Below are 56582 nucleotides of genomic sequence, written 5' to 3'. Positions count from 1 at the left end.
CTTGTGGAGGTTCATGTTCTTGGCGCATTCGGACACGTCGAAGCACGCGTCGAAGTAGGCCCGGAGGGTTCCTGCGAGTTCGGCGTCCTCCTGGAGCAGCGCGGCCAGGCTGCGGTGCCGGAAAGACGAGCCGTGGAAGTTCCGGGCTGCCTCGCGGTAGAGGATTTCCGCCTCGAAATCGTCCACACCGGCCACCGTGCCCGGCGTGGCGTCCCGCACGCACGCCAGCAGGGCCTCGGTGATGCCGGTGACCCTGTGGAGGGACAGCAGGTCCTGCGCCAGCGGACCGACGGCGGCGAAGGGAGTGATGCCGAGGTGTTTCCGGGCATCCTTGACCACCGCTTCCGCGAGGGACCTCAGCCCCGCCTCCGCCGTGCCGGATTGGAGGTCCGGCATGATGATGGCCGTGTCACCGTTGAACTGGCCCACGACGGCGGACGCTTTGTACGCGGCGGCGTGGATGGATGCCAGGTTGGCCAGTTCGCCGTGCTTGAGCGCCGCGTCGTCAGCCCGGGAGTCGGCGTCGGACATGCCAATCAGCAGCAGTGCCGCGGGACGCTCCGAGGGGATCTTGCCGCTGTGGGCACTGGCGGCGGCCTCGGCGGGACCCGACAGGATCCGTGCAACCCGGTCCTCCCGCATGTGGACGGACTGCTGGTTGCGGTAGCGGATCAGTTCGGCGGAAACCCTCGCCGCGGACCCTGTGAGGACGTATTCAACGTCGGGGCCGAAGCCGTCTCCGGTCTCCTGCAGCCAGATGTAGCCCATGATCCGTTCTCCGGCGAAGAGTGCGATGGCCACCCGTTCACGGAGCCCGTCCTGGGGCCGGGCAGGCACGCGGACGGGCTGCCGGGTGCGGTGCAGCTCGCGGTAGGCGCCCAGATCCTTGAGCAGCAGCTCGTACTTCCGCGGGCCGCGGCGGGACAGGATGGACGCCTTGCGGAGTTCGTCAATGTCGTTGGTGACGGTGGAGTACGCCAGGACCTTATTGGCGGCGTCCTCGATGAGCACGTGGCTGGAGGTGAGCCTGGCCGTGGTCTGGGCGATGGCGAACAGGTCTTCCTCAAGCAGGGTGAGGACTTCGCTCTGGTAGCTCCGGGGCTGGATCCTGTCCTGGGCGATGGACAGCAGGCGGTCCCAGTCGGCGGCCGGGTCCACCAGCAGGAGGCCCGAGCCGGCGGCCCGCAGGAGCTCTTCCGCCTCGGCCAGGTCTTCGCGGTTGCCCTTGAGCGCCACCACCGGGGGCGGGTCTTTCAGGAGCCGCCGGAGGGCGGGGAGGGCGGAGCGGCCGCGGACGCCGATGAGCAGGACAAAGGCTCCTGCGGCTGCGGGCGCTTCGTCGTCGGCATCGACAATCAGGAACCGTTCAATAGCCGCCGCCGAAGGGGCGGGCCGGAGGATGAGGCTGGCGAAGCCGAGGGGGAGATCCGAGAGGATGTCATCCACCGTAACGGCGGCCATGGGTTGTCCTTTTGCGTCGATCCCGCCGGACGGCTCTGTCCGGTCCCCTCATGCTATCGAGCCCAGGGCGGCCAAAATATGGATACTCTTCCAAGCGCGGGGGGTAATTTTTGGTCCGCAGTCTGAGGTGCGCCGACAGGCGGGGACACGGTACGTGGATGCCCTTAACACCAAAGGCGGGCCAGCGCATGCTGGCCCGCCTTTGGCCCGGCGTGGTGCCGGTGTGCCGGCGCATGTGGGGTAGAGCTAGATCCAGGCAGGGGCCGCGGGGGCGGGGGTGGTGGATCCGCCGTCGTGGGTTGCCGTAGTGCCGTCCGTGCCGCGGCCGGTGGCCCATTGGGCGATGGCGGCGAGTGAGCCGGACACCACGGTGGGAGACGCAGCCGCGCTGTCACCGAACGACAGGCCGGTGCCGTCCACCTTGATGAGGAGCCCGTTGTCCGTACCTCGGGCGTGCCAGGCGCCGGTGATGTCCGTGAGGAGCCGGGCCAGGACGGGTTCGGGGATGTCCCTGAACGTGGCCCCGTTGCCCAGGTCCACGGCGTGCACCCACACCTCCCGGGTCCGCATCCACACCGTTTCCTCGGCCGGAACCACGCGGCCCTGGACGGTCTTGACCTTGTGGTGCCAGGAGTCGGCGGGAAGGTCGCGCCATTCCACGTTGAGGTGCACTGCCGAGTGGTCGAACAGGTTCCGCAGCGCGATGGGGGAGAGGGTGGCGCCGAAGTCGATCTCGTGGTTGCGGACCTCCACGGAGGGGTACATGGGCGTCTCCACCCCGGTGGCTGCCCACTCCACCAGGCGGGCCACCGCCCGCGCGTTGTAGCCCACGTGGGCTACAACGTGCCGGCGCGACCAGCCCGGCAGCAGCGAGTCCCCGTCCAGGTCAGCGTCGGAGAGCTCGTTGAGCTTGCGGGCGAAGAACGCGGTGCCGCGCCTGGCCTGCAGGAGCCCGTCGAGCAGGACGGGATCGGTGGTCTGGTCGTGCCGGGCGCCCATCAGGCTTCCTTGACCACGCGGTTGGTCAGCTGGCCCAGGCCCTCGATGGTGGTGACCAGGACCTGGCCCTCCTGCAGGTAGCGCTTGGGGTCCTGGGCGTGGCCCACTCCGCCGGGGGTGCCGGTGGCGATCACGTCGCCCGGGTTCAGCGTGATGATCGTGGAGATGTAGGAGACCAGGTATTCCGGGGTGAACACCAGGTCCGAGGTGGGGGTGGACTGCTGGACGTCGCCGTCCACTGCCGAGGTCATCAGCGGGCCGGGGGTGAATTCGTCCTGGGTGACCAGGGCCGGGCCGAACGGGGTGGACTTTTCCCAGGTCTTGCCCTGCAGCCACTGGATGGTGCGGAACTGGTAGTCGCGCATGCTGATGTCGTTCAGGACGGCGTATCCGGCGATGTGCTCCGCCGCTTCGGACTCGGGGATGCGGCGGCCGGTTTTGCCGATGACGACGGCGAGTTCGGCTTCCCAGTCGACGGTGTCCGATTCCTGCGGCAGGGCCAGGTCGTCGTTGGGGCCGATCAGGGATTCGGCGTACTTGGCGAACAGGGTGGGGTGGGCGGGGACTTCGCGCCCCATTTCCTTGATGTGGTTGCGGTAGTTGTGGCCCACGCAGATGATCTTGCCGGGGGAGGGCACGACGGCGGCAAGGTCGGCGCCGTCCACAGGGTGCGTTGCGCCGTTGGCCGCCTTTGCCGTGGCTTCCCAGTTGGGGTCCTTCAGCAGGGCCCCGACGTCGGAGAAGCCCGGAATCTCGGTAAGGGTGTCGCCGTCCTGGCGGACCGCCGTCGTGCTCTTGCCGTTGCCGGTGCCGGCGGGGAGGCGGAGGGTGAGGAGTTTCATTACTTGGTGCGTCCTTCGATGTAGGTGCGGTTGAAGTTCAGGCGCTCAAAGATGGGGGCGTCGCTGAACCGGAACAGGTCAAACTCAGTCTCGGCCTGGACGGACCAGGCGGCCCAGGACGGGACCACGAACAGGTCGCCCTTGGCCAGGACCCTGGTTTCGCCGTTGAGGGTCACGGTGCCGGTGCCTTCGAAGACCTGCCAGACGCTGGAGCCCACCTCGCGGATAGTCTCGGTCCGGGCGCCGGCGCGCAGGCGGTGGAACTCGGCGCGGATGGTGGGCATGACATCCCCGCCGGTGGTGGGGTTGGTGTAGCGGATGGCGGCGTGGCCCTGGGAGACGGTGGCCGGGTGGCCCTCGTCCTCCAGGAGCAGCTGCTCGCACAGGGCAGCGTCGGTGTACTTCCACCGGTAGGCGGCGATGGGGGAGTTGGTGGTGTTCTCCAGGCCGGAGAGCGGACGCAGGCCGGGGTGGGCCCACAGCCGTTCGGAACGGGAGATATCAGGGGTGGCCTCGTCCGTGACGCGTTCGGTGCCGAACTCGAAGAACCCGGCGTCGGCGTAGTGCACGAAGGGGATGTCCAGGCCGTCGATCCAGGCCATCGGTTCATCGGTGTCGTTGTGGTGGCCGTGGAAGTTCCAGCCCGGGGTGAGCAGGAAGTCGCCGCGGGACATCCGGACCGGATCGCCGTTCACCACGGTCCACACGCCCTCGCCTTCGACGACGAAGCGGAAGGCGTTCTGGGAGTGGCGGTGTTCCGGGGCGGTTTCGCGCCCGCCCAGGTACTGGATGGCAGCCCAGAGCGTGGGGGTGGCGTACGGGGTGCCGCCCAGGCCCGGGTTGGCCAGGGCGATGGCGCGCCGTTCACCGCCGCGGCCCACCGGCACCAGGTTCCCGGCGCGGGCAGCCAGCGGGTACAGGTCGTTCCACCGCCACACGTGCGGCACCGCCTTGGGCGACGGGACCATGGGCATCAGGTCCGCGATCTCCGTCCACAGCGGAATCAGGTTCTCATGGTCGAAATCCCGGTACAGCTGCTCCAGCTGGGCAGCCTCCTCCGGGGTGGGCTCGGGAACATGCTGTTCCTGCGCCACGGACTGGTGTGTTTGGTTTTCAGCGCTGATCGACACTGGCCATCTCCTTGCTGCGGACTGATTGCGACGTGGATTCGACCCTAAGGAAACAGCGCTGTGATCCCCAGCATATTCTGTAGAGCAGAAAGAGCTGAGGACTTGGTTCAGCCGGTTGCGCCGCCGTCCGCCGGATTGGCTGCGATGTCCAGCTCCAGCTGGCGCCGGGTTTCCAGCATGACGCCCACCAGCCCGGCATCGAACAGCGGCCGGAACCTGGCAACGGGGGTGGCCACGCTCAGGGCGCCAACCACCATTCCCTTGCCGTTGTGCAGCGCCATCCCGAAGGCGCTGATGCCTTCCTCGGTGCCCTCGAAGTTGGCGGCAAAGCCGTTGGCCCGTACGGACTCAAGCTCGCGCAGGAAAGCCGGGTACTCGGCGTCGGAAATGTAATCACCGGCGAGCTCCGCGTTGGGGGTGCGGAACAGTTGTTCCAGCATGGCCGGATCCAGTTCGGCCAGGATGGCCTTCCCGCCCGATGCCCTGTGCGCCGGCAGCAGGGTGCCCTGGCGGTCGCCGACGCGCAGGATGTTGGTGCTTTCCACCGTGTCCAGGAAGCGGACTTTGGTGCCCACCCGGATCATAAGGTTGACGGTCTCGTTGGTGCGCGCACACAGGAGCTCCATGTGCGGCCGTGCGATGTCCCGCAGCTGCCGCGTCCAGCTGAAGCCGGCCGGCCCCGCTCCCATGGCCGGCCCGGGAACATACCGCCGGGTTTCATCCTGGACCGCGAAACCCCGGTACACCAGCATGGCCAGGAGCCGGTGGGCGGTGGATGGGGCCACCCCCAGTTCCGCCGCGGCATCCTTGAGCCGCAGGCTGCCCACGTCCCGCAGGAGCTGGAGGAGCTGCAGGGCGTTGTCCACCGCTTCGATGGAGTAAGTAGGTTTCCGCCGGGCCGGAAGATTCTGCATAACAGAATATTATGGGCGGGCCGCCCGGGCTGCCAGCACAGTGGTGGGATGAATCACACAACTTCCGCTGCAGCGCCGCAGCGCACGGCCGCCCCCGCTCCGGGCGCAGGCCGTTCCGGGTTTCCCCGGCGTTCCGTGCTCGCCGTACTGGTGTGCTGGCTGCTGGTCGTTTTCGACGGGTATGACCTGATCGTTTACGGCACCGTCCAGGGCTCACTCATCAGTGACACCGGCTGGGGCCTGACCAAGGCCACGGCCGGAACCATCGGCTCGATGGCTTTCGTCGGCATGATGATCGGCGCGGTCTTCGCCGGCCGCATGTCCGATACCTGGGGCCGGCGCCGCACCATTATCGGCTGCGCCGTGGTGTTCTCCGTCTTCACCATCCTTTGCGCCTTCGCTCCCAGTGCACCCGTGTTCGGCGGCCTTCGCCTGCTGGCAGGCATTGGCCTGGGCGGCCTGGTGCCGTCGGCGAATGCCCTTGTGGCTGAACTGGTTCCGGAAAAGTGGCGGTCCACCATCGCCACCCTGATGATGTCCGGCGTGCCCATCGGCGGCTCCATCGCCGCCCTTGTGGGCATCCCGCTGATTCCTGTCTTTGGCTGGCCCGTGATGTTCCTGGTGGCCATCGTGGCCCTGGCGGTGGTGATCCCGCTGGGTCTTCGCTACCTGCCGGAGACCCTTGCTCCCGCACGCAGTGGCGGAGCCGGGGACGGCGCCAAGGAATCCCCGGGCTTCGGCTCCCTGCTCCGGGCCCCTTACCTGGGAATCAGCCTGCTGTTTGCCATCGGCACCCTGGTGACCCTCTTCGCCTGGTACGGGCTGGGGACCTGGCTGCCCAACCTCATGCAAATGGCCGGCTACAACCTCGGTTCCGCGCTGACATTCGCGCTGGCGCTCAACCTGGGCGCAGTGGCGGGCTCGGTCCTCACCGCATGGGCCGGCACCAGGTTCGGCCCCATCCCCACGGCCATCGCGGCAGCTGCCGTGGCCGCCGTCGGACTGCTGGTCCTGGTGACCGGGCCGCCCGTCGCCGTCGTCTACCTCATGCTGGTGCTCGCCGGTGTGGGAACGCACGGGACGCAGTGCCTGATCATCGCGGCAGTGGCCAGCCACTACCCGGCACACCTTCGCGGCACCGCCCTGGGCTGGGCGCTGGGCGTGGGCAGGATCGGCGCCGTCGCCGCTCCGCAGGCCGGCGGGCTTCTTCTCGCCGCGGGCCTGGGCGTCAATTCCAACTTCCTGGCCTTCGCGGCAGCAGCAGCCGCAGCGGCGGTTCTGATCGCCGCCGTCGGCGCCAAAATCAAGAAATCAACAGCAGTAGGAGTTTCCAATGTCTAACGTCAAAGAGTCCACCGATGTCCTCGTGGTGGGCGGTGGGATGGCCGGGCTGGCCGGGGCGCTGGCCCTGCGCGAAAACGGCGCCGACGTCACCCTCGTGGAAGTTGCACCGGCCTTCGGCGAAGTGGGGGCGGGCCTGCAGATGGCACCCAACGCTTCCCGCGTCCTCAAGCGCTGGGGCCTGCTGGAAAAGGCCCTGGAAATCGGCGTCCAGCCCAAGCACCTGGTGTTCCGCGACGCGGTCACGGGGGAGGAACTGACCCGCCAGACCTTGGGCGGCGAGTTCGAGGAGCGCTACGGCGCCCCCTACGTGGTGATCCACCGCAGCGACCTGCACCGGATCCTGCTGGAGGCCTGCCAGGCGGCCGGCGTCACCCTGGTGAACGACGTCCTGGTGCAGAAGGTGGAAACCGGCGGTGACCGCGCCCGCGCCTACAGCGCCAAGGGCGAGGTCTTCGAAGCTGACGCCATCCTGGCCGCGGACGGTCTGAAGTCCACCCTCCGCGGGACCGTCGCCAATGACGGTCCCGTGAACTCCGCCTACGTGGCCTACCGCGGCACCGTTCCCATCACGGAGGAGACCCCCGCTACGGACCTGGAGGACGTCATCGTCTACCTCGGCCCGAACTGCCACCTGGTCCAGTACCCGCTCCGGAAGGGCCAGCTGCTCAACACCGTGGCAGTGTTCAAGTCCCCCTCTTTCGAACGCGGCGAAGAGCAGTACGGCGGCGTGGATGAACTCCAGGCCGCGTACAAGGACTGTGTGCCCGCCGTGCAGGAAGCCCTGAAGAACCTGGCCACGGGCATCCGCTGGCCCATGTACGACCGCGATCCCATCGAGAACTGGGTTGCGGGCCGGATGGCACTCATTGGCGATGCCGCCCACCCCATGCTGCAGTACCTGGCGCAGGGTGCCTGCCAGGCGCTGGAGGACGCGGCCGTGCTGCAGGATGCCGCCCGCAACCGGGTCTTCACGCCGGAAGGCATCGACGCCGGCGCCTGGGAAGCCGCCTTCCGCGACTTCAACGAGGAGCGCGCCGCCCGCACGGCACGCGTCCAGCGCACCGCCCGGATCTGGGGCGAGTCCTGGCACGTGGACGGCGTGGCACGCGTCCTGCGGAACATGCTGTTCAAGAGCCGCGGCGACAACAACTTCCAGTACAACGACTGGCTGTACGGCCGTAACGAGCCCGGCGCTCCCGCCGAGGTTCCGGCCGGCGCGGTACTGGCCGGGGCCTAAGCACCGCAAGGCAAGGCGGGCGTACGACGGCGGGTGGGTCCCGCCGTCGTACGCCCGCCTTTATTGGGGAATAACGCGCGAAAGTTGAAGGTTCAATAAAGCATGGACTTCGGAATCTTTACCTTCGGCGAGCTGTCACGCAACGCAGCGGGCCACGCACTTTCGCCCCGGCAGCGGCTGGCCGACATCATCGAACTGGCCAGGCTGGCCGACCAGGCGGGAATGAGATTCCTGGGCCTCGGGGAGCACCACCGCCGCGACTTTGCCCTCTCCGCCCCGGAGATCGTACTGGCCGCGGTTGCCCGGGAGACCACCCATCTCCGCTTGAGTACTGCCGTCACGGTGCTCTCCACCCATGACCCGGTTCGGCTTTTCGAGCAGTTCGCCACCCTGGACCTCGTCTCCGGCGGCCGCGCCGAGATCATCGCGGGCCGGGGCGCCTTCATCGAGTCCTACCCGCTCTTCGGCTATGACACCGCGGACTACGACGCCCTCTTCGACGAAAAGCTGCGGATGCTGCTGGAGCTGCGGGACAACGCCAGCCTGGACTGGCAGGGGACATTGACCCAGACCATCGCCGGCATGGACATTGCGCCGCGGCCGCTGCAGGAGAAGCTGCCCATCTGGGTGGGTGTGGGCGGCACGCCGGCCAGCTTTGCCCGTGCCGGACGGCTTGGCCTGCCCCTGTTCGTTGCCTTGCTGTCCGGGCCCGAGAGGTTCCGCCGCCTGGTGGAGCTGTACCGGCACACCGCTGCCGAGGCCGGCCACGACGCCGCGGCACTGCCCGTGGGTGCCGGGGGCCACTTTTACGTGGCGCCTACGTCCCAGCAGGCCCGCGATACGTTCTACCCCTACTACCGGGCATACTTCGAGCAAAACATGCCCCGGCCCGTGGACCATTTTCCGCGTTCCACCTTTGATGACTGGTCCGAGCCAGGCGGCGGCCTCCTGGTGGGAAGCCCGCAGCAGGTGGTGGACAAACTGCTGAACATCCAGGAGGCGTTGGGCACCAGCAGGTACATGGCCCAGATCGGGCTGGGCGGCCTGCCCTTCGCCGAGACGGCCCGGTCCATTGAACTCCTCGCCACCGAAATCATCCCTGCGGTCAACCGCGAAATCCAGGCCCCCGCGCCTGCCTGACGCAACACGCCACACTCCATTTCCACCCCGTCAATTGAGGACAACCCATGGACGCTCCGTTTGCTGAACCCACCGTCGCCTGGCAAGGCGCCGACGACCCCGCCCAGCCACTCATCGTGCTGCTGCACGGGCGCGGATCGGATGAATCGGGAATCATCGGGCTGGCCAGCCACCTTCCCGCAGGCCCCTCCTACGCTGCTGTCCGGGCGCCGATCCCGGCAGGGGGCGGGTTCGCCTGGTTCGCGAACCGTGGGATCGGGCGGCCCGTCGCCGGGTCCTTGGAACAAACCATGGCATGGTTCCGGGGCTGGCTTGATCCGCTGGCTCCGGCAGGGCGCCCGGTGATTCTGGTTGGCTTCAGTGGCGGTGCAGCGTTCGCTGGAGGTTTGCTGCTGGCTGATCCTGCACGTTTTGCCGGCACGGCCATTCTGTACGGGACCCTGCCGTTCGACGCCGGTGTTCCGACAACCCCCGGCCGCCTTGACGGCGCTCCGGTGTTCCTGGCCCACGGCGACGCCGACACAGTCATCCCGGCTGATCTGCTGGGCCGGACCTGGGACTACATCCTGGGTACCTCCGGGGCTGACGCCCATGCCCGCAAGGACCCCGGCGGCCATGCACTCACCACAGAAACTGTCGCCGAGCTTGGAACCTGGATCACCGACCGGGCCCAGGTCCCCTCAGTCCTCGTCGCAGAGCAAGCCGGTACGGAGTAGCCCGGCTCCTCACGATCCCCTGACGAGCGCCTGGCGGCGGCCCGCCCTCATGAACTGGTTCTGATTGGACTACTGTGGCGCCGGCCCAGTTGACTCCCGGACGGTCAGGTGCGTGGGCATCACGGCCAGCTGCCGGCTGGCACTTCCGGAAAGGGGATTGAGCTGGGCCAGCAGCATGGATACGGCCACCCTGCCTGCCTGCTCGATGGGGCTGGAGATGGTGGTCAGGGGTGGGTTGCAGAAGTCCGCGCCGAAGATGTCGTCCGAGCCAATGATGCTCATGTCCGCGGGCACGCGGATGCCCCGCGCCTGGAGCCGCTGGAGCATGCCAATGGCCAGCAGGTCATTGAAGACGATGCAGGCCGTTGCCCCCGTCCTGACGGCTGCGTCCGCCGCGGCCGCGCCCGACGTCGTCTTGGGGGTGTAGGGGCCAATGCGGTGGACCTCCATGCCGCGTTTGGTCGCGTCCTCCTCGAACACTTTCCACCGCATCTGGTTGGACCAGGAGGTGGGCGGCCCTGCGACGTAGCAGACCTTGTGGTGGCCCAGCGAGGCCAGGTGCTCCAGGGCCTGGATGATGGCGGACGGCGTATCGATCATGACCGTCGGGGCGCTGGTGGAAGCGCGGTTGAACGTGACCAGGGGCTGTGACTGCGAAACTTCGGCAAGCTGCGCGTCCGTCAGGCGGGACGCCGCGAGGATGAAGCCGTCGGCGGATTTACGCATTTTATGCAGCGCGTCCAGTTCCATCTCGCTGGACTCCTCGGTGTCCACCAGGAGCTGGGTCACGCCCGCTGCCTTGAGTTGGTGCTGCGTGCCCCGGATGATGTCGAAGTAAAACGGGTTGGTGATGTCCGGCACCAGGACAGCCACCGCATTGGTCCGGCCCGAGCTGAGGCCGCGGGCCTGTGAGCTGGGCACGTAGTTGAGTTCGGCTGCCGCTTCTTCGATCCGCAGGCGGGTGCGGGGATTCACCCTGTCCGGCCGTGCCAGGGCGCGCGAAACAGTAGAGGTGGCTACCCCTGCCAGCTCGGCAACGTCGCGGATGGTGGGCGGGCGGTCCCGCTGAAGGCCGGTACCAAGGCCGGTCGGGGCTGACGCCTCAGTTGCTGGGTCTGCCATCGCTGGGCCTTCCTCGCGGACCGGGATGAACCGGCCAAATGGGGTTTCCAAGGCTACCTGTTTGCGGAGCCCGGTGAACTCAATCTGAGCACTTTTGGCAATTTTTGGCAACCGCTTGCCATTCTCGTTGCCATCTTCCTAGACTGACTTTCGAGTCGCCTGCAGTGATTTCCGCCACAGGACGGATGTGGCCATGTGGGTGTCCTAGAGGAGAAAAACAATGAGGTTTAAATCGACTACTGGGCTCGCGGCAGTTGTCACGGCTGCAGCGCTCGCCCTGACCGGTTGTGGATCCGGAGGCTCCGGCAGCAGCGGAGGCTCAACCAATGCGAATGGGAAAGTTGACGGTACGGGCAAGACCCTCAACGTCCTGGTCGGCGTGCAGACCCAGTACCCCGAGCAGCAGAAGCAGTGGCAGAGTGATATCGCCGCCAAGTTCAAGGCCCAGACCGGGGCCGACGTGAAATTCGAAACCTTCGCCTCGGCCAATGACGAGCTCACCCGGATCCAGACCTCGGTGGTATCAGGCCAGGGCCCCGACATCTACGGACTCGGCACCACCTTCACCCCCACGGCCTACGCCACCAAAGCATTCGTCACCCTGTCGGATGACGACTGGAAGGCAGTAGGCGGCAAGGACCGCTTCAACCAGGCCGCCTTGGGAATTTCCGGGCCGGACAAGGACCACATGGCCGGCATCCCCTTCGTCAGCCGTCCGTTCGTGATGGCCTATAACAAGGACCTGCTGGCCGCAGCCGGCATCGACAAGCCCGCCACCAGCTGGGACGAACTGGCAGCCCAGGCCAAGAAGATGACCAAGGGGGACACCTACGGCATCGCCACCGGCTACAAGGACAACTACGACCCCTGGAAGTTCATCTGGGCCATGTCCGTCCAGGCCGGAAACCCCCTGGTCGATGGCAACAAGCTGAAGATGGACGATCCCACCGTCAAGAAGGCCTACGAAACCTACTTCGGCTGGCTGACCAACGACAAGGTTGTTGACCCTGCTTCCGTCGGCTGGAGCAACAGCAACGCCGTGGCAGCCTTTGCCAGCGGCAAGGCGGGTTACCTGATGATGACCACCTCCAGCTCCATCCCCACCCTGGACAAGTCGGCAGTTGCCGGAAAGTACCAATACACCGTGATGCCCACCATCGCACCGGGTGAAACGCAGTCCAAGTCCGACGCGCCCGCCGCCAGCATCCTTTCGGGCGACAACCTGGTGGTGGCTGACTACTCGAAGCAGAAGGACCTGGCCTTCGCCTACATCAATCTCATCACCTCCAAGGACGAGCAGCTGAACTACCAGAAGATCTTCGGCGACCTGCCTGCCAACGCTGAGGCCCTCGCCAGCCTGACCGATCCCAAGCTCAAGCCGGTTGCAGACGCCGCTGCCAAGTCCAAGGCAACGCCGTTCACCGGAGCCTGGGGCGACATCCAGCTGGGCCTGCTCAACGTCACGGTGCAGTCCATTCCGGACCTGGCCGCCGGCAAGGTGGACGAGTCCGCCCTCGACCAAAGGATCAAGGACGCCCAGAACAAGGGCCAGGCTTCCCTGGACCGGGCCTCCAAAGGATAGGTTCTGATGTCAACCGACGCCTCCCATGAAGTCCGGCTTGCGGCGGATACCGCCGCAAGCCGGGCGCCCCGGAATACCGACGACGCCGGGCAGCAGCCCGGGCACAAGGGCGGTCCGCGCCGCAAGGGCCTGAGCGAACGCAACCGCCCGCTCTGGATGTTGATCCCGGGCGGAGCCCTGATGATCATCATCATCGTGGTCCCGCTGCTGCTGGGCATCTACATGTCCGTCCTCAACCTGGACCAGTACACCCTGCGGAAATGGATCAGCGCACCGCTCATCGGCGCTGAGAACTTCGTGGAAGCAGTCACGGACTCGCCCCTGCTCCACGCCGTCTGGCTCAGCGTCAGCTACTCGCTGCTGGCCATGGTGGTGACGCTGCCCCTGGGCGTCGCCGCCGCGGTGGCCACGCAGAACGCGTTCAAGGGCAGGGCAGTAATACGCTCCATCTTCCTTATCCCCTATGTGCTTCCGTCCTTTGTGGTGGCAACGGTCTGGCGGACCATGCTCCAGCCCGGCGGAATCGTGGACGAGGCTCTGGCAACGGTCGGCATCCACGTAGGCCTGTGGCTCAATGGGCCGCAGACCTTCTGGACGCTGGTCCTGGTCCAGATCTGGGCCTCCTGGCCGTTCATTTACCTGCTGGCGCTGTCCGGCCTGCAGTCCGTGGACCACGAGGTGCACGAGGCCTCCGCCCTGGACGGGGCGCTGTGGTGGAACAAGTTGCGGTACGTGGTCTTCCCTTACCTGAAGGGCCCGCTGTCGCTGGCCTTCCTGATCGGGATGCTGCACCACATCAACAACTTCACCCTCCCATTCGTGCTGTTCGGCGTCCCGGCCCCGTCCGACGTCGAAGTCCTTCCCATCCTGACCTACGTCACGAGCTTCCAGAGCTTCCGGTTTGGCCTGAGCGCCGCCATGGCCTTCATCTCCCTGGTGCTCATCGCCATCCCGCTGTTCGTCTACCTGCGTGCCGTCAAGCTTGACGACGCCGATACACCAGGAGGCAAGAAATGAGCACCACCACAGCCACACGGCAGGGTCCGGCCACCGTCCAGGTGGACCGTCCGGGTTCGCACCGCCAGCACGAGGTGCTGCGGCTCCTCCCGGGACCCCTGTTGGTTATCGTCCTGGTATTCCTGGGCGCACTTGTCCTGGTTCCGGTGCTGTACATCTTCCTGGCCTCGGTGAACTCGGACATCGGGGTGGCAAACGGCGAGTTCTGGCCGTCCACGGTCACGTTCGAGAACTACTCGAAGATCTGGACCAGCGTCGGCCTTGCCACCGGCCTGACCAACAGTGTCCTGGTGGCCGGCGCGACCGCAGTGGTCTCCGCTGCACTGTCCGTCTCCACCGCGTTCGTCCTGGTCCGCTACACCTTCCGCGGGCGGCTGAGCATCCTGCGGGGCCTCCTGGCGCTGCAGTCCGTGCCGGGAACCCTGATGGTGCTGCCGGTCTTCGTCCTGTTTTCCTCGGCGGCGACCTACCTGGGAATCCAGGTGATCGGCACCCAGTGGGGGCTGTTCGTCACCTACCTGACGTTCGCCATGCCGTTCTCCACCTGGGTGATGGTCACCTACCTCCGCGGGCTTCCCAAGGAACTGGAAGAGGCGGCAAGGATCGACGGCGCGTCCAACCTGGGAGTGCTTTTCCGGATCATCCTCCCGCTGAGCTGGCCCGGCATTGTCGTCTCCGGCATCTTCGCGTTCCTGCTCGGCTGGAATGACGTGCTCTTTGCCTCGGTGATGACACGCCCCGAAAGCCAGACCGCCGCCGTCGCACTCCAGATCTTTGGCGCCTCCCAGGAAGGCGGCGCTATTCCCTACTACGGCCAGATGATGGCGGCGGCGCTGGTATGTGCCGCACCAGTGGTCATTCTTTACCTGATTTTCCAGCGTTACCTAGTAGGCGGGCTGACCGCCGGAGGAGTTAAATAACCATGGTTTCGACCACCCAGGTCACGTGGCAGCTGTCAGGATTCGGCGACGAGATCGACGACGACCCCGCAGTCCAGATCGCGGTGCTGCAGGCGCTCGGCGCCAACCACATCGAGGTCCGCAGCGCGTGGGGCACCAACATCGTGGACCTCAACGACGACCAGCTCCAGGCCCTGGCCACCCTGCTGAACGAAAAGGGCATGCAGGTCTCGGCCATCGCATCCCCCATCGGGAAGGTGGACGTCAGCCTCCCCGTGGAACACGAAGTGGAGCGGCTGCGCCGGGCGGTCAACGCCGCCAAGGTCCTGGGCGCGAAGTACATCCGCATCTTCTCCTTCTACTACGGGGAGTCCGTGCCGGTGGAGAGCATCCGCGACGCCGTCATGGAGCGAATGCGGGCGCTCGCCGATGTCGCTGAGGAAGCCGGCGTAATCCTCCTGCATGAAAACGAAAAGGACATCTTCGGGGACGTCCCGGACCGGGTCCTGGACATCATCGAGACCGTCAACTCTCCCGCCCTGAAGGTGGCCTGGGACGCCGCCAACTTCGTCCAGGTGGGGGTCAAACCCTTCGATGAGGGCTACGCGAAACTCCGCCCGCACCTGGAGTACCTGCAGGTCAAGGACGCCCTCTTCGCCAACGCCCACGTTGTTCCGGCCGGTGAGGGGGACGGGGACGTGCTCCGCACCGTCGAGGCGCTGAAGGCCGATGGCTACCAGGGCTTCGCCTCCCTGGAACCGCACCTGGCCGGTGCCCATGGCCTGGGCGGGTTCTCCGGCCCCACCGCCTTCGGCATTGCAGCACGAGCCTTCGCAAAAGTCACCGCAGAAGCAGGAGTCCAGACCGCATGAGCACCCTGAACGTAGCCATCACCGGGTGCGGCGTCATTGGCCGCACCCACGCCGTAGCCCTCCAGTCATTCCCGGAGGTGCGCATTGTCGCCCTCGTCGACGCCATCCCGGCGGCGGCCGAAGCACTCGCCGACTTCATTGAGCAGCAGGGCAACCAGCGGCCGCCGCAGTTCACCACGCTGGCGGACGCCTTCGCAGCGGAGGACATCGACCTCGTGGCGCTGGCAACTCCCAGCGGCCTCCACATCCAGCAGGGCCTGGAAGTCCTGGCCGCGGGCAAGCACGTAGTGATCGAAAAGCCCCTCGATGTGGACCTGACACGGGCCCAGGAAATTGAAGCCGCGGCCAAGGAAGCGGCAGGCAAGGGAATCGTGGCCTCGGTCATCAGCCAGCACCGGTTCGACCAGTCCAGCGTGGCTGTCGCGGACGCCGTCGCCAAGGGCCGCTTCGGCCGGCTGACGTCGGCCATCGCGTCCGTGGCCTGGTGGCGCAGCCGGGGCTATTACGACTCCGGCGACTGGCGCGGCACCTGGGCCATGGACGGCGGCGGCGCCCTCATGAACCAGGGCGTCCACACGGTGGACCTGCTGCTCTGGTTCATGGGACGCCCAGTGGAAATCCACGCGCACACCGCCCGGCTGGCGCACGACCGCATCGAAGTGGAAGACACCGCCGTTGCCACCGTCACCTTCGAAAACGGCGGACTGGCAGTCCTGCACGCCACCACCGCCGCCTACCCCGGGCTGACCGTCCGCGTCCAGCTCATGGGATCCGAAGGATCGGCCGTCGTGGACAACGACCGGCTGCAGTACTTCCACAGCAGGGACGCCGGGGGCGAGTCCGCGGACATGGGCCTCCAGGGCGGGGGCAACCAGGCGGATGAGGAACTCGCCAAGTACCCGGAGGAGGACTACAAGGCCGCGGACCCCACCACGTACCCTGCCGGGCACGTCCGGCAGTACCGGGACATCCTGGCCGCCATCGCAGCGGGGCGGCAGCCCGGTGTCACGGTCAGTGACGCGGTCAACGCGCTCGCCGCCGTGCGTTCCGTCTACGTCTCCGCCACCCTCGGCCAGCCCGTCCTTTTCGACGATGTCCTGGCGGGCAAGTACAACGACCTCGAAGTCCGCACCGGCACCGCGGCAGAAAGCGCCTGAGGCCATGAAGTTTTCAGTATTCACTGCATCAACCCCCGAGTGGACACCCGAAGAGGCGGTCCAGCACCTCGCAGAGCAGGGCTGGGACGGCGTCGAATGGCGCATCACCGACCAGGCCGACGCCGCCGAACCGGGCTTCTGGGCCGGCAACAGGGCCACTGTCCCGCTGGCCGGAATGGAAGACCACCTGGACCGCATCGCTGCAATCACCGGCGGCGCCGGACTGCAGTTCTCCGGCATCGGAGGGTACGCACGGTGCGACAACCACGCGGACGTGGACCGCATGCTCGCCGCCACTGCCCGGCTGGGCGCGGAAAAGGTCCGGGTGACCACCCTTCCACTGGGCACCGCGGCGTGGGGCAACGAGCCGGCCAGCGGCACGCCCTACCCGGAGCTCTTTGCCGCAGCCCGCCGCGATTTCGAGTGGATCGCCGAGCGGGCTGCGCACCACGGTGTGAAGGCCCTGGTGGAGCTGCACCACCGGACCATCACCGCTTCCGCGTCCTCAGCGCTCCGGCTGCTCCAAGGGCTGGACCCGCAGCACGTTGGAGTCATCCACGACCTGGGCAATCTCCTCATTGAAGGACAGGAGGACTACCTTCCCGCCTTCGAACTCCTCGGCGACTACCTGGCCCACGTGCACGTCAAGAACGCGGTCTGGGTCAACAGCGGGGACACCGATGAGTCCGGCGCCGCCGTCTACCGCAACGAGTGGGCTCCGCTCCGTTCGGGCCAGGGCAGCGTGCTTCAGTACTTCAAGGCGCTCGCAGCCTTCGGGTATGACGGGTGGGTCACCGTGGAGGACTTCTCCACCGAACTCCCGTTAGCCGAACGTACTGCGGACAACCTTGACTACCTCCGCTCCGCGGCCGCCCTGGCAGGGCTCTCCGTCGCGGCAGGGAGGCGTTGAGCAATGAGCCAGCCAATAGCGGACCATCCGGACCGGCTGCTGCCGGCTGATCCCGGTGTCCGGGAGATTGCACGGTCCCTCTTCAAGAAGGTGGAGGGGCTGCCGATTATCTCCCCGCACGGCCACGTGGATGCGGCAGTCATCGAACAGAACACACCGTTCCCAGACCCGGCCGCCCTCCTGGTCACCCCGGACCACTACGTCACCCGGCTGATCCACGCCGGCGGTGTGCCCATGGACCAGTTGGGGCTGGGAACCCAGCCCGCGGATTCGCGGCAGGTGTGGCGCCGTTTCTGCGAGGCCTGGCCCAACTTTGAGGGAACAGCCTCGGGCTATTGGATCCGGCAGGAGTTCGCCCATGTCTTCGGGATCGGTGATGAACCGTCCGCGGACAACGCCGACCGGCTCTACGACGCACTGCAGGCCAAACTTTCGGAGCCGGGGTTCCGGCCGCGCGAGCTGTTCAAGGAATTCAACATCGAGGTGCTCGCCACCACCGACGACCCCCTGGACTCGCTGGACAGCCACGCCGCCCTGCACGCAGACCCCTCGTTTGCAGCCAGAGTGCTTCCCACCTTCCGGCCGGACCAGTACCTGAACATGGCGCACCCGGCGTGGCAGGACAACGTGGAACGCCTGATCGGCTCTGCGGGGGAGGGCGCCAGCGGCTATGCGGGCTACATCAGGGCGCTGGAGGCGCGGCGCCGCCACTTCGTGGAGCGCGGCGCGGTGTCCGCGGACCACGGAGTCTTCACGCCCGCCACCCTGAAGCTGGACGACGGCGAGGCGGAGCGGCTTTTCGAGCGGGGCCGGTCCGGACAGGCGACTGCTGCTGACAGGGACGCCTTTGAAGCCCACATGATCTACCAGATGGCCCGGATGTCCGTGGAGGACGGCCTGGTCATGACCATCCATCCCGGCTCGTTCCGCAACCACCACGCGCCCACGTTCGAGGCCTTCGGCGCCGACACCGGCCATGACATTCCGGTGGCGGTCAATTACACGGAGGCGGTGCGGCCGCTCCTGCAGGACTTCGGGACGGCCAAGGACTTCCACCTGGTCCTGTTCACCCTTGACGAGACCGTGTTCTCGCGTGAATTGGCACCGCTGGCCGGGTTCTACCCCTCGGTGTACCTCGGCGCCCCGTGGTGGTTCCTCGATGCGCCGGATGCCATGCTGCGTTTCCGGTCCGCGGTCACGGAGACGGCAGGGTTCTCGCGGTCCTCGGGCTTCATTGACGACACCCGGGCATTCTGCTCCATCCCGGCCCGCCACGACACCGCCCGGCGGATCGAGGCGTCCTTCCTGGCCCGGCTGGTCGCCGAGCACCGGATCAGCGAGGAACGGGCGCACGACCTGATCGTGGACATCATCGACGCCGCACCACGGCGGGTGTTCAAGCTATGAATGGCGCGCCGCCTGTACTCAACCGCAACCTCAAACCGCTGCCCAAGGCTCCGGTGCGGATCGTGCACCTCGGGCTGGGGGCGTTCCACCGCTCCCACCAGGCCTGGTACACCCAGCATGCGGGGGACGCGGCTGAGTGGGGGATCGCCGCGTTCACGGGGCGGCGCCCCGATGCCGCTGAAGCGCTCTCTGCCCAGGACTGCCTCTACACCCTGGTGGAGCGGTCGGCCGGCGGCGACAGCTTCGAAGTCATCGGCAGCATCGTGGAGGCGGCGGACGGGGCCGATGTGGGCCGCCTGTGTGAGCTGCTGGCCGCAAAGGAAACGGCGATCGTCACGCTGACGATCACCGAGGCAGCCTATGGGCTGGCTGCGGACGGAACGTTCGACGCCGGGGCGCCGGGTGTGGCGGACGACCTCCGTGCGCTGTCGGCGGCGGCGTCCGGGGAAACAGGGGCGGCGGCAGCAGCGCCCGGTACACCGCTGGGCCGCCTGGTGCTGGCCCTCGCCAGGCGCCGCGACAGCGGCGCCGGCCCACTCGCCGTCGTCAGCTGTGACAACCTTTCCGCCAACGGGGACGTTGCGCGGCGGGCAATCCTGGGCCTGGCGTCCGCGTGGGGAACAGGGCTGGCGGAGTGGATCGAGGCGAATGCCAGCTTTGTCAGCACCTCTGTGGACCGGATTACGCCGCGGACCACCGACGCCGACATCGCCGAGGTAGCGGAGCAGTGCGGTTACCGTGACAGCTCACCGGTGGTGGCAGAACCGTTCCGGAACTGGGTGCTCAGCGGGGACTTTCCTGCCGGTCGGCCGCGGTGGGAGGACGCCGGCGCGGTGGTGGTGGATGACATCGAACCGTACGAGAACCGGAAGCTGTGGCTGTTGAACGGTTCGCATTCGATCCTGGCGTATGCCGGGCAGTTGCGCGGGCACGGCACCGTCGCCGAGGCGCTCGGTGATTCCGTGTGCCGGAAGGCTGTGGAGGATTTCTGGGACGAAGCCGCGCACCACCTGCATGCGGAAGGCCTGGACATTCCTGCGTACCGGCAGGCGCTGCTGGAGCGCTTTGGCAACGCCCGGATCGCCCACCGGTTGGCGCAGATCGCGGCCGACGGGACCACCAAACTACGCATGCGCGCCGTCCCCGTCCTGGCGGCGGAACGGGCAAGCGGCCGGAACGGCGCCGGCAGTGCCCTGATGCTTGCCGCCTGGATTGACTACGCGGGTGCCACCCGGGAGTTCCAGGATCCGCTGGCTTCGGAGATCCGCGCGGCCAATGAACTCGAGGGCATTGAACGGGTCCAGGCCCTGCTCCGCCTGGTCAGCGCAGACATAGCTGATGACCCCGGCATTGTGGACATGGTCTCCGGCCTGTGCGGCACCTTCACAGCCAAAACCGCCGCTTCCACCCCTCTTTAGACCCTGCTTTTTACTTCCGGAAGGAACAGTTGAACCCCATGAAGATCATTGCCGCCGATGTGTTTGTGACCAGTCCGTCCCGGAACTTTGTGACGCTCCGGATTACTACCGAGGATGGGGCGACGGGTATTGGTGATGCGACGCTGAATGGTCGTGAGTTGGCTGTTGCGGCGTATTTGCGGGAGCATGTGGCGCAGTTGCTGATCGGGAAGGATCCGCACCGGATTGAGGATACGTGGCAGTTCCTGTACCGGAGTGCGTATTGGCGGCGGGGTCCGGTGACGATGGCGGCGATCGCTGCGGTGGATATGGCGTTGTGGGATATCAAGGGCAAGCTGGCGGGAATGCCGGTGTATCAGTTGCTCGGTGGTGCGTCGCGGAACGGGTTGCGGGCGTATGGGCACGCGTCGGGGTCCGATATTGAGTCGTTGTTTGATTCGGTGCGCGAGCATTTGGAGTTGGGCTATAAGTCGATCCGGATCCAGACGGCGGTGCCCGGGATCAAGGCTGTCTACGGTGTGGCGGCGCAGGCGCAGGCGTCGGGGGAGCGGTATGACTACGAGCCGGCGGGGCGGGGTGCGTTCCCGCAGGAAGAGGACTGGGACACCCGCGCGTACCTGCGGCACCTGCCTGGTGTGTTTGAGGCGGTCCGGAATGAGTTTGGTCCGGAGATCCCGTTGCTGCATGACGGGCATCACCGGATGACGCCGATCCAGGCCGCGAAGCTGGGCAAGGCGTTGGAGCCGTATGACTTGTTCTGGTTGGAGGACTGCACCCCGGCGGAGAACCAGGAGGGTTTGCGGCTGGTGCGGCAGCACACCACCACGCCGTTGGCGATCGGGGAGATCTTCAATACCGTGTGGGATTACCAGACGCTGATCAAGGAACAGCTGATCGACTATGTCCGGGCCGCGTCGACGCATTTTGGCGGGATTTCGCCGTTGAAGAAGGTGATGGATTTCGCTGCGCAGTACCAGATCAAGTCCGGGTTCCATGGGCCGACGGATATTTCGCCGGTGGGGTTCGCGGCGCAGCTGCATGTGGGGTTGGCGATCCATAATTACGGGATCCAGGAGTACATGCAGCATTCGGCCCGGACGAACGAGGTCTTTGAGCAGTCCATGACGTTCGTGGACGGGTATCTGCACCCGGGCGACAACCCCGGGATCGGGGTTGAGTTCAACGAGGAAGCCGCCAAGGCTTACCCCTATCAGCAGGCCTACCTGCCCTACAACCGCCTCGTCGACGGCACCGTCCACGACTGGTAACACCCGCCACGACAGGCAAGAAGGACAACTTCGGTGAGCATCAATAATCCCGCCCCCGCCAGACCCCGTGTGGTGGTCATGGGCGTCTCGGGCTGCGGCAAGACCACAGTGGGCGGCCTCGTAGCCCGGGAACTGGGCGTCCCGTTCCTTGACGGCGACTCCCTCCACCCCGTAGCCAACGTGGCCAAGATGGCAGCCGGCACACCTTTGACGGACGAGGACCGCTGGCCCTGGCTGGCGATCGTGGGCCGCGAACTGGCCGCCGCCGGTGACGGCGGACTGGTCCTGGCGTGCTCCGCCCTCAAGCGAAGCTACCGCGACGCCATCCGGGAACACGCGCCGGACACCATCTTCCTGCACCTCAACGGCAGCAGGGAGGTCCTGTCCCAGCGGATCGCCGGCAGGTCGGGCCACTTCATGCCCCCTGCCCTGCTCGACTCCCAACTCGCCACGCTGCAGCCCCTGCAGGAGGACGAACGCGGAGTGGTGGTGGACATCGCCGCGCCCGTTCCCGAGGTGGTGGCTGAGGCACTCAAGGGAATTGGCGCCGTCGTACCTTTCCTCAACAAAGGTCACCACACCCGGACACGGCAGTTCGACGTCGACCTTGCCGCATCACCGTTCAATCTCGACGCCGACGCCATCGCCTGGGTGGAGGGAACCCTTGGTGCCATGACGCTCGAGGAGAAAATCGGGCAGCTGTTCATCAACCACAACAACGACTACTCCCCGGAGTACCTCGACGGCGTGCTGGAGAACTTCCATGTGGGCGGCATGCGGTACCGCCCGGGGCCGTCGGCTGCTGTGCAGGACCACATCCGGTATGCGCAGTCCAAGTCCCGTGTCCCCTTGCTGGTTGCCTCCAACCCGGAGATGGGCGGGGCGGGCAGCTGCGACGACGGCACGTTCGTGTGCACGCACCTGCAGGCAGGTTCCCACCCGGACAAGAACATTGCCCGGCAGATGGGCAGGGTTGCGGGAGTGGAGACGGCGGCACTGGGCTGCAACTGGGCGTTCGCACCGATCGTGGACATCCACTACAACTGGCGGAACACGGTCATTTCCACCCGGTCCTTCGGCAACACACCGGAGATCGTGGTGGAACGGGCCAAGGAGTACTTCGACGGGATCAGCGAATCACCCACGGCATGTGCCATCAAACATTTCCCCGGTGACGGCGTGGACGAACGGGACCAGCACGTGGTGACGTCCTACAACACCCTCACTTACGAGGAGTGGGACCGGACGTACGGGCACGTGTACCGGGAAATGATTGCGCACGGCGTGCAGTCCATCATGGTGGGCCACATCGGGGCACCGGCGGTTTCCCGGCATTTCCGGCCACGCATGTCCGACGCCGAGATCCTGCCTGCCACGCTTTCCCCGGAACTGCTGCAGGACCTGCTGCGCGGGGAACTGGGGTTCAACGGGCTGGTGCTCACCGACGCTTCGCTCATGGTTGGCCTGACCCAGGCGAAGAAACGCAGGGACCTGGTACCGGCCACGATCGCAGCCGGCTGCGACATGTTCCTGTTCTTCCGGAACCCGGCCGAGGACTTCCAGTACATGCTGGACGGGTACAAGTCCGGGATCATCACCGAGCAGCGGCTCCACGACGCGCTGCGGCGGATCCTCGGGCTGAAGGCGTCGCTGGGCCTGCACTTGAAGGCTGCAGACCAACTGGTGCCGCCCGCCGAAGCGCTTGACGTCATTGGATCTGCTGCGCACCGTGCGGTGGCTGCAGAGATCGCGGAAAAGACCGTGACGCTGGTCAAGGACACGGCCGGCAACCTGCCCATCACTCCGGCGACGCACCCCCGGATCCGGCTGTACGGGATCTCGGGCGGCGCCGACTTCACCCGGGCGGACCCGCTGGCGTACCTGGAGGTGGTGAAGGAGGAACTGGAAGCCGCAGGCTTCCAGGTGCACCTGTTCCGCACCGCTGAGCAGCGCGAGGCGTCGGGGGAGGCCGGGATGAACTTCATGCGGGTCCTGGCGGAGGAAGCCACCGGCGAATACGCCGAGAAGTACGATGCCGCGTTTGTCTTTGCCAACGTGAAGGGTTTCGCCCAGGAGGCGGCCATCCGGATCAAGTGGTCTTCGCCCATGGCGGCCGAGATCCCGTGGTACGTGACGGAGGTGCCCACGGTGTTCGTCTCCCTGAACCAGCCGAACCACCTGATCGACGTGCCGATGGTCAAAACGGCGATCCACGCGCACGCGGGGACGCGCGAGGCCATCCGGGCGGCGGTGGAGAAGATCCAGGGAAAATCCGGGTTCCACGGAACATTCAACGACAACGTGTTTTGCGGGTCGTTCGATACCCGTCTGTAACTGAAGGAGGCGCCCCCGCAACAGCGGGGCGCCTCCTTCATGCAGGTTAAGTCAGGGCCGGTGCGTTAGGCGCGGCCCTTTACGCATCTTCACGGTCCGGGTTCTCCAGCCGGAAAAAGTTGGACTGGGATCCGTCGGACCGCTGTTCCTGGTAGATGAAGTTGAGGCGGCGGTCGTCGAACGTCTTGAACCATTCCTCCCAGCTGACCTCGCGCAGCTTCGCGTCCCTGTCCCGGAAATCGATGCGCAGGACGCCCAGGTGGTCTCCGTGTTCTGTGCCGTCAACCGTCGCCGGAACACCGCCGCGTTCCTCCGCCCACTGCTTGATGACATCATGGTGTGTGGTGGCCAGGCTGCGGCCTTCACGTTCCGGCTCCTCGTCGGGCGAGGTGATTTCCTGTGAGTACTTCAACGACTTTGACGAGTCATCCCCGTGGCGGATCCTGCCGCCGTCGGGCCCCGCTCCCAGGTCCTCCGCGTCTTCCCCGCCGGATCGGCTGTTGCCGCCCCGGCCGCCATCGTGGTCATCCTGCCGGGCCTTGGCTACTTCCTTCACCAGTTCTTCCTTGCGAAGGCCGGAAGCGCCGGAGATGTGTTCGTCCCTGGCTTCCTGGCGGAGTTCGTCCACCTTCTTGTTGCGCAGGTCGGTTTCGCTTACATCGGGGGTGTTGGGCGTCTGGTTACCAGGCTTGTCACTCACGGCATGTCCTCCTTATTGCGGAACGCTGTTGCAGTATCGACAAATAATAAGGCTACTTACTTTTTAGCGCGTACCGGACGCGGCCGTCAAGCATCGGGGTGGCGGGCCGGACGGCAGGCATGGAGGGCGGAGCGCTTCGACTTCCAGTCCCACCGCTGCTTCTCCTGTGTAGCGTTGGGCCGATGGACTTCTCTCGTGAACTTGCCGGGGGTATCGTGCTGCGTCCCGTCTGTATGGCGGATGCGGAACCTCTGACTGCGGCATTCCAGGCAAACCGGACCCGGCTGGCCCCGTGGGAGCCGGTAGGGCGGAGGAGTTCTACACCGTGGAGGGGCAGCGTCGGGTGATCGGGAGGCGGCTGGCGGAATTCGATTCCGGTACAGCACTTCCAATGGTGCTGGCCGGCCAAGGAGCTATCGTCGGCGTGCTGCCCCTCAGTTCGATCGTTCGCGGAGCGTTCCAAAACGCCCACATTGGCTACTGGGTTTCGCGCGGGATCGAGGGGGCGGGGGTGATGACGGCAGCCGTGGCTGCTGCGGTAAACATCGCAAAAGAGGATCTCGGCCTGCACCGCCTCGAAGCCGCGACTTTGGTGCACAACATTGCCTCCCAAAGGGTCCTCGAAAAGAACGGATTTGAAGCTTACGGAACAGCCGCTGGCTATCTCCGAATAGCCGGCAGGTGGCAGGACCACCGCCTGTACCAGCGGATTCTCTAACCGGAGTATGGTTCGGCCTGCCCTGATTCGGGGCGGCCCTAATCAGCGCAGCGCCTTTTCCAACCGCCGCACGTGGGGGTCGCCAGGGGCTTTTGTCCGGCCGGCAGCCTTACCCTGTCACGCGTACTCCGCCCACTGCTCCTGTCCACGGCACGGCCGTGCAATCCAATGTGAGCTCCGCGGGTTGGAAAGGTGCACCGGGATGCTCCTGCCCAACGGCCACCGTCGCGCCGGAGGCGCCGGCACAAGCTGCCGTGACGGTGTACCGTCCCGCCGCCGGTACCTCCGCCACGGTGCCAAATCCCCTGACCGGGCCGTCCAGCGGCCCCTCCTCAAAAAGGAGGGCCGGGCCCGGCACTGCCTTTAACAGCCGGTCCAGCTCACGGTAATTCCTGACTTCCCGTTCAAGGACCAGGGGATCGATGGATGGCGCTGGGGACTCCGCCGCCGGCGCGGGATGGGCAGCCGGCGCGCGGACAGGTTCGTCGTATTCGTATGAGCACCCTGCTGTTCCACCTGGAAAGACCATTAGGGACAGCGCAATGGCCAGCCGGCCACGCCAGCCCTTCACTCCCACATTTCAATGGTGGCTACGCCTGCCACAACACGCAATCATTGCCGCTCCCCGTACAGCAAAAGGCCCCGGTTCCTTTGATCTACAAGGGAACCGGGGCCTTTCTACTTGGCGGTGACGGTGGGATTTGAACCCACGTTGGCTTTTACACCAAACAACATTTCGAGTGTTGCACCTTCGGCCGCTCGGACACGTCACCAACCTGAATAGGGTACCGGAGCAAGGCCTCCATCCCCAAAACGTGGCTGCGCCGGGGGCGAGGGCGTTGTGGGCGACCGCGTGAAAGGCCTACGACCCGGCGCCGCACAGGACAGAGGATACGTCGAAGTCCGTTAGAATTTGGTGCGGTCGGTTGGCGGACGCCCGGCGGAGACCAAGCGACGTTTCGGGGAGCTTCAGCATGCAGGAAAGTATCACCAAAGTACGCCCGTCCTGGGGGCGCCGCCTCGCAGGCATTGAAGGGCTCAGGGGAATAGCGGCCATCTCAGTCCTCCTCTATCACCTGGGACTTGGAGCTTCCTACCAGGTGCTGATCGGACCCGTCAGTATCTTGCTCACGCTGTTGGACCAAGGATTGACGCTCTTCTTTGTGCTGTCGGGGTTCCTGCTTTTTCGACCTTTTGTCACCACGCTCATGGAGGACAAGGCGCTCCCGTCCATCCGCCGGTATGCCCGGAACAGGCTGCTGCGCATCTACCCGGCATACGTGGTCATCTTCGTTGTCACGGGTCTCATCTTCGCCGCGGCCTTTATCAAGGGCAGCACGCACGGGCTGGGCCCGGACAATATAGGCAGGATTACGGACCCGGTGCAGATCCTGGCGAATCTCGCGCTGGTGCAGATGCTGATCCCTTCCTTCGTAATGACCGGGCTTCCCGTTTCATGGTCGCTCACGGCCGAGGTGAGCTTCTATATCATCCTGGCCCTGATCGCCATATGGTCAGCACGGTTGATCCGACGAGGTGCCAGTAAGACTGCGGTGCTTTTTGGTTTTCCGGTTGGGATGATTGCCCTCGGTGTTGGCGTGACCCTCTGGGGGTACAAAGCGACCCTCGGACTTTCGCCGGCCGCCGCCGGTGATTTCGCGTTCGGGCAAAACTGGACAGCGGTCCTCCTCCGCAGCGTCCTGGGCCAAGCGGACCTATTCGGATACGGGATGATCGCTGCCGTCGTCGTAGCGAAGCTCCATGACCGCGACGTCCACCGCGTATCGACTGGTTCGAAGATCGTGCTGCTTCTGGCGGCAGGCCTCGTTGAGTTGACGGGTTTCACGCTGCTCCGCCCGCTCCTGAGCAATATGTCAGGCATTGCGGCCGCGCTCATCCTTCTCGCCGTCGTCCTTCCCTCGTCGCGCCACGGCAATGCCAACAGGGCCGCGAAGGTCCTGGAGTGGCTCCCGTTCCGTTTCACTGGATTGATCAGCTACAGCATCTACTTATGGCACCTGCCGATTCTTCTTTGGCTCATCAGCCACGACATGCTGTTCGGATCCAACGCCCGTTCAATGCCGCTCAACGGCCTTTTGGTCCTCGCCATCGCTCTCCCGTTGTCCACGCTTACGTACTACCTGGTCGAGCGGCCGGCGATGAAGCTGAAGAAGCCTACTGGGAGGCCCGCCAAGGGAGGCCCGGGGGTGCCCGGCGGGATATCAAGTGCAGAGGTGGCGTCCTTCGAACGATCTGGTTCCATGTCGTCCCCGGTCGGGATTTCCGGCGCGAAGCCTGCTGATTCACGGGAGTTCCTCGAGGAGACCCGCTAAGCACACGTGTGCCCGAGGGGCGGCCGCCGCCCCCGACGCACTCGTGCCCACGGCGGCGGACCCACGGTTACAGCCTCACCAAAACCCCGCCACGCGCCGCCGGACTTTCGTCGTCCATGCGCGTCCGGCTAGATTCATCAGCAAGATGACAAATTCACAGACACCGATCCACGCAACCGCATACTGGACCACCGCCAAGGAGCACGGCGAGCTCAGAGGTGAAGAGGTACCCGCCCCCGGCCCGGGTGAGGCGCTGGTGCGTGCCCTGTACTCCGGGATCAGCAAGGGCACCGAAATGGTGGTCCATGCTGGCGCGGTGCCGGCACGCGTGGCGGAACGGATGCGGGCCCCGCACCAGCAGGGGCAGTTTCCCGGTCCCGTGAAGTTTGGCTACCTCTCGGTGGGCGTCGTGGAGGAGGGGCCCGACGAGTGGAAGGGGCAGCGGGTCTTTTGCCTCAACCCCCACCAGGACCTGTACGTGGTTCCGGTGGAGTCGCTGACCAGGATTCCGGATGGCGTTCCGTCCCGGCGCGCGGTCCTCACGGGCACGGTGGAAACGGCCGTCAACGCGCTGTGGGAGGCCGGGCCGCGCCTCGGGGACCGGATTGCCGTTGTCGGAGCCGGCCTGGTGGGCGGCATGGTGGCAACCCTGCTGCGCACGTTCCCGCTGCAGCGGCTGCAGTTGGTGGACCTTGATCCCGGCAGGAAGCAGCTCGCGGACAGCCTGGGCGTGGACTTCGCACACCCTGACGAAGCCTTGGCCGATTGCGACATCGTTTTCCATTGCTCGGCATCCCAGGGAGGGCTGGAGCGCAGCCTGCAGCTGGTGGGGGATGAGGGCGACGTCATCGAAATGTCCTGGTACGCGAACCGTGAGGTAACAGTGCCGCTCGGCGAGGACTTCCACGCCCGGCGGCTGTCCATCAGGGCCAGCCAGGTGGGCGCGGTGGCCCGCGCCCGGCGCCACCGCCGGACCAACGCGGACCGCCTGGACCTCGCCGTATCGCTGCTCAAAGATCCCGTTTTCGATGTCTTCCTGACCGGTTCCTCCCGCTTCGAGGACCTGCCGGAAGTCGTCCAAAGCCTGGCAGACGGCACCCTGGAAGCCCTCTGCCACGTCGTTGAGTACCCCGCCAGCAACCCTGCGTCCAACCCGGCCGCCGACAACTCCGGAAACCCGAGGTAAACCATGTTCAGCCTGACCGTCCGCCGCCACTTCATGATCGCCCACAGCCTGCCCCGTGAAGCGTTCGGTCCTGCCCAGGGCCTGCACGGGGCAACCTTTGTCGCCGAGGTGGCGTTCCGCCGTCGTGCCCTCAACGAAGACGCGATCGTCCTGGACATCGGCGCCGCCGGGACCATCATCGAGGACGTACTGGGCGCCCTGAACTACCGGAACCTGGACGAGCACCCGGATTTCGACGGCAAGCTCACCACCACCGAGGCCCTCGCCGAATACATCGCGCAGAAGGTAGCCGCCAGGATCAAGGACACCGCGGACGGCCCTGAACTCGCTGGACTCGACGTCACCCTCCGCGAGAATCCGGATGCGTGGGCCACCTATTCGCTGGACCTCACCACCTGAGCATGGGCCCCATCCGCCTGCTGGTTCCGGGCAACATCCGCCACAGTTCAGGCGGCAACGTCTACAACGCGCGCCTGGTTGCCGGCCTGCAGGCCCTCGGCGCTGACGTGGACGTCGTCGCCGTCGAGGGCAGCTGGCCGGACGCCGGCGCAGGGGAACGACGGCGGTTTGGTGCCCTCCTCGGAACAGGGGAACCTGCGGCAGGGCCCGGGCAGGCAGTGGTCCTGGTGGACGGGCTGGTGGCCGTTGGTGCCCCGGACGAGCTGGAACTGGCGGCCACCGCAGGGCGGCAAGCATGGGTCCTGATACATATGCCTGTTCCGGAAAGTGCCGGGCGAGCGGCCCTTGAAAGCGAAGCCCGTGCCCTCCGCGCGGCAGCCGGGGTGATCTGCACCAGTACGTGGGCCGCAACCCGGCTCGCGGAACGCGGGCTTCCGCAGCCCGCCGTTACCCTCCCGGGAGTCGACCCAGCCCCTCAGGCCACCGGCTCCAAACCTCCACACCTGCTGGTGGTCGCAGCGCTGCTGCCCAACAAGGACCAACTGCTCGCCGTGGAGGGGCTGGCCCACGTGCGGGACCTCCCTTGGACTGCGTCATTCGTGGGCTCGGACCAGGCGGACCCCGACTATGCGCGGGAGGTGCGGGGAGCCATCACAGCAAGCGGGCTGGGGGAGCGGGTGCTGCTCACCGGTGAACTGGCAGGCGCCGCGCTGGAAGCCGAATGGGCACGTACGGACCTCAGCCTTTTAGTGTCCCGGCATGAAGCATTCGGCATGGCGGTCACGGAGTCGGTGGCCCACGGAATCCCGGTGCTGGTCAGGGGCGGGACAGGAGCGGTTGAAGCGCTTGGCCTCGGGACACTGGCAACGGACGACGGTGACCCCCGGCTTCCCGGCGCGGCCCTGCCACTTCCTGAAGGGGGACAGGAGAGTCCCGGGCGGCTGGGCCGGGTCCTGCGCCAGTGGCTTGAGGATCCGGAGACCAGGGAGAACTGGCGGGCCGCGGTCAGGGACGCGCGGACGCGCCTCCCTGACTGGAGCAGGACAGCGGAGGAGGTTCTGGCCTTACTGGCTCCGAAGGGCTGACCGCACGGCCCGGGCGCAACAGCGGGCCGGCCGCCGCTGGGCCCGCAACGACCGGGCCGGCAGCCGCTTCAGAGGCTGCTGCGGTGGCCGGCAAAGAACTCGCGCAGCAGCAGGGCGCACTCTTCCTCGCGGACCCCTGGATACACCTCAACCCAGTGGTTGAGCCGCCGTTCGCGGAGGATGTCGAACACCGATCCGGCAGCGCCTGCCTTTTCGTCCCAGGCGCCAAAAACCACCCTGGGAATCCTGGCCAGGACGATGGCGCCGGCGCACATGGCACAGGGTTCCAGGGTGACCACCAAGGTGCAGTCGGACAACCGCCAACCGTCACCCGCACCGCCGGCGCTCCTGGCGAGCTCCTGTAACCGCGCCGCTGCTTCCCTGATGGCCACCACCTCGGCGTGGGCGGTGGGGTCGCCCAGTTCCTCCCGTTGGTTGCGTCCGGAACCCAGCACGCCGCCGTCGGGCCCAATCACCACGGCGCCGATGGGCACGTCCTCGGTGGCAAGGGCACGGCGGGCCTCGATCAGGGCAAGGCCCATCCAGGCGTCGTGTTTCTTTTCGGGCAAAGGCATGGCTCAATGATAGTTTCGGGGATACTCAGGTTACTTACCGATGCCGGGAGGCAGCATGGACACTCTTCGGGACCGCATAAGTATTTGGTTCAAACCCTATGCGGCGCTGGTGCTGACCATCCTGGTGGGCGGCGTGATCATCGTGTCCCTGGCGCTGCTCGGAGCTGAGGTCTACGACAACGTGGTGGACTCGGCCGGGCTTGCCAACCTGGACAAACCGGCTTTGGCCTTTGCCGAAAGCCTGCGCAGCCCCGGGCTGGATGCATTCGTCACCGGCTTCACGAACATCGGCGGCGGCGTGGGCATGCCCATCCTGGCCAGCATCCTCACTGCATGGCTGACCTTCCTCGGCCGGAACTGGCGTCCACTGATCCTGGTGGGCGGTGCTGCCGCGGCCTCCATCACGGCCACCACTTTGGGCAAGAAACTCGTGGGACGTACCCGCCCGGACCACGCTGACGCCGTTCCCCCTTACGAGGACTCGCCCTCTTTCCCCAGCGGGCACACGCTGAACACCACAGTGGTGATCAGCCTGATCGTGTACCTCATTTGCCTGCAGTTCCAGTTGATGTGGGTCCGTGTCAGCGCCATCACGGCTGGCACCATCTTCATCATTGCGATGGGCCTGAGCCGGGTTTTCCTTGGCCACCACTGGCTGACGGACGTCATGGCGGGCTGGCTGCTGGGTTTTGCCTGGGTGGGCGTGGTGATTATGGCCCACCGGCTGTTCCATCTCATCCGCAGGCGGGAGCATGCCGGCGCTGCGCCGTCGTTCGACCGTCCCATTGTCCGGGACGTCGTGGCCCAGGAAGTGCACGAGGGTGGAGGCTCCGGGCCCGGGAAGGGCAGCGCCGGATGATAGTTTTGGGGGATGCGCACTCTCGTTGTTGACCACCCCCTGGTCGCCCACAAGCTCACCGTCCTGCGGGACAAGAACACCCCGTCGCCGGTTTTCCGGCAGCTGACGGAAGAGCTGGTGACCCTGCTGGCGTACGAGGCCACGCGGGAGGTCCGCACGGAGCCCGTGACCATCGAGACGCCGGTCAGCACCACCATTGGCACGGCCTTCACCAAGCCCACCCCGCTGGTGGTCCCCATCCTGCGCGCCGGCCTTGGAATGCTGGAGGGCATGACCAAGCTGGTCCCCACCGCTGAGGTGGGCTTCCTGGGCATGGCCCGGGACGAGGAGACGCTGGACATCATCACCTATGCGGAGCGTCTTCCGGAAGACCTGACCGGGCGCCAGGTCTTCGTCCTGGATCCCATGCTCGCCACCGGCGGCACCCTGCGGGAAGCCATCAAGTTCCTGTTCAAGCGCGGGGCGTCCGACGTCACGTGCATTTGCCTGCTGGCGGCCCCGGAAGGACTGGCCCGCCTGGAGGAGGAGCTGTCCGGTGCCAACGTTCACGTCGTTCTGGCTTCGATCGACGAGAAGCTCAACGAGAAGTCCTACATCGTTCCGGGCCTCGGTGACGCCGGTGACCGCCTCTACGGCATCGCAGGGTAGTTTTCACCCTTTCTGGAAGCTGTCCCTGCCGCTAGCCTGTGCGCATGGACTGGAAACTCGAACTTGTGTACGTTCCCGTCACGGACGTTGACCGCGCCAAGGACTTCTACGTCAACAAGGTGGGCTTCAACGCGGACTACGACGAGCGGCCATCCGACAACATCCGCTTTGTGCAGCTGACGCCGCCCGGCTCGGCCTGCTCCATCAGCATGGGCGAAGGGCTCCTTGACGCCCCTGCCGGCACGGGAACCAACCTCCAGCTGGTGGTCGACGACATCCACGCGGCGCACGACCAACTGAAGAGCAATGGTGTGGACGTCAGTGATATCGAGGTGCTTCCCTGGGGCCATTTCGTGTATTTCGCCGATCCGGACGGGAATAAGTGGTCGGTCCAGTACATCCCGTGGCGGAATGCGGGCCAGGACGCGGGGCAGGGCGGGGCGGGGGCCGCGCCTTAAGGCAAACGGCGGCCCGCATCGTGGTGATGCGGCCCGCCGTTTGCTGCCGGGATGTCCCCGGTCCGGGAGTGCCTAGTACCAGTTGTGTGCCAGGTGGAAGGTCAGGGCTCCGCAAGGCGACTGGTAGCTCTTCTTGATGTAGTCCAGTCCCCAGTTGATCTGGGTGCGGTAGTTGGTGAGGTAGTCCGCGCCGAACGTTGCCATCTTTTCGGCAGGCAGGGACTGGACGATGCCGTATGCGCCGCTGCTGGCATTGGTGGCCGTGGTGGTCCAATCGGATTCCTTGGTCCACAGCGTCTGCAGGCACTGCATCTGGTCCGGGCCCCAGCCAAAGGAGGACAGTTGGCCGGCAGCGTAGGCCTGGGCACCGGCAGGATCGTTAATCGCGACGGCGGGTGCCGGCTCGGGTGCGGGAGCGGGCGCCGGCGCCGGCGCCGGTGGGGCAGGGGCGGGAGCAGGTGCCGCAGGGGCGGCCGCGGGAGCTGGTTCGGCCGCCTGCGGTGCCACGCTGATGGCGGCCGGAGCCGGGTTCGTTGCCGGGTTGGAACGGATTTCGCTTTTCTCGATACTCATTTGGGCATCGGACGCAGCGGTGGAAGAGTTGGACCCGGTGGATGACACCGGGGTCATGCTGCTGGTTGCCTGACCTGCTGCGCCTACCCCCACCAGCACCGCACAGGATGCTGCGAGGATCCCGGCGCGCTGGCCGAGGGTTGTCTTCTTTGCCCGCTGCGCGGCCCGGTGTTTAGCCTTGGCATGCAGGCGTGCTTCTGCCTTGTTCTTGGACATGATTGATCGCCTCTCACACCTGCGGAGTTAGCTGTCGGGTTCGGATGAGGGCATCCGGCTGTACGGAAAGATCACGTACTGGCTTAACCCCAAGGGCATTCATTGCCCGGGACGGTGGGTCCCCCGCCTCTGCCGTTGCTCAATCGGGAATCCGGGGAAGCGGCAGAGCTTGGCGTCAACCCGGGATATGCGGCCCGAACGCGGACCGCACCCAATCGACGGTACAGGAAGATCACGCGAAAGTCACATTTAGGTAACGGAAGTCACGCGCTCGGGCGCGCCGCATTGCGCCTGCACCGTCTTCGCGGGGCAGGCGCAATGCGGCGAGGAGACCTGCCCGTTACCTCGCCAGCAGGTAGACCGTGGTGCCGCCGATGCTCTGTGGCGCAAAGTTGTCCGCCACCCACTGCGCTATCTGTGCAGCGGCATCGGATCCGCTGCTGGAGCGCATGGTTCCACCCGCGATGAAGTAGTGGATTTTCCCCTGCGCCACCAGGTCCTGGAATTCCGCCAGGGTAGGCGAGGGATCGGTGCCGTTGAAGCCGCCGACCGCCATCACCGGCAGTTCCGTCGCCAGCTGGTAACCGGCCGCGTTGTTGGAACCCACCACTGCTGCGGACCACGTGTAGTTGGACGCGCCGTCCTTCAGCGCCGCCACGAGGTCGGCGGACGGGGTGGGCGCGCCCAGGAGCCCGCCCATGCCGCCGCCGCGGCCACCGGCGAAGCCGGCTCCGCCGCCAAATCCGGTTCCGCCCTGTGCTGCGCCGCTGAAGGTGCCCTGTTGCCTGATGCCGCCAGGGGCGGCCGGCTGCCGGGTTCCGCCGGTTCCGCCAGGAGCTCCTCCGCGCCCGCCTGCGCCGGCACCGCCGGGGCCGAAGCCCTGCACAGGCCCCGCGCTGACGATTGCTCCGCTATGGGCGGTCGCCGCCGTCGTGATGGAGTAGGCCAACGGTCCGGCGAGCGACGCTGCGATGGCGAGCGCCGCCGTCGTCCGTTGGAGGGAACGCGGGCGCAGGAAGCTCGTGAGTCCTGCGCCTGCTGCGGCGGCCAGCCCTCCCAGCAGGACCACCCAGCGCAGCCACGGGCCATAGGCGGTCGTGGTACCCAGAAGGTAGAAGGCCATGAGGCCCGCTGCCGCTACGGCTGCAGCGAGGAGGGAGGCTGCAACGGCCTGCTGCCGGTGCTGCCACAGAAGGACGGCGCCCAGGCCGGCCAGACCGGCGATCCCCGGTGCCAGTGCCACCGCGTAGTAGGGGTGGATGATGCCCGCCATGAAGCTGAACACCAACCCCGTGACCAGGACCCATGAGCCCCAGATGATGACAGCGGCACGGACGGCATCAGTGCGGGGGGCGCGGCGTCCCACCCACAACAGGCCCCCCGCGAGGATCAGGCCTGACGGCAGAAGCCAGGCGATCTGGCCACCGAACTCGCTGCCGAACATCCGCAGCAGGCCGGGAATGCCCCAGCCGTTGCCGCCGCCCACGCTGCCCGTCTCCTCGCCGGTCAACCGGCCCAGCCCGTTGTAGCCGAGGGTAAGTTCCAGGATGGAGTTGTTTTGTGATCCGCCGATGTACGGCCGCATGCTGGCCGGCGTCAGCTCAACGGCCAGCAACCACCATCCGGCCGAGGCCACCATGGCCGCCCCTGCAGCTCCCAGCCGGAGCAGCCGCCGGGGCAACCTGCCCGGCCCCGCCACTGCATAGGCCAGCGCGAAACCGGGAACCACCAGCAGCACCTGCAACTGCTTGGCCAGGAATCCGAAGCCCAGGAACACGCCGGCCAGCAGAAGCCAGCGCAGCCTGTCGTCCTGCACGGCGCGGAGGACAGCGTAGGCGGCAGCGGTCATGAGCAGCACCAGCAGCGCATCCGGGTTGTTGAACCGGAACATCAGCGTGGCAACCGGGGTAAGGGCCAGGACCGCCGCGGCCAGCAGGCCCGCCCGGTGCGCCAGCCGGGCATTGCCGGTTGCCGGCGCGGCCGCCCGGCGCACAGCCAGATAGAGCAGCCATGCCGTCCCCACCCCCATGAGCGCCTGGGGAACCAGGATGCTCCAGGAGCTCAGGCCGAAGAGCCGGACCGACAGCCCCATGACCCACAGGGAGGCCGGCGGCTTGTCCACCGTGATGGAGTTCGCGGCGTCGGAGGAACCGAAGAACCAGGCAGCCCAGTCCTGTGATGCGGCCTGGGCTGCCGCTGAATAGAACGCGTTTGCCCAGCCTGAGGCCCCAAGGTTCCATAGGTACAACACTGCGGTGCCAGCCAGTACTGCCGCCAGTTCAAGCCGCCGGCGGAGTGCCTGGGGGTCGTGCACGACGCCGGCGGAGGCTGCACGTGGTGCAGGAACCCGGTGTCCGGGGGCGGTTCGGAATGCAGTTGCATGGGTTGGCGAATGGCTGGTCATCGCGTCCTACTTGGTGAGTTTGTACACGGTGGAGCTGCCGACGGTCTCGGCCTGGAAGTTGGCCTGGACCCACGCGGCCACCTCGGAGTTGCCGCCCCGGCCACCCATGCCGCGGCCGCCCATGCCGCCGCCCTGGATGAAGTAGCCGATCTGGCCTTTGGCCACCATGTCCTGGAACTGCGCGAGGGTGGGGTAGGGGTCCCCGCCGTTCCAGCCGCCCAGCGCAATGACGTTGGTGTTGGTGGCAAGTTCCAGGCTTGCCGCCTGGCTGGCGCCGGAGACGATCGCGGACCATTTGGTGGTGGTGGACGAGAGCAGTGCGGTCACGGCGGCGTCCGCGGGTCCCTCACCGCCGGGTCCACCCGCCGCGCCACCCGGACCACCGGCAGCCGGGTCGGCGCCGTTGGCCGGACCACCAAATCCGTTGGCGGGATCGAACCCGTCGGTGCCGGTGGTTGCCCCGTCAGTGCCTGCAGCTGCGTCCCTGCCGTCGGTGCGGTCGCCGCGGAAGCCCGCGGCACGGTTTCCAAAGCCGCCCGCCGACGAACCCGCCGGCCCCGACGTCGGAATGGAACCGGCATGTGCGGTCGCAGCAGTGGCAAGGGTCCAGGCGGCGGACCCAAGTCCCCCGGCAAGAAGCGATATGACGACGACGGCGGCCGCACCCGCGCGCCGGAACCGTCCGGTGGTGCGCACTGCGTCGAGGCGCAGCAGGATTGCCGCTGCGGCGAGGACGCCGAGGACGATGATGGTCACACGGAGCCAAGGCAGCCACGCTGCATCGCGGCCGAGCAGGACTGCGGACCACACCGAGGTGCCGAGGACGGTCACGGCCAGGACGATCCGGGCAGCCCAGGATTGGCGGCCGCGCCAAAGTTCCACTGAGCCAATGCCTACCAGTGCCGCGACCGCCGGTGCGAGCGCCACTGAGTAGTAGGGGTGGACTATTCCGCTCATGAAGCTCAAGACTCCGGCGGTGACCAGGAACCAGCCGCCCCACAGGACCAGCGCGCCCCGGCCCGGTGACGTGCGTGCCTCGCGGCGCGTGAACCACAGCCCGGCCACCAGCAGGATCAGGGCGGCGGGCAGAAGCCAGGAGACCTCGCCGCCAAAGCTTGTCCCGAACATCCGCAGCACGCCGGCCGCGCCGCCGAATCCGCCGTTGCCGCCGAAGCTGCCCCCCGGCCCTCCGGCAGCACCTCCGGCGCCACCGCCGGGCATGCCTTCGCCGGACCCGGTGATCCGGGCCAGGCCGTTGTAGCCGAAAGTCAGTTCAAGGAAGCTGTTGGTGGTGGACCCGGCCATATACGGACGGTCCGAGGCAGGGGTCAGCTGGAAAAGGGCAACGTAGCTGCCGGCCACAACGAGTATTCCGCCCAGTGCGCCGAACAGATGCGCCACCCGCCTGCCCAGCGTGGTGGGCGCGGCCCACAGGTAGGCGAGCCCCAGCGCCGGAACGACCAGGAAGCCCTGCAGCATCTTGGCGAGGAACGCCAGGCCGATCACGGCTCCTGCTGCAACAAGCCACTTCCAGCCGGCACGTTCGATGGCCCGGGTAGTGAAGTACGCTCCCAGCACCAGGCACAGGGTGAGCATGGCGTCCGGGTTGTTGAACTTGAACATCAGCGCCGCAACGGGCGTCAGGGCCAGGGCGCCGCCGGCCACCAGGCCGGCAGCCGGTCCCGAGACCCGCTTGACGGTCAGGTAGAGGATGCCGACGGCGGCCACGCCCATGAGTGCCTCCGGCACCAGCATGCTGAGCGGCGAGAATCCGAAGATCCGTCCTGCGAGGGCCGGAATCCACAGTGCCGCGGGCGGCTTGTCGACCGTGATGGCGTTGCCGGCGTCCAGTGACCCGAAGAGGAACGCTGTCCAGTCCTTGGTGCCGGCCTGGATGGCTGCCGCGTAGAAGGAGTTCCCAAAACCGGTGGCCGCGAGGTTCCAGAGGTAGAGGATCCCGGTGGCCACCAGGAGGGCGGCTGCTGAAGGACGGACCCAGCGGGGCTGGCTGCCGAAGGCGTAACGTGTCCAGCGCCGGTCAGGATGGGCCGCTTCGGTCCGGGGCGCTGCGGGCTGTGCCGCGGGTTGAGGGGCCACGGCCGGTTCGCCCGCTGGGGGCTGGGGGACAGCGGTGGAACCGCCACCCGCCGTTTCGATGGTGGAGGTCATGATGCTGCCGTTTCTGTGGAGGTGGCTGAAGTGTTGGGGTTGGTGGGGCTGGGGCCGCCTGCGGCGGCCGACTGCCCGCGGGGTGTGCGTTCACGGAAGACCCATAGCCGGAACAGCAGGAACCGGGCCGCGGTGGCTGCGAGGTTCGCCGCCACCACGGTGACGACTTCCAACCACCGGTCCGGCGTCGTCGTGCTGTGCACCAGGGCCAACGCGCCGGAAGTGAGCAGCAGGCCGATGCCGAACACTATCAGGCCCTCGAAGTGGTGCCGGACCGGGTTCCCGCCCTGGATGCCGAACGTGAAGCGCCGGTTGGCGCCGGTATTGGCCACCGCGGTGATCAGCAGCGCCAGGAAGTTTGCCAGTTGCGGGTCCATGAAGCCGCGGCAGAACAGGAAGATCAGCAGGTAGGCCAGGGTGGAGGCGGCGCCGATGACGGCGAACCGGACCAGCTGGCCGAACAGGCTGCTGCCGGGCGTTTGCTCGTCGGCCCGGGAGGATGCGGGGAGCGGGCCCCGCGCCAGCGCTGCGCGCAGTTCCGGAACTGGAATCCGGCCGTACACCAGGTCACGGGTGAGGCGGGCCATTCCGCGGACGTCGGCCACTGCGGTCCGGACCACGTCCACACTGGAGTCGGGGTCGTCGATCCAGTCCACCGGAACCTCGTGGACGCGCAGTCCGCACCGCTCGGCCAGGACCAGGAGTTCTGTATCAAAGAACCAGGAGTTGTCCACGGTGTAGGGGAGGATCTGCTGGGCGACGTCGGCGCGGATGGCCTTGAAGCCGCACTGGGCGTCACTGAACCGCGCACCCATGAAGGAGTGGAGCATCAAGTTGTAGCTGCGTGAGATGAACTCCCGCTTGGGGCCGCGGACAACCCTCGAGTTGCGGGTGAGCCGGGTGCCGATGGCAAGGTCCGAGTGCCCCGAAATCAGCGGCGCCAGCAGCGGTGCCAGCGCGGCGAGATCGGTGGAAAGGTCCACATCCATGTAGGCCAGCACCGGGGACGGGGAGGCAAGCCACACTTTCCGCAGCGCGTTCCCGCGGCCCTTCTCGTCGAGGTGGACCACAGCCAGTTCCGGGAACTCCCGCGCCAGCCGCTCCGCGATCTTCAGCGTGCCGTCAGTGCTGGCGTTGTCCGCCACCGTGATCCGGAAACTGTGCGGAAAGGAATCCACCAGGTGTGCATGAAGCCGGCGAAGGCATTCCTCGAGGTCGCGTTCCTCGTTGAAGACCGGGATGGTCACGTCGAGGACCGGTGCGGTGGTGCGTGTATCCACGGGGGCGCGCCGTACGGCGCGCCCCCGGGACGGAATGCCCGGCGGCGCCACCGCGGCGTCCTGCAGGGTTCCTGAAGGGGAGTCGGTGAGCGTCATGGATCAAGAGTGGCGCTCCCGGATTTGAAGGCTTTAGGCGCAACCTGTGCTGCGCCTGTGTAAGTGCGGCCAGGGTTGTCCCCACCCGGACAGGTGCCGGGGGTGGCGCCGCTTCAGGCCTGGGCGGTGCCGCCCGCGGGAAGCCGCACCGCGAACTCGGTCCTGCCCGGCCGGGAGACCAGCTCCACCGTGCCGCCATGGGCCATCACGATGGATTCCACGATTGACAGCCCCAGGCCCGAAGAACCCTCCGAACCGGAACCTCCCTGGCCGGAACGGGCGGCGTCTGCGCGGGTAAAGCGGGAGAAGATGCTGCCCTGGAACTCCGCAGGGATGCCCGGGCCGTCGTCGGTCACCGTCACCACCACGCTCCCGTCGGCGGAGCGCATTACGCCCGCGGTAACCTTGGTGCCGGCCGGGGTGTGTTTCCGGGCGTTGGAGAGCAGGTTGGCCAGGACCTGGTGCAACTGGGTGGTGTCGCCGCGCACCACCACGGGTTCGTCGGGCAACTGCAGCTGCCAGGTATGATCCGGCGCCATGACTTTTTCATCGCTGATGGTCTCGACCACGAGCTGGGTCAGGTCCACGTCTGCGGTTTCGGTGTCCTTGCCCTCGTCCAGCCGGGCCAGCAGCAGCAGGTCCTCCACCAGCGCGGTCATCCGCTCGGACTGGCTTTGCACCCGGCCCAGCGACTTCCGGCCGTCGTCCGTCAGGGTTTCGGTCATGCGCATCAGCTCGGTGTAGCCGCGGATGGCCGTCAGTGGTGTTCGAAGTTCGTGCGAGGCATCGGCCACGAACTGGCGCACCTTCATCTCGCTGCGCTGCCGGGCTTCAAGGGCGCTGGAGACGTTGTCCAGCATGAGGTTCAGGGCATGGCCCACGCTGCCTACTTCGGTGGTGGGATGCGCTGCGGAAGGCGGCACACGCACGGCAAGGGCCACCTCGCCGGCGTCGAGGGGCAGTTTGGAGACTTTGGTGGCCACGTCTGAGAGCTGTTCCAGCGGCCGCATGGTCCGGCGGATCAGGGCCGTCCCGGCCAGTCCTATCAGGAGAAGGCCGCCGAGCGACACCAGGACCATCGTGAGCACAAGTGAAGCCTCGGTGCTCTGCTTCATTGCCAGCGGCAGGCCGGTGATCACCACATCCCCGTATGGGGTCTCGGTTGCCATCAGGCGGTAATCGCCATTGGACAGCTCGCGGTCCACGGGCACGCCGTCGTGGGGGAGTGCCTGCAAGGTGGCAACGTCCCGGTTTGTCAGGGCTATGCGGGTGGCGTCAGAGGAAAGATAACCGGCTTCCCGGCTGACTTGTCCGCCCACCACCCTTGCATTGAGCGTCCCCACGCTTTGTCCGCGCGCGTCCAGGGGATCGGGGCGGCCGGAGGGATTGCCTTCCGGCGGCCGGCCCCGGGATGCCAGCTTCAGTTGCGCGTCCAGCTGGTTGGTGAGGACCACATCCATGGAGGCATAGCTGACCACGCCGATCGCACTGGAAATCGCCACCAGGAGGGCCATGGAGAGCAGGATCAGCCGGGTACGGAGGTGCCAGGTGGAAGGGTTGAACCAGGACCGGCCGGCGGGCCGGGGAACACCGGAGAGCGAGGACATGCTGTTCCTTGGCTAGTCTGAGGGCTTGATGACGTAGCCCGCTCCGCGCACTGTGTGGATCATCGGCGGGTGGTTGGCTTCGATCTTCTTGCGGAGGTACGAGATGTACAGTTCCACGATGTTCGCCTGGCCGCCGAAGTCGTAATCCCATACGTGGTCAAGGATCTGGGCCTTGCTCACCACGCGCTTAGGGTTCTCCATCAGGTAGCGCAGGAGTTCGAACTGCGTGGCCGTCAGCTGGATCTCCTCGCCGGCACGGGTCACTTCGCGTGTGTCCACGTTGAGCACCAGGTCGCCCACTACCAGCTCGGCGGTATCCATGGCAGCAACGCCGGAGCGCTGAACCAGGCGGTGCAGGCGCAGCAGGACTTCCTCCATGCTGAAGGGCTTGGTGACGTAGTCATCCCCGCCGGCGGCCAGCCCGACGATGCGGTCCTGGACGTCGTCCTTGGCGGTCAGGAAGAGCGCAGGCACCTCGGGCGCAAAGGCGCGGATCCTGCCCAGCAGTTCCACGCCGTCGAACCCTGGCAGCATGACATCGAGCACCAGCACGTCCGGGTGGAAGTCCTTGGCCAGTTTCACGGCAGCCGGGCCGTCCGCGGCCACGGCAACAGACCATCCGGCCATGCGCAGGCCCATGCTCATGAGTTCCGACAGGCTCGGCTCGTCATCCACCACAAGGGCTCGGATGGGGGAACCGTCAGGGTGGGTGAGCTGGGGAAGGTTGTTGGTCATGGGGTGCGGGGATGCCATGGGACAACTCTCCGATCTGTCGGTTTGCCGATGCTTTGCCGTTGCTGTGTTCAGGCTGTGAGCTCCAGCCTAGCCACCTGTGGTTCGGGTAAGCGCTGCCTCACGGCCGTGGTGCCCTTAAAGGTCACAGGCCGCCTAGGTCTGCCGCACAGCCCCTGCACAGCAAACCGTCAGAGCCTGTTGGGACAACAGCATCACCACCAGCAGTTTCAACTTCTTGGAGAAAGCCATGGACCAGCAGGACAACAACGCCGTCCCCGGGGCAGCAGGGCAGAATGCACAGCCGCAGCGTGCCACTGAAGGACGGGAACAACCGCCCGCCGCGGTCTGGGGCGGGACACCCAACGAAGGGGGGCCCGAGGGCCAGTCCGCCCAGGAGCGGACCATCCCCTTGGGCGGTACACCGTCTGCAGGCACGCCGTCCCCAGCCTCCCAGTCCGCAGGCTGGGGTGCTACGCCGCCAAACGGCCAGGGTCACAGTGCGGGCGCAGGATGGGGCGTACCACAGCAGAACGCAGCCAAAGCCTCGGGGCGGCCCGGGAAAGGCAACTGGACCGCCAGGAAAAGCCTGCTGGTGGGCGGTGTGGCGGTGGTGGTTGCCGCAGCTGCCGGCGCCGGCGCAGGCGCATATGCGGCAGGCAACGGTACCGCGGGCGCTTCGGCGAATGGCCAGCGCACGGGAGCCGGCGGCCAGTTCGGCCGCGGAGGCCAGAATGGTACGTCGGGCCAGGGCGGCATGATGGGGCAAGGCGGCCAGGCCGGTGTGGACGGGGGTGGAATGACCGGCCGTGACGGTGGCATGGACGGCGGCCCGGGAGGGCTGGGCATGGGAGGCGCAGGCCTGAACGCCGCTGTGCATTCTGAATACGTGGTCCTCCAGGGCTCCAACTACGTGACCATGGCGGGTCAGACGGGCACGGTCACGGAGGTCTCGGCCACGTCAATCACCGTCAAGAGCGAAGATGGTTTTTCCCGTACCTATGCCGTCGGCACGGACGTGCAGGTAACCCAGGGGATGCGGCAGCGTGGCGGAAGCTCCACCGGCAGCACACTCAGCATGTCCGACGTAACCACCGGGGCGACGGTCCGCATAACGGCACTCAAGAGTGCGGACACCTACACAGTCCAAACCGTTCAGCTCACAACGTCCACCACGGGCCCCGCGCCCAGTTCGGGGACAAGCAGCAACTGACTCCTGCGGGCGGGGAGATGGCAGCACCTCCTGCCTCCGGCACAATCCTGATGCGAAAAATCAGCCGGAGGCAGGACTCCGGCTGGACACGCCCCTTCTCCATTCGGACGATTCCACGTCAAACGGTTGAATTTCGGGTACGTTCGAAAAAAAGATGACATCCCGAATTTTATTCTGAAAGTACTGCCGAATGAGGCCTCAGACGGGATGGAGACCCAAAAAAATTCCCGCCGCCGAAATAGTGACATGCAGCACAAATCTCCGATTTGTCTCACGATGCGGACGATTCGGTCCATTGTTACTTGCAAGTTGGCATTGTTACGCTGCACACTTCCAATGTGAACAAGAACTCAACAGCACCTGCAGCCGCAGAATATTGGCCCAGCACATCCGCTGCTGCCGACATGCGCTGTTGTCGAATGCACGCCTGACCTTCCCACCCCCTGAAGTTCTTAGGCATTCGCCCCCCAGCCCAGCGTCGGGCGCCCCTCCCCGGTCCGCCTGACGGGGAAGCCAGCATTCGAGCCGCGAAGACGGCCATTTCACATTGAGGTAAGCATTCCATGTCAGTTGCATCCGGATACGTCCACATCTCTGTCCGTAACGCCGCCAAAGCAGGCCAGTCCTCCGGCCTTCGTCCCGGCTTCGGGCCCCGGCCGGCGCTCGCCCCCTCCACCCCCGGAAGCAACTTCCCTGCCCAGGGTTTTGCCCCGCAGGGGTACAACCCGAACTCTTACGGCCAACTCCGCGCCGTGCATCCTGCCGAGTCCGCACCCGTCACCGCACCCACTCCTGTCGTGGCCGGGTCAAACCCGGTCCGCCCGGTTGCGAACGACAACGTGGCCCGTGGATTCGTCCTCTACATGGGTATCGATGAAGAGACGGCAGCAGCAGCCGGGACCTCCATCGCAAAGCTCGCCCAGGAAATCCGGGCCTACGCCCAATCGCTGGTCTCCGGGGCCGAGAGCTACGCAGCAGTGGCCGTAGCCCCTGCAGGCACCCCGGGTTCCGCGCTCGACGTCGTCCGTTCCACCTTTGGTGACCCTACCGTCAACCGCCAGCGCGCTGAAGCACCCCGCCCTGCCCAGTCGCAGGAGCCGCGCCCGTCCGGCGTTCTCATTGACCTGGCCCGCCGCGAAGTACACCTTGACGGCGAATCCCTGAACCTCACCTTCAAGGAGTTCGAGCTCCTTAACTACCTCGTCGAAAACGGCACCCGCACCGTGGGCCGCGATGAACTCCTCGAGGGGCTGTGGCGCAATGCCGAAGAAGTGCCCAACGAACGCACCATCGACGTCCACATCCGCCGCCTCCGCTCCAAACTGGGCCGCCTCGCCAACACCGTCCGCACGGTCCGTGGCCAGGGTTACCGGTTCTACGAGCACCCGGAAGTTGTTGTCTGGGCCGCTCCGGAGTACTCGATCTAACTCTCTTTCGCGCGAAGGCGACCTGCTCCTGTCGGGCTCGTCCCCTCCGCTTTCGCGAGGCATCCTTCGGCGCCTGCGCTCGTACCTCCCCGCCGCCTCCCTCACCTCGCAAGCTCGGCCAGGGGACCCTGGCGGCGTGGGCCCAACGCAGCAACGGCGCTTTCAGGACGCCTCGCTGCGGCTACGGCGACCGGCATGACTTAGGCATCACCTGCTGCGCCGCCTGGTTCCCAAGCACTGTGCCTCCGCGGCTGGGGATTGGCTAGGCTTGGGCCATGAGTTCGCACCATGTTCGACGCCTTGTGATCATGCGCCACGCGAAGGCTGACTGGCCGGGCGGGGTGGCCGACCATGAGCGGCCGCTGGAGGAACGTGGGCACCGGGAGGCGCCGCTGGCCGGCCGCTGGCTGCTCAAGCACAATATCGTCCCGGACTTCATCCTGTGCTCAAGCGCGCTGCGCACCCGCCAGACCTGCACCTGGGTGTGCTCGGAGCTTGGCGACAAGGCCCCCACGCCCAAGCTCGAGGATGGCCTGTATGCGGCCTCGGCCCTGCGGATGCTCACCGTGGTGAACCATGTGCCGGACACGGTGACCACGCTGATGCTGATCGCGCATCTCCCCGGCGTGCAGGACCTGGCCATGCACCTCGCCTCCCGCGACTCCGACCACGATGCCTACATGGACGCGGCCACCCGCTTTCCCACCAACGCCCTGACGGTCCTGGAAACGGAGAAGCCCTGGGCCGAACTTGATGGGCAGGACGCCCGGATTACGCGGTTTGCGGTTCCCCGTTCGCGCTGACGGCGATGCTGCGCAGCAGGGCTGACACGTGCCTGATGCCCGGACTGGCCGTCATGGTCCTGCGGTGGACGAGCCCCACCTGCCTCGCCTGCACCGGATTGACCACCGGAATGGCGACGACCTCCGGCGGTAGTGCAGGCCTTCCCAGGCGGGGGACGAGCGCAACCGCCACTCCCTGCTCCACAAAAGCGATATGCGTCGCGAAATCGGGATCGTAGACCCGGATGTCAGGCACCCGCCCCAGGTCGGCGAAAATCCGCAGCAGGGCCTCGTTGCAGATGGCTCCGGCAGGGGTGCTGATCCAGCGTTCATCGACCAACTCGGCGGGTTCGACGTCAGGGCGGCCTGCCAGGGCGTGGCTGCGGTGCACCAGGAGGTCCGCCACGTCCTCGCACAGCCATTCCAGGGTGAGGTGCTCCGGGATGACCAATGGGACGGAATTCCAGTTATGGACCAGTCCCAGGTCGGCGTCCCCGTTGGCTACCCGGGCCACGGCTTCACGCGGGTCCTCCGCCAGCACCGAGATATCCAGCGCCGACTGCCCAAGCCGCGCCAGCAGCGGACCCACCAGGCCTCGGCAGGCAGTTGAGAATGATGTCAGGCGGAGGCTGCCACTGGGTTTCGCCGGGTCCACCAGCAGTGTGGACTCCAACTCCTCCAGTTCGGCAAGTATCCGCCTGCCATACGCTGCGAGGGCCAGTCCGCGCTCGGTGAGCAGGACCCCGCGGCCCCGCCGTTCCAGCACTGCGAAGCCGGCTTCCTTCTCCAGTCTCTTCACCTGCTGCGAAACGGCGGAAGGACTGTACCCCATGGCGTCCGCGGCTGCGATGACGGTGCCGTACTGTTCGATGGCGGCCAGGGCCCGGAGCGAACCGATGTCGATCATGAAGCAAACGTACATGTTCTGGCATTGAAATGTGCGCTGGTGCTTCATGCCAGACGCTGCCAAAGTTGGAACCGTGAACCTGCGCGACTCCCTCCTTGCCATCCTCGTCGCACTGCTGTGGGGCCTGAACTTCGTGGCCATCGACATCGGCCTCCATGCCGGCGGGCAGGACTTTCCCCCGCTCCTGTTCGTGGCCGTGCGGTTCGTCCTGGTGGTTGTTCCCTGGATCTTCTTCGTCAGGAAGCCGAACGTCAGTTGGAAGGCCATTGCCGGCGTCGGACTCTTCATGAGCGCCGGCCAGTTCGGCTTTCTGTACCTGGCCATGGCGCTCGGCATGCCCGCGGGCCTTGCCTCGCTGGTGCTGCAGGCGCAGGTACTGCTGACCGTCCTGCTGGCCGCTGGTTTCCTGGGTGAGCGGCCCAGCAGGCGGCAACTGGCCGGCGTTGGGCTGGGCGTGGCCGGACTCGGCCTCGTGGCGGTGGGACGAAGTGCAGTGGCGCCGCTGCTGCCGCTGGTCATTGTCCTGGGCGCGGCGCTGTCCTGGGCTGCCGGCAACGTCATTGCCCGGAAAGCCAAAGCCGCTTCAGGGCTGGGCCTGGTGGTCTGGTCCGGCGCCGTGGTGCCACTTCCGCTGGCGGCGCTGTCCGTGCTGGTTGACGGTCCCGGCACCGTCTGGCATTCGCTGTCAACACTTCAGGCGCCCACCCTGCTCAGCGCACTCTACACGGCCGTCTTAGCCTCGCTGGTGGGCTACGGAATCTGGAACCGGCTCCTTGCAGGCCACCCGTCGTCGGCCGTTGTCCCGTTTACCCTTCTGGTCCCCGTGGTGGGCATGAGTGCCGCGTGGCTGGTTCTGGCCGAGGTGCCGTCGCCGACGGAACTGGCAGGCGGAGTGCTCCTGCTGGGCGGGGTGGCGACGGCGGTGCTCAGCCGGGCAGGCAGGCGCGGTCAGCGGCGGGAGTTGGAGCCGCTGCCGGACCTGGGTGCCGGTTTGGCCGGCGGCACCGTGGACGACGCCGGGCGCTTGGCTGCGGAGGACGTCCCGCGGGCAGGGGTGCGGGAGCCCGACGCCCGCTGAACGGCAGGTCCCTGGGTGCCGGCTGCCTGGCCGCCCGCTCGGGATGCGGCAGCCCGGGGCGTGGCAGTCTGGGCGGCAGTGGCCCGGGGGCTGCGTGCGGTCGTGCCGGTCCGCTGTGATGCGGGGCGCTGCGTTGCCGGGCGCTGTGCTGGGCCCCGCTGTGCCGCGCCGCGCTGTGCCGCGGGGCGTGGTGCTGGCGCTGGACGCCTCCTGCCCGGCCACAGCGCGCCCAGGAAGAGGACTCCGAACGTGGCCACCAGCGCGCCGGCAGCGCCGATGAAGTAGTTGTCGGGGTCGCGGGTGGGCAGCGGGGTCCCCAGGAAGGAGGACTGCCCGTCGAACGCCAACTCCCACGTGCTGAGGAACGCCAGGGAGAAACCCAGCGCCAGGGCGGTCCCGGCCCCTGTGGCCAGCAGGGCAAGGCGCCGCCGACGGGCCAGGACCTCCGCAAGCGCGGCAAGGTAGGCCAGCGCCAGGACAGCCACGAACGCGAGAAACACCGGTTCGGCGAGGGTCATCGCCGTGAGCACCAGCAACACTGCGGCCACGACACCGCAGATGACCGCGAACTTACCGCTCTTCCCCGTATGCCGCATGTGCTCCATCATCCCCGAGGAGCAGGCTCCCTGAGGACGTAGCCGCGCATGATGGCCATGATTGCTGCAACACTTTGGTCACGGGTGCGCTCGGGGTTGTACGTCTGGCGGTCCAGGCCCACCACGAAGCAGGCCCCGAAGATGGCCGTTTCCAGGCTGCCCCGGGACACCGAATCATCTACGGGGTAGGCCGCGGCCACCTTCTCCACTGCCTGGCCGATCACCTCCAGGAGCTCCGACCGCAGGACGGAGAACGTGCCCTGCCACTCGCTCGGGATTCGCCAGTTCTCGCTGACCCAAAGACGGGCAAATGACGGGTACTCGGCCATGAAATCCATGGCCTGCCCGATCATCGCTTCCATGGCGAGCAGTGGATCGCGGCCGGTTCCACCGCTGTCGGCGGCTTCGAGCAGCCGGGCCTTGAGGATGTCCACGCCATGGCGCAGGAGCTGGGCTATCAGCTCCGACTTGCTGCCGAAGTTGTAGTAGACCGTGCCCTTGGAAACCCCGGCGGCCGCCGCGATCTCATCCACGGTGACGCCCGCGGCGCCGCGCTCGCCGATCAGCTCCATGGAGGCATCGAAGAGTTTCTGGCGGGTGGCGTTGGTCCGGGCGGGCCGGAGCCCTTTGCCCGCGGCCGCCGGTTCGGTGGTCATACTGCAATCTCCGGTTTCAGTGTCTTGAGCGTCCAGTACTTGTTCTTGCGCACGGCCAGCGTGGACATCGCAGCCCCCAGCAGGGTGTAGCCCAGCAGGCCCACCAGGGTGGGGACAATCATGGACAGGTCCCCGCCATAAATGAGGTGCCGCATGCCGGTCACAACATAGCCCATGGGCAGCACCTGGTGGACCACGTGGAGCGGCTGCGGCGTGGTCTGCCACGGGAAGGTGCCACCGGATGACACCAGCTGCAGGACCAGGAGGATCAGCACCACCAGCTTGCCCGGCGAGCCCAGCAGAGCCACCACGCCCTGGATGAGCGCACTGAACGCCATTGCCGCCGCCAGCATGAACAGATACATCAGGGCCGGGTGGGCGGGGTTGAGGCCCAGCGCCACGTCCACCACCACTGTCAGGAGGGATGCCTGCACCACCGAGACCAGAAGGAAGGGCAGCCAGCCGCCAAGGGCGACCTTCCACGACGGTGCATTCGAGGCCAGCGCCCGCTGCGTAATGGGACGCATTGCCTGGACCAGCATGAAGATGCCGATCCACATGGCCAGGGTGAGGAAGAACGGTGCGAGCCCTGCGCCGTAGGAGCCGGCCTTGGCCTGTGACACGTTGCTGACGGCCACGGGATCGGCCATCACCTGGGACAGGTTGCTCTTCTGAGCGTCGTCGGGGTTGGGGACCTGGCCGGCGCCCTTCCCGATCTCGTCTGCCAGGGTGCGGGAGCCTGTGGCGGCCTGGCCGGCACCGTCGGCAACCTGCGCGGCCCCGGCATCGACCTTCCGGGCTCCGTCCGCAAGGCCGGCGGAGCCGTCGACGGCGGATTGCTCACCGGCCGCCAGCGCGGCGGCGCCCGTGTGGAGCTGGTCTGCTCCTGCCGAGGCCTGTGCGATGGCGTCCTTCAGCGCCGGCATGCCGGCTGCCAGCTGGGCCGCGCCCACACTGACCGCTTCGGAACCGTCGGCCAGCTGCTGGACCTGTTCGGCGTCTGTCTGGATTTTGGTCTTGGCGGCTGCCACGGGGCTGGACGCTGCGGCGGAATCAAAGTCTGCGAGGACTTTGTTTGCCTGATCCTGGGTCAGGACACCTGAGGCGACAAGCCTGCTGTTCGACTCAACCACCCGTGAACGGAGGCCCTGGTCCGCGGCCGCGAGCTGGGTGGCCACGTCCTGCACCTTGGCGTTCAGCTGGGCATTCCCGGCAGCCACCTGGGCCGCGCCGGAGGCGAGCGTCTGGGCATCGGAGGGCAGCGTGGCGGTCTTGTCCTTCAGCGTGGACAATCCCTTGCTGAGCTGCCCTGCGCCGTCGGTCAGCTGGTTGGCCCCGTCCCGCAGCTTCAACTGGCCCGCGTACAACTGGTCCGCCCCGCTGCTCAAGGCTGAGGTCCCTTCATGAAGGGTGACTGTTCCGTCCCTGAGCGTGGCCACGCCGTCGGCCAGCTGCGAGGCGCCGTCTGCGGCCTGGATCATCTTGGAGTGGATGGTGCCGAAGCCCGTAAGCAACTGGTTGGCCGTCTCCTCACCCACCTCCTTGGCCACAGTGGAGTGGACGGCGGTGGTCAGCTTGTCCACGATGGTGCTCAGGAGATAGTTGTTGGCATCGTTCGTGGTGACGTTCAGCATCGCCTGGCTGGCGGAGTCGAAGCTGCCGGGGGACACCAGGTTGGCCGAAAAGTCCTTCGGAATCTTCAGCGCAAATGCGTACTGGCCACTGCTGACACCGGCATCCGCCTCAGTGGAGCTGGCCACGGGAATCCAGTGGAAGACGTTCCCTTCCACCAGGCTGTCGGCCACCTTTGCTCCGGCATCGAGCTTCGTCCCGTCCGCAGCGGTTGCGCCGGAGTCCTCCACCACCAGGGCGGCATCGAGGTTGTTGAGATGTCCGTACGGATCCCAGTTCGCGTAGAGGTACACCGCGCCGTAGAGGAGCGGGACCATGGTCAGCGCCAGGATGGTCAGTTTGGGCAGCAGCCCACCCGTCATGCGCTTCAGTTCGGAGCGGGCCAGCCGCAGGACAGTCACTTGGCAACCTCGGTTTCGAGTGTGGTTTCGTTTTCCGGTTCTGGCGTGGCCCCTGCAGCGTATTTGCCGGGGGACGCCTCCGTAGCAGGTTCGGGGAGGGCATTGCCGATCGCGGCCGACGGTCCGTCCCACGAGGCGGGGACGGCACTGACCGCCGCCACGACGGCGAGCGGCCGTCCGGCGTCGTACGCCAACTCCTGGAGGCGTGGCAGCCAGGTGGCCTCATCCGCGCTGTGGCGGTCCGGGGAGTCCACCACCAGCAGGTCCGTGCGCGGATTGGCCAGGGCAAGGGCCGTCAGCAGCTCGAGCCGCCGCCGGGGGTCCAGCTGCTCTGTCCAAAGGTCCGCGATGTCCTCAAAGCGGTTGACTTTGAGCCATGGGCCGCTGAGCAGGGCCCCCCGGTACCGGCGCGGGATCAGGGCCAGGTCCTCGGTTACCAGGTCGCGGACGCTGAGGTGTTCCTCGGGTTCATTGACGCCGGGGGAGTCCACCAGGGCTGCGGCGAGGCGGAGCTGTTTGGTCCGGGAGCTTCCGTCCCAGCCCAGCTGGCCGTCCGTGGCCTTCATCCTCCCGCTGAGCAGGAGGGACAGGGCCGTCCGCTGGTCCTGGCGGTCGCCGGTGACGAGCAGCAGCCCGCCGCGGGCGGCCGTCAGTGACGTGGGTGGAAGCAGCGGGTCCCGGCGTCCTTTGGCGTGGAGCTGGTGTGCTGAGAGCAAAGCTTGCCTTTCGCAGAAGAGGTCTGCATCAAGGCTAACCAAACTGACCGGTCAGTTCAAATAAGGGTCAGAGTCCGTACTTTTCCAGGAGCCGGAGCCACACTTCGCTGATGGTGGGGTAGGAGGGGACCGCATGCCAGAGGCGCTCCATCGGCACCTCGCCCACCACGGCGATGGTGGCTGCGTGCAGCAGTTCCGCCACGTCGGGCCCGGCAAATGTCGCGCCCAGCAGCACTTTCCGGTCCTCGTCGACCACCAGCTGCGCCCACCCTTCGTAGTTCTCGGAGTGCAGCGAGGAGCCGGCCACCTGGATGGGCAGTTCCACTGAAGATGCGTTGTACCCGTCTTTCCGGGCGGCCTGGAGGGTGCGTCCCACGCTGGCCAGCTCGGGGTCGGTGAAGACGACGCTTGGCACGGCGTGCTGGTTGGCGGTCTGGGCGTAGCGCGACCAGTCGCTGGGGGAGCCCTTGAGGTCACCCTTCGCCCGGGCTGCGATGGCATCGCCGGTGGCGCGGGCCTCGTACTTGCCCTGGTGGGTGAAAAGGTTCTTCCCGGCGGCGTCGCCTACTGCGTAGAGCCAGGGTTCATCGCCGGGCGTTTCCCTGACAAGGCCGGAGGCATCCGTTGACAGGGTCAGATGCCCGGATTCGCCGGGCTCAATGCCCACGCTTTCCAAGCCCAGGCCTTCCAGCGCCGGATGCCTGCCGGTGGAGACCAGGACGTTCTCCGAGGTGACAGTGGCCCCGCCGCCCAGGCTGACGGTGAGGGTGCCGTCGTCGTTCCGGCTGATCCGCTCCGTAGCGGTATGCAGCCGCAGTTCCACTCCATCTGCACGCAGCCCTGCCGCCACCAGGGCCGATGCTTCCTCAGGGAAGTTGCCCAGCAATCCGCTGCGCGCTACAAGCGTGACACTGGAGCCCAGGCGCGCGAAGGCCTGGGCCAGTTCGGCTCCGGCTACGCCGCCGCCCAGTACGGTCAGCCGCTCCGGGACCTCGCTTGCCGACGTCGCCTCGCGCGTTCCCCAGACCTGCACATCCTCCAGGCCCTCGATGGGCGGCGTGGTGGGGGTCGAACCGGTGGCAAGCACCACGGCATGCCGGGCGCGCAGTAGATGCTGCGTTCCGTCCAGGCCTGCCACTTCCACGGTCTTGGGCCCGGTCAGCCAGCCGTGCCCGCGCACCAGTGCGATGCCGGTGTCCTCCACCCACGAGACCTGGCTGTCGTCCTGCCAGTTCGAGGTGAAGTAATTCCTCCGCTCCAGCACAGCTGCTGCATCCAGGGTGCGGGTTACGGCCTCCTTTGCGCCAGGCGTGGTCTGCGCCCCGTGCAGTGCGGTGCCCGGGCGGAGGAGTGCCTTTGACGGCATGCAGGCCCAGTAGGAGCATTCGCCGCCCACCAGTTCCGCTTCCACAAGGACGGCTGTCAGTCCACCTTGGACAACGCGGTCCGCCACGTTTTCCCCAACGGCGCCCGCGCCGATTACAACAACATCAAACTCGCGCCCAGCGGCCTCTGGCATCATGTGCAAAGCCTAACCGCGACGGCACAAAAAAGGTCCGCACCGGCGAACCGGTGCGGACCTTGCTGGTGCGCCCAAAGGGATTCGAACCCCTGACCTTCTGTTCCGTAGACAGACGCTCTATCCAGCTGAGCTATGGGCGCATTTCGTGTCCCGGGAGAAGAACCGCTCTCCCTGAACCTCGAATTACTTTACGCGAGCCCGGCCCTGATGCCAAATCGAACTCCCTGTAATATCCGCTACTAGACCGGTCTAGGTGACCTTTGTCACTTAATTCGCGTTTTCGCGGCAACAATTCCTTGATTTTCCGCGGAATTCACTTTCGGTGACCGCAGATGTCAGTCAAGCCCCCCAAAAACTGGACCGGTCCGGACCATAGCATTTAGCTCACACCGATGAACCCGAGGAAGGGAACTGCAATGGGCGATCTGGCGCAGAAGCCGCTGCTTGAGAAAGCACCCACCACACATGCCGGGTTGCTGGCATGGGTCGAAGAGGTTGCTGAGCTTACGCAGCCGGACCGCATCTACTGGGTTGACGGGTCCGAAGAGGAAAACAGCCGTCTCACCGACGAGCTTGTTGCTGCCGGCACCCTGACCAGGCTCAACCAGGACCTGTTCCCGAATTCCTTCGCCGCGTTCTCGGATCCCGCAGACGTTGCCCGCGTTGAGGAACAGACCTTCATTTGCTCCGAGAACAAGCGCGACGCCGGCTTCACCAACAACTGGATGGACCCGGCGGAGATGAAGGACAAGCTCCGCGGCCTTTTCGCGGGCTCCATGCGCGGCCGCACCATGTACGTCATCCCGTTCGTCATGGGCCACCTCGACGCCGAGGACCCCAAGTTCGGTGTCGAGATCACGGACAGCGCCTACGTTGTGGCCTCTATGCGCATCATGGCCCGCATCGGCACCGATGTCCTGGACCGCATCACCGAAACCAACGCCTTCTTCGTTCCGGCGCTGCACTCCGTAGGTGCTCCGCTGGAGCCGGGCCAGGATGACGTGCCGTGGCCGTGCAACCCGGACAAGTGGATTGTCCACTTCCCGGAGGAGCGCTCCATCTGGTCCTTCGGCTCGGGTTACGGCGGCAACGCGCTGCTGGGCAAGAAGTGCTACGCCCTGCGCATTGCCTCGGTGATGGCCCGCGACGAAGGCTGGCTGGCCGAGCACATGCTCATCCTCAAGCTGACCTCCCCCGAGCAGAAGACCTACTACGTGGCAGCGGCCTTCCCCTCTGCCTGCGGCAAGACCAACCTCGCCCTGCTGGACCCCACCATCAAGGGCTGGAAGGTTGAGACCCTGGGTGACGACATCACCTGGATGCGGTTCGGCAAGGAAGGCGAGCTGCGGGCGGTGAACCCCGAGGCGGGCCTCTTCGGCGTTGCCCCCGGCACTGGCTGGGGCACCAACCCCAACGCCATGCGCGCCATCGCCAAGGGCAACAGCATCTTCACCAACGTGGCACTGACCGACGACGGCGGTGTCTGGTGGGAGGGCATGACGGACGAGGTGCCCGCGCACCTGACCGACTGGCAGGGCAACTCCTGGACCTCCGGTTCGGACAAGCCCGCGGCGCACCCGAACTCCCGCTTCTGCACCCCGATCGACCAGATCGACATGCTGGCCGAGGAGTACCACAGCCCCGACGGCGTGGAACTTTCCGCCATCCTGTTCGGGGGGCGCCGCAAGACCACCATCCCGCTGGTCACCGAGGCCCGCAGCTGGTCCAACGGCATCTTCATGGGCTCCACCCTGTCCTCGGAAACCACCGCCGCCGCTGCCGGCGCGGTGGGCGTGGTCCGCCGCGACCCGATGGCCATGCTGCCCTTCATCGGCTACGACGCAGGCGACTACCTGAACCACTGGGTCAACCTCTCCGCCAAGGCCAACCCGGAGCGCCTGCCCAAGATCTTCCTGGTCAACTGGTTCCGCCGGAACGCCGAGGGCGGCTTCGCCTGGCCCGGTTTCGGCGACAATGCCCGCGTCCTCAAGTGGGCGATCGAACGGCTTGAAGGCAAGGCGGACGCCGTCGAAACCCCGATCGGTTTCGTGCCCACCGGCGACGCCGTCGACCTCGACGGCCTGGATATGACCGCCGCCCAGGTGGAGGAAGCCGTCAAGGTTGATCCCACGGAGTGGGCCGCTGAACTGGCCTCCATCGAGGAATGGTTCGCCAACTTCGGTGAGTCCCTGCCCCAGGCGCTGCAGTCGGAGCTGGCTGGCCTGAAGGGCCGCCTCTCCTAGGCGTCCGCCGCCTGAAGCACGACGACGGCCCCGCACCTTTCGCGAAAGGTGCGGGGCCGTCGTCGTTCAGATGAACATTGACCTTGGGGAGGCGGTGGGGATCAGCTGGCGAGCCAGATGTCCGGGCCGAAGACCTCGTAGTGGATCCGGGTGGCGGGGATGCCCGCGTTGATGGCTTCGTTGCGGATGTTCTTCATGAACGGCAGCGGGCCGCAGAGGTACAGGGAGGCGTCAGCCGGGAGGTCGACTTCGCGCAGCGTCATGAATCCCTGCTTGGCGCCGTCCACGGGTTTCTCCAGCCAGAGCTGCAGTTCGGCGCCGTCCAGGCGTTCGACGTCGTCCGTCATCTGGCTGCGGAGGGCCCAGCTGTCCAGGGTGCTTTCGGCGTGAAGCACCAGGACCTGGCGGTCGGAGCCCGACTCGGCGAGGGAGCGGAGGATGGAGGCGGTGGGGGTGCAGCCGATGCCGGCAGAGGCCAGGACCACGGGGCCGTCGCCTTCCTTGAGGGTGATCTCGCCGTAGGGGTTGGAAATTTCGACGACGTCGCCCACCTGGACAGTGTTGTGCAGCACGGGGGAGACCTCGCCGCCGTCGTCCAGCTTGGTGGTGAAGGTGCGGCTGGTGCCCGCGTCCCCGGAAAGGGAGTACTGGCGGACCTGGCGCAGGCCGTCAGCGACCGGCACCTTCACGCTGATGTACTGGCCGGGAAGGGCCGCGGTGACGGGAGTGTCGTCCGCGGGCTCGAGGGTGAAGGTCATGGACCCGGTTCCTGCGGGGGTCTTGGCGGCCACGCGCCACGGCGTCCACATCCTGTCATTTGCCTGCGCTGCGTAGAGGCCCTTCTCCAGCTTGATCAGGGCGTCTGCCATCAGCCCGTACACTTCGGTCCAGGCTTCTGCGATCTCGGGGGTGATGACCTCCGCCAGGTCTTCGGCGATTGCTCCGAACAGGTGCTCGTAGACCACCTGGTACTGCGGCTCGGTGATGCCCAGGGAGGCGTGCCGGTGTGCGATGCGGGAAAGGACCGTCTCCGGCAGGGTGCCCGGGTTGTTGACCAGGTGGGTGGCGAAGGCCGCGATGCTCCCGGCGAGGGCCTGCTGCTGGTTCCCGGAGCGCTGGTTGGAGCGGCTGAACAGGCCATCCATCAGTTCGGGGTGCGCCGCGAAAAGGCGGGCGTAGAAGTTCGGGGTGATGGATCCGATCCGGGAGCCGACCAGCGGCAGGGTGGCCTCGATGACGGGGCGGGACTTGTCCGAGAGCATCTGTACTCCTGAGGTTATGGCCGGGGCCTTCGTCCGGCCGGAGGAAAACTCGTATTTCAAATACAAGTATTTCTGCCTCAGTTCTACACCTTGTAGAAGTTTGAAATCAAACCGGGAGCAGGCACCCGGATTCCGGGCTAAATCCCCGGCCGGAGGCCGATCATCTGGAAGACCGGCGCCATCTGCCGGGCCTGGGGAAGTTCCCCGATCACCACCGAATCCAGCTCGGCGTAAAAAGCCTCGCGGGCGCGGGCCAGAGCGCCGCGCAGCCTGCACTCGTTGATGAGGGGGCAGTTTCCGGCGGGAGACACACAGTCGGCGGGATCGGTGCGGCTGTCGA

Annotated in this window: 48 protein-coding genes, 2 tRNA genes and 1 riboswitch (2 of these 51 cut by a window edge); of the genes, 27 read left to right on the top strand and 23 right to left on the bottom strand. The window is 66.6% G+C overall.

Annotation, left to right across the window (positions count from 1 at the left end):
* The 5 genes from J2X98_RS14785 to J2X98_RS14765 all read right to left on the bottom strand — a co-directional run.
* Window positions 1-1461, bottom strand: partial view of a PucR family transcriptional regulator gene (locus tag J2X98_RS14785; protein WP_141943824.1) — the 5' portion only. The gene continues 135 nt to the left of window position 1, outside the view; the window shows 1461 of its 1596 coding nt (coding positions 1-1461); its start codon is at window positions 1459-1461; its stop codon lies off the left edge, out of view.
* Window positions 1462-1707: 246 nt separating this feature from the next.
* Entirely contained in the window at window positions 1708-2460 is a 753-nt protein-coding gene (locus J2X98_RS14780) for a maleylpyruvate isomerase family mycothiol-dependent enzyme (RefSeq protein ID WP_307309522.1), read from the bottom strand.
* Window positions 2460-3302, bottom strand: a complete 843-nt coding sequence (locus J2X98_RS14775; protein WP_307309520.1) for a fumarylacetoacetate hydrolase family protein — start codon at window positions 3300-3302, stop codon at window positions 2460-2462. Before J2X98_RS14775 ends, J2X98_RS14780 begins: the two co-directional genes overlap by 1 nt.
* Entirely contained in the window at window positions 3302-4432 is a 1131-nt protein-coding gene (locus J2X98_RS14770) for a cupin domain-containing protein (RefSeq protein WP_307309518.1), read from the bottom strand. The genes J2X98_RS14775 and J2X98_RS14770 overlap by 1 nt, the downstream gene beginning before the upstream one ends.
* 107 nt (window positions 4433-4539) lie before the next feature.
* The gene (locus tag J2X98_RS14765) at window positions 4540-5346 is read right to left on the bottom strand and encodes an IclR family transcriptional regulator (RefSeq protein ID WP_307309516.1); all 807 of its coding nucleotides are present in this window, start codon (window positions 5344-5346) and stop codon (window positions 4540-4542) included.
* A 48-nt stretch (window positions 5347-5394) separates the two neighbouring features.
* Here J2X98_RS14765 and J2X98_RS14760 point away from each other — a divergent pair, with 48 nt between their 5' ends.
* The 4 genes from J2X98_RS14760 (at window position 5395) to J2X98_RS14745 (ending at window position 9783) form a co-directional block, all read left to right on the top strand.
* Window positions 5395-6687, top strand: coding sequence for an MFS transporter (locus tag J2X98_RS14760; RefSeq protein ID WP_307309514.1), 1293 nt, complete (start codon window positions 5395-5397; stop codon window positions 6685-6687).
* Entirely contained in the window at window positions 6680-7927 is a 1248-nt protein-coding gene (locus tag J2X98_RS14755) for an FAD-dependent oxidoreductase (protein ID WP_307309511.1), read from the top strand. The genes J2X98_RS14760 and J2X98_RS14755 overlap by 8 nt, the downstream gene beginning before the upstream one ends.
* Window positions 7928-8029: 102 nt before the next feature.
* Entirely contained in the window at window positions 8030-9067 is a 1038-nt protein-coding gene (locus J2X98_RS14750) for an LLM class flavin-dependent oxidoreductase (RefSeq protein ID WP_307309507.1), read from the top strand.
* Between the two features lie 47 nt (window positions 9068-9114).
* Window positions 9115-9783, top strand: a complete 669-nt coding sequence (locus J2X98_RS14745; RefSeq protein WP_307309505.1) for an alpha/beta hydrolase — start codon at window positions 9115-9117, stop codon at window positions 9781-9783.
* 69 nt (window positions 9784-9852) lie between these two features.
* On the opposite strand, the gene J2X98_RS14740 is transcribed toward J2X98_RS14745, so the two are convergent.
* The gene (locus J2X98_RS14740) at window positions 9853-10905 is read right to left on the bottom strand and encodes a LacI family DNA-binding transcriptional regulator (protein ID WP_141943802.1); all 1053 of its coding nucleotides are present in this window, start codon (window positions 10903-10905) and stop codon (window positions 9853-9855) included.
* Between the two features lie 220 nt (window positions 10906-11125).
* Between J2X98_RS14740 and J2X98_RS14735 the strand changes: the two genes are divergently transcribed.
* From J2X98_RS14735 to J2X98_RS14690, 10 genes are all read left to right on the top strand, one after another.
* Window positions 11126-12487, top strand: a complete 1362-nt coding sequence (locus J2X98_RS14735) for an ABC transporter substrate-binding protein (RefSeq protein ID WP_174237541.1) — start codon at window positions 11126-11128, stop codon at window positions 12485-12487.
* Window positions 12488-12493: 6 nt separating this feature from the next.
* Window positions 12494-13504: a carbohydrate ABC transporter permease gene (locus J2X98_RS14730; RefSeq protein WP_141943800.1), complete on the top strand. Its 1011-nt coding sequence runs from the start codon at window positions 12494-12496 to the stop codon at window positions 13502-13504.
* Entirely contained in the window at window positions 13501-14424 is a 924-nt protein-coding gene (locus J2X98_RS14725; protein WP_141943798.1) for a carbohydrate ABC transporter permease, read from the top strand. The genes J2X98_RS14730 and J2X98_RS14725 overlap by 4 nt, the downstream gene beginning before the upstream one ends.
* Window positions 14425-14426: 2 nt before the next feature.
* Window positions 14427-15275, top strand: a complete 849-nt coding sequence (locus tag J2X98_RS14720) for a sugar phosphate isomerase/epimerase family protein (RefSeq protein WP_141943796.1) — start codon at window positions 14427-14429, stop codon at window positions 15273-15275.
* Entirely contained in the window at window positions 15272-16432 is a 1161-nt protein-coding gene (locus J2X98_RS14715) for a Gfo/Idh/MocA family protein (protein ID WP_307309497.1), read from the top strand. Before J2X98_RS14720 ends, J2X98_RS14715 begins: the two co-directional genes overlap by 4 nt.
* A gap of 4 nt (window positions 16433-16436) precedes the next feature.
* Entirely contained in the window at window positions 16437-17342 is a 906-nt protein-coding gene (locus J2X98_RS14710; protein ID WP_307309495.1) for a sugar phosphate isomerase/epimerase family protein, read from the top strand.
* Window positions 17343-17345: 3 nt separating this feature from the next.
* Window positions 17346-18749 (top strand): glucuronate isomerase, encoded by a 1404-nt coding sequence (gene uxaC / locus J2X98_RS14705; protein WP_307309492.1) that lies wholly within the window; start codon window positions 17346-17348, stop codon window positions 18747-18749.
* Window positions 18746-20167 (top strand): mannitol dehydrogenase family protein, encoded by a 1422-nt coding sequence (locus J2X98_RS14700; RefSeq protein ID WP_307309489.1) that lies wholly within the window; start codon window positions 18746-18748, stop codon window positions 20165-20167. Before uxaC ends, J2X98_RS14700 begins: the two co-directional genes overlap by 4 nt.
* Window positions 20168-20205: 38 nt before the next feature.
* The gene (gene manD / locus J2X98_RS14695; RefSeq protein WP_307309485.1) at window positions 20206-21435 is read left to right on the top strand and encodes a D-mannonate dehydratase ManD; all 1230 of its coding nucleotides are present in this window, start codon (window positions 20206-20208) and stop codon (window positions 21433-21435) included.
* Between the two features lie 78 nt (window positions 21436-21513).
* Window positions 21514-23769, top strand: a complete 2256-nt coding sequence (locus J2X98_RS14690) for a gluconokinase, GntK/IdnK-type (protein ID WP_307309536.1) — start codon at window positions 21514-21516, stop codon at window positions 23767-23769.
* A gap of 79 nt (window positions 23770-23848) precedes the next feature.
* On the opposite strand, the gene J2X98_RS14685 is transcribed toward J2X98_RS14690, so the two are convergent.
* Window positions 23849-24469 (bottom strand): Rho termination factor N-terminal domain-containing protein, encoded by a 621-nt coding sequence (locus J2X98_RS14685; protein ID WP_307309483.1) that lies wholly within the window; start codon window positions 24467-24469, stop codon window positions 23849-23851.
* 292 nt (window positions 24470-24761) lie between these two features.
* Here J2X98_RS14685 and J2X98_RS14680 point away from each other — a divergent pair, with 292 nt between their 5' ends.
* A complete protein-coding gene (locus J2X98_RS14680; RefSeq protein WP_307309480.1) occupies window positions 24762-25187 on the top strand; it encodes a GNAT family N-acetyltransferase in 426 nt (141 codons plus the stop codon).
* A gap of 683 nt (window positions 25188-25870) precedes the next feature.
* Here J2X98_RS14680 and J2X98_RS14675 read toward each other — a convergent pair.
* Window positions 25871-25960, bottom strand: a tRNA-Ser gene (locus J2X98_RS14675).
* A 201-nt stretch (window positions 25961-26161) separates the two neighbouring features.
* Between J2X98_RS14675 and J2X98_RS14670 the strand changes: the two genes are divergently transcribed.
* From J2X98_RS14670 to J2X98_RS14655, 4 genes are all read left to right on the top strand, one after another.
* On the top strand, window positions 26162-27520 hold the full coding sequence (locus J2X98_RS14670; protein WP_307309477.1) for an acyltransferase family protein: 1359 nt from the start codon (window positions 26162-26164) through the stop codon (window positions 27518-27520).
* 145 nt (window positions 27521-27665) lie between these two features.
* Window positions 27666-28706 carry a zinc-dependent alcohol dehydrogenase gene (locus tag J2X98_RS14665; RefSeq protein WP_307309474.1) on the top strand — a complete coding sequence of 347 codons (1041 nt, stop codon included), beginning with the start codon at window positions 27666-27668 and terminating at the stop codon, window positions 28704-28706.
* 3 nt (window positions 28707-28709) lie between these two features.
* Window positions 28710-29105 (top strand): 6-pyruvoyl trahydropterin synthase family protein, encoded by a 396-nt coding sequence (locus J2X98_RS14660; RefSeq protein WP_307309472.1) that lies wholly within the window; start codon window positions 28710-28712, stop codon window positions 29103-29105.
* A gap of 2 nt (window positions 29106-29107) precedes the next feature.
* Entirely contained in the window at window positions 29108-30190 is a 1083-nt protein-coding gene (locus J2X98_RS14655; protein WP_307309469.1) for a glycosyltransferase family 4 protein, read from the top strand.
* A gap of 68 nt (window positions 30191-30258) precedes the next feature.
* On the opposite strand, the gene J2X98_RS14650 is transcribed toward J2X98_RS14655, so the two are convergent.
* The gene (locus J2X98_RS14650) at window positions 30259-30765 is read right to left on the bottom strand and encodes a nucleoside deaminase (RefSeq protein WP_141943771.1); all 507 of its coding nucleotides are present in this window, start codon (window positions 30763-30765) and stop codon (window positions 30259-30261) included.
* A gap of 55 nt (window positions 30766-30820) precedes the next feature.
* On the opposite strand from J2X98_RS14650, the gene J2X98_RS14645 reads away from it, so the two are divergent.
* From J2X98_RS14645 to J2X98_RS14635, 3 genes are read left to right on the top strand one after another with little or no spacing between them, the layout of a single operon-like run.
* Window positions 30821-31624, top strand: a complete 804-nt coding sequence (locus J2X98_RS14645; protein ID WP_307309465.1) for a phosphatase PAP2 family protein — start codon at window positions 30821-30823, stop codon at window positions 31622-31624.
* A gap of 12 nt (window positions 31625-31636) precedes the next feature.
* Window positions 31637-32272: a uracil phosphoribosyltransferase gene (gene upp, locus J2X98_RS14640; protein ID WP_141943767.1), complete on the top strand. Its 636-nt coding sequence runs from the start codon at window positions 31637-31639 to the stop codon at window positions 32270-32272.
* Window positions 32273-32316: 44 nt separating this feature from the next.
* Entirely contained in the window at window positions 32317-32730 is a 414-nt protein-coding gene (locus tag J2X98_RS14635; RefSeq protein ID WP_307309460.1) for a glyoxalase superfamily protein, read from the top strand.
* Window positions 32731-32802: 72 nt separating this feature from the next.
* On the opposite strand, the gene J2X98_RS14630 is transcribed toward J2X98_RS14635, so the two are convergent.
* The 6 genes from J2X98_RS14630 to J2X98_RS14605 all read right to left on the bottom strand — a co-directional run bounded on the left by J2X98_RS14630 (window position 32803) and on the right by J2X98_RS14605 (window position 41828).
* Complete coding sequence (locus J2X98_RS14630; RefSeq protein ID WP_307309458.1) at window positions 32803-33519, bottom strand: hypothetical protein; 717 nt, start codon at window positions 33517-33519, stop codon at window positions 32803-32805.
* Window positions 33520-33524: 5 nt separating this feature from the next.
* A riboswitch (cyclic di-AMP (ydaO/yuaA leader) is annotated at window positions 33525-33686 on the bottom strand.
* 173 nt (window positions 33687-33859) lie between these two features.
* Window positions 33860-35923 carry a glycosyltransferase family 39 protein gene (locus J2X98_RS14625; protein WP_307309456.1) on the bottom strand — a complete coding sequence of 688 codons (2064 nt, stop codon included), beginning with the start codon at window positions 35921-35923 and terminating at the stop codon, window positions 33860-33862.
* Window positions 35924-35929: 6 nt separating this feature from the next.
* Window positions 35930-38092 carry an ArnT family glycosyltransferase gene (locus J2X98_RS14620; RefSeq protein WP_307309455.1) on the bottom strand — a complete coding sequence of 721 codons (2163 nt, stop codon included), beginning with the start codon at window positions 38090-38092 and terminating at the stop codon, window positions 35930-35932.
* Entirely contained in the window at window positions 38089-39468 is a 1380-nt protein-coding gene (locus J2X98_RS14615; protein ID WP_307309453.1) for a bifunctional glycosyltransferase family 2/GtrA family protein, read from the bottom strand. The genes J2X98_RS14620 and J2X98_RS14615 overlap by 4 nt, the downstream gene beginning before the upstream one ends.
* 113 nt (window positions 39469-39581) lie before the next feature.
* Window positions 39582-41075 (bottom strand): sensor histidine kinase, encoded by a 1494-nt coding sequence (locus J2X98_RS14610; RefSeq protein WP_141943756.1) that lies wholly within the window; start codon window positions 41073-41075, stop codon window positions 39582-39584.
* Between the two features lie 12 nt (window positions 41076-41087).
* On the bottom strand, window positions 41088-41828 hold the full coding sequence (locus tag J2X98_RS14605) for a response regulator transcription factor (RefSeq protein ID WP_141943754.1): 741 nt from the start codon (window positions 41826-41828) through the stop codon (window positions 41088-41090).
* A 229-nt stretch (window positions 41829-42057) separates the two neighbouring features.
* Here J2X98_RS14605 and J2X98_RS14600 point away from each other — a divergent pair, with 229 nt between their 5' ends.
* From J2X98_RS14600 to J2X98_RS14590, 3 genes are all read left to right on the top strand, one after another.
* The gene (locus tag J2X98_RS14600) at window positions 42058-43020 is read left to right on the top strand and encodes a hypothetical protein (RefSeq protein WP_307309450.1); all 963 of its coding nucleotides are present in this window, start codon (window positions 42058-42060) and stop codon (window positions 43018-43020) included.
* Between the two features lie 563 nt (window positions 43021-43583).
* Window positions 43584-44447, top strand: coding sequence for a winged helix-turn-helix domain-containing protein (locus J2X98_RS14595; protein ID WP_141943750.1), 864 nt, complete (start codon window positions 43584-43586; stop codon window positions 44445-44447).
* A gap of 275 nt (window positions 44448-44722) precedes the next feature.
* Window positions 44723-45250: a SixA phosphatase family protein gene (locus J2X98_RS14590; RefSeq protein ID WP_307309447.1), complete on the top strand. Its 528-nt coding sequence runs from the start codon at window positions 44723-44725 to the stop codon at window positions 45248-45250.
* Here J2X98_RS14590 and J2X98_RS14585 read toward each other — a convergent pair.
* Complete coding sequence (locus J2X98_RS14585) at window positions 45219-46136, bottom strand: LysR family transcriptional regulator (protein WP_307309444.1); 918 nt, start codon at window positions 46134-46136, stop codon at window positions 45219-45221. The two genes, J2X98_RS14590 and J2X98_RS14585, sit on opposite strands and share 32 nt — an antisense overlap.
* 73 nt (window positions 46137-46209) lie before the next feature.
* On the opposite strand from J2X98_RS14585, the gene J2X98_RS14580 reads away from it, so the two are divergent.
* On the top strand, window positions 46210-47214 hold the full coding sequence (locus tag J2X98_RS14580; RefSeq protein WP_307309441.1) for an EamA family transporter: 1005 nt from the start codon (window positions 46210-46212) through the stop codon (window positions 47212-47214).
* Between the two features lie 604 nt (window positions 47215-47818).
* Here the strand turns inward: J2X98_RS14580 and J2X98_RS14575 are convergent.
* The 5 genes from J2X98_RS14575 to J2X98_RS14555 form a co-directional block, all read right to left on the bottom strand.
* The gene (locus J2X98_RS14575; RefSeq protein WP_141943742.1) at window positions 47819-48466 is read right to left on the bottom strand and encodes a TetR/AcrR family transcriptional regulator; all 648 of its coding nucleotides are present in this window, start codon (window positions 48464-48466) and stop codon (window positions 47819-47821) included.
* On the bottom strand, window positions 48463-50499 hold the full coding sequence (locus J2X98_RS14570; RefSeq protein WP_307309438.1) for a YhgE/Pip domain-containing protein: 2037 nt from the start codon (window positions 50497-50499) through the stop codon (window positions 48463-48465). Before J2X98_RS14570 ends, J2X98_RS14575 begins: the two co-directional genes overlap by 4 nt.
* A complete protein-coding gene (locus J2X98_RS14565; RefSeq protein WP_141943738.1) occupies window positions 50496-51215 on the bottom strand; it encodes an ABC transporter ATP-binding protein in 720 nt (239 codons plus the stop codon). The genes J2X98_RS14570 and J2X98_RS14565 overlap by 4 nt, the downstream gene beginning before the upstream one ends.
* Window positions 51216-51282: 67 nt before the next feature.
* Window positions 51283-52737 (bottom strand): dihydrolipoyl dehydrogenase family protein, encoded by a 1455-nt coding sequence (locus J2X98_RS14560; RefSeq protein ID WP_307309434.1) that lies wholly within the window; start codon window positions 52735-52737, stop codon window positions 51283-51285.
* A gap of 63 nt (window positions 52738-52800) precedes the next feature.
* Window positions 52801-52877 (bottom strand) — tRNA-Arg (locus J2X98_RS14555).
* 276 nt (window positions 52878-53153) lie between these two features.
* Here J2X98_RS14555 and J2X98_RS14550 point away from each other — a divergent pair.
* The gene (locus J2X98_RS14550; RefSeq protein ID WP_307309432.1) at window positions 53154-54980 is read left to right on the top strand and encodes a phosphoenolpyruvate carboxykinase (GTP); all 1827 of its coding nucleotides are present in this window, start codon (window positions 53154-53156) and stop codon (window positions 54978-54980) included.
* A gap of 101 nt (window positions 54981-55081) precedes the next feature.
* Here the strand turns inward: J2X98_RS14550 and J2X98_RS14545 are convergent, their stop codons facing one another.
* Window positions 55082-56242, bottom strand: a complete 1161-nt coding sequence (locus J2X98_RS14545) for a globin domain-containing protein (RefSeq protein WP_307309430.1) — start codon at window positions 56240-56242, stop codon at window positions 55082-55084.
* Window positions 56243-56379: 137 nt separating this feature from the next.
* A protein-coding gene (locus tag J2X98_RS14540) for an RrF2 family transcriptional regulator (protein ID WP_141943731.1) crosses the window boundary here: on the bottom strand, window positions 56380-56582 show its 3' portion. The gene runs 247 nt beyond the window's last position; only the last 203 of its 450 coding nucleotides appear in the window; the start codon falls outside the window, past its right edge — the gene reads right to left on this strand; its stop codon occupies window positions 56380-56382.

Origin of the sequence: Pseudarthrobacter enclensis (assembly GCF_030811655.1) — a bacterium.
GTDB lineage: Bacteria > Actinomycetota > Actinomycetes > Actinomycetales > Micrococcaceae > Arthrobacter > Arthrobacter enclensis_A.
This window is presented reverse-complemented; position numbering and strand designations above follow the sequence as displayed.

Excerpts from the sequence above, each read along its gene's own strand:
- J2X98_RS14780 (WP_307309522.1), bottom strand. The coding sequence starts at position 2,460 with ATGGGCGCCCGGCACGACCAGACCACCGATCCCGTCCTGCTCGACGGG.
- J2X98_RS14775 (WP_307309520.1), bottom strand. The coding sequence starts at position 3,302 with ATGAAACTCCTCACCCTCCGCCTCCCCGCCGGCACCGGCAACGGCAAG.
- J2X98_RS14765 (WP_307309516.1), bottom strand. The coding sequence starts at position 5,346 with ATGCAGAATCTTCCGGCCCGGCGGAAACCTACTTACTCCATCGAAGCG.
- J2X98_RS14760 (WP_307309514.1), top strand. The coding sequence starts at position 5,395 with ATGAATCACACAACTTCCGCTGCAGCGCCGCAGCGCACGGCCGCCCCC.
- J2X98_RS14755 (WP_307309511.1), top strand. The coding sequence starts at position 6,680 with ATGTCTAACGTCAAAGAGTCCACCGATGTCCTCGTGGTGGGCGGTGGG.
- J2X98_RS14750 (WP_307309507.1), top strand. The coding sequence starts at position 8,030 with ATGGACTTCGGAATCTTTACCTTCGGCGAGCTGTCACGCAACGCAGCG.
- J2X98_RS14745 (WP_307309505.1), top strand. The coding sequence starts at position 9,115 with ATGGACGCTCCGTTTGCTGAACCCACCGTCGCCTGGCAAGGCGCCGAC.
- J2X98_RS14740 (WP_141943802.1), bottom strand. The coding sequence starts at position 10,905 with ATGGCAGACCCAGCAACTGAGGCGTCAGCCCCGACCGGCCTTGGTACC.
- J2X98_RS14735 (WP_174237541.1), top strand. The coding sequence starts at position 11,126 with ATGAGGTTTAAATCGACTACTGGGCTCGCGGCAGTTGTCACGGCTGCA.
- J2X98_RS14730 (WP_141943800.1), top strand. The coding sequence starts at position 12,494 with ATGTCAACCGACGCCTCCCATGAAGTCCGGCTTGCGGCGGATACCGCC.
- J2X98_RS14725 (WP_141943798.1), top strand. The coding sequence starts at position 13,501 with ATGAGCACCACCACAGCCACACGGCAGGGTCCGGCCACCGTCCAGGTG.
- J2X98_RS14720 (WP_141943796.1), top strand. The coding sequence starts at position 14,427 with ATGGTTTCGACCACCCAGGTCACGTGGCAGCTGTCAGGATTCGGCGAC.
- J2X98_RS14715 (WP_307309497.1), top strand. The coding sequence starts at position 15,272 with ATGAGCACCCTGAACGTAGCCATCACCGGGTGCGGCGTCATTGGCCGC.
- J2X98_RS14710 (WP_307309495.1), top strand. The coding sequence starts at position 16,437 with ATGAAGTTTTCAGTATTCACTGCATCAACCCCCGAGTGGACACCCGAA.
- uxaC (WP_307309492.1), top strand. The coding sequence starts at position 17,346 with ATGAGCCAGCCAATAGCGGACCATCCGGACCGGCTGCTGCCGGCTGAT.
- J2X98_RS14700 (WP_307309489.1), top strand. The coding sequence starts at position 18,746 with ATGAATGGCGCGCCGCCTGTACTCAACCGCAACCTCAAACCGCTGCCC.
- manD (WP_307309485.1), top strand. The coding sequence starts at position 20,206 with ATGAAGATCATTGCCGCCGATGTGTTTGTGACCAGTCCGTCCCGGAAC.
- J2X98_RS14690 (WP_307309536.1), top strand. The coding sequence starts at position 21,514 with ATGGGCGTCTCGGGCTGCGGCAAGACCACAGTGGGCGGCCTCGTAGCC.
- J2X98_RS14670 (WP_307309477.1), top strand. The coding sequence starts at position 26,162 with ATGCAGGAAAGTATCACCAAAGTACGCCCGTCCTGGGGGCGCCGCCTC.
- J2X98_RS14665 (WP_307309474.1), top strand. The coding sequence starts at position 27,666 with ATGACAAATTCACAGACACCGATCCACGCAACCGCATACTGGACCACC.
- J2X98_RS14660 (WP_307309472.1), top strand. The coding sequence starts at position 28,710 with ATGTTCAGCCTGACCGTCCGCCGCCACTTCATGATCGCCCACAGCCTG.
- J2X98_RS14655 (WP_307309469.1), top strand. The coding sequence starts at position 29,108 with ATGGGCCCCATCCGCCTGCTGGTTCCGGGCAACATCCGCCACAGTTCA.
- J2X98_RS14650 (WP_141943771.1), bottom strand. The coding sequence starts at position 30,765 with ATGCCTTTGCCCGAAAAGAAACACGACGCCTGGATGGGCCTTGCCCTG.
- J2X98_RS14645 (WP_307309465.1), top strand. The coding sequence starts at position 30,821 with ATGGACACTCTTCGGGACCGCATAAGTATTTGGTTCAAACCCTATGCG.
- upp (WP_141943767.1), top strand. The coding sequence starts at position 31,637 with ATGCGCACTCTCGTTGTTGACCACCCCCTGGTCGCCCACAAGCTCACC.
- J2X98_RS14635 (WP_307309460.1), top strand. The coding sequence starts at position 32,317 with ATGGACTGGAAACTCGAACTTGTGTACGTTCCCGTCACGGACGTTGAC.
- J2X98_RS14630 (WP_307309458.1), bottom strand. The coding sequence starts at position 33,519 with ATGTCCAAGAACAAGGCAGAAGCACGCCTGCATGCCAAGGCTAAACAC.
- J2X98_RS14625 (WP_307309456.1), bottom strand. The coding sequence starts at position 35,923 with ATGACCAGCCATTCGCCAACCCATGCAACTGCATTCCGAACCGCCCCC.
- J2X98_RS14620 (WP_307309455.1), bottom strand. The coding sequence starts at position 38,092 with ATGACCTCCACCATCGAAACGGCGGGTGGCGGTTCCACCGCTGTCCCC.
- J2X98_RS14615 (WP_307309453.1), bottom strand. The coding sequence starts at position 39,468 with ATGACGCTCACCGACTCCCCTTCAGGAACCCTGCAGGACGCCGCGGTG.
- J2X98_RS14610 (WP_141943756.1), bottom strand. The coding sequence starts at position 41,075 with ATGTCCTCGCTCTCCGGTGTTCCCCGGCCCGCCGGCCGGTCCTGGTTC.
- J2X98_RS14605 (WP_141943754.1), bottom strand. The coding sequence starts at position 41,828 with ATGGCATCCCCGCACCCCATGACCAACAACCTTCCCCAGCTCACCCAC.
- J2X98_RS14600 (WP_307309450.1), top strand. The coding sequence starts at position 42,058 with ATGGACCAGCAGGACAACAACGCCGTCCCCGGGGCAGCAGGGCAGAAT.
- J2X98_RS14595 (WP_141943750.1), top strand. The coding sequence starts at position 43,584 with ATGTCAGTTGCATCCGGATACGTCCACATCTCTGTCCGTAACGCCGCC.
- J2X98_RS14590 (WP_307309447.1), top strand. The coding sequence starts at position 44,723 with ATGAGTTCGCACCATGTTCGACGCCTTGTGATCATGCGCCACGCGAAG.
- J2X98_RS14585 (WP_307309444.1), bottom strand. The coding sequence starts at position 46,136 with ATGATCGACATCGGTTCGCTCCGGGCCCTGGCCGCCATCGAACAGTAC.
- J2X98_RS14575 (WP_141943742.1), bottom strand. The coding sequence starts at position 48,466 with ATGACCACCGAACCGGCGGCCGCGGGCAAAGGGCTCCGGCCCGCCCGG.
- J2X98_RS14560 (WP_307309434.1), bottom strand. The coding sequence starts at position 52,737 with ATGATGCCAGAGGCCGCTGGGCGCGAGTTTGATGTTGTTGTAATCGGC.
- J2X98_RS14550 (WP_307309432.1), top strand. The coding sequence starts at position 53,154 with ATGGGCGATCTGGCGCAGAAGCCGCTGCTTGAGAAAGCACCCACCACA.
- J2X98_RS14545 (WP_307309430.1), bottom strand. The coding sequence starts at position 56,242 with ATGCTCTCGGACAAGTCCCGCCCCGTCATCGAGGCCACCCTGCCGCTG.